This is a genomic window from Macrococcoides caseolyticum (genome assembly GCF_002902665.1).
In the GTDB taxonomy this organism is placed as follows: domain Bacteria; phylum Bacillota; class Bacilli; order Staphylococcales; family Staphylococcaceae; genus Macrococcoides; species Macrococcoides caseolyticum.
In genome coordinates, this window is the sequence record NZ_PPRM01000001.1 from 1 (window position 1) to 57,671 (window position 57,671).

General features: G+C 36.8%; 58 protein-coding genes, 3 pseudogenes, 2 riboswitches and 1 other annotated feature (1 of these 64 running past the window's edge). Of the genes and pseudogenes, 45 read left to right on the plus strand and 16 right to left on the minus strand.

The features are described from left to right. Nucleotides 1-149: 149 nt before the first annotated feature. Complete coding sequence (locus tag CD152_RS00005) at nucleotides 150-548, minus strand: hypothetical protein (RefSeq protein ID WP_103214178.1); 399 nt, start codon at nucleotides 546-548, stop codon at nucleotides 150-152. Between the two features lie 126 nt (nucleotides 549-674). Between CD152_RS00005 and CD152_RS00010 the strand changes: the two genes are divergently transcribed. The 14 genes and pseudogenes from CD152_RS00010 (at nucleotide 675) to CD152_RS00075 (ending at nucleotide 14,320) form a co-directional block, all read left to right on the plus strand. Beyond that, complete coding sequence (locus tag CD152_RS00010; RefSeq protein ID WP_103214179.1) at nucleotides 675-1,682, plus strand: S66 family peptidase; 1,008 nt, start codon at nucleotides 675-677, stop codon at nucleotides 1,680-1,682. A gap of 264 nt (nucleotides 1,683-1,946) precedes the next feature. Next, nucleotides 1,947-2,432, plus strand: a complete 486-nt coding sequence (locus tag CD152_RS00015) for a GNAT family N-acetyltransferase (RefSeq protein WP_101141044.1) — start codon at nucleotides 1,947-1,949, stop codon at nucleotides 2,430-2,432. 230 nt (nucleotides 2,433-2,662) lie between these two features. Continuing rightward, on the plus strand, nucleotides 2,663-3,013 hold the full coding sequence (locus tag CD152_RS00020; protein ID WP_101141046.1) for a DoxX family protein: 351 nt from the start codon (nucleotides 2,663-2,665) through the stop codon (nucleotides 3,011-3,013). 117 nt (nucleotides 3,014-3,130) lie between these two features. Continuing rightward, entirely contained in the window at nucleotides 3,131-4,342 is a 1,212-nt protein-coding gene (locus CD152_RS00025) for an NADH:flavin oxidoreductase/NADH oxidase family protein (protein ID WP_101141048.1), read from the plus strand. Nucleotides 4,343-4,425: 83 nt separating this feature from the next. Continuing rightward, on the plus strand, nucleotides 4,426-5,859 hold the full coding sequence (locus CD152_RS00030) for an NAD(P)H-binding protein (RefSeq protein WP_101141049.1): 1,434 nt from the start codon (nucleotides 4,426-4,428) through the stop codon (nucleotides 5,857-5,859). Between the two features lie 104 nt (nucleotides 5,860-5,963). Further along, nucleotides 5,964-7,142 (plus strand): NAD(P)/FAD-dependent oxidoreductase, encoded by a 1,179-nt coding sequence (locus CD152_RS00035; protein WP_101141051.1) that lies wholly within the window; start codon nucleotides 5,964-5,966, stop codon nucleotides 7,140-7,142. A gap of 236 nt (nucleotides 7,143-7,378) precedes the next feature. Further along, on the plus strand, nucleotides 7,379-9,004 hold the full coding sequence (locus tag CD152_RS00040) for a MutS-related protein (RefSeq protein WP_101141053.1): 1,626 nt from the start codon (nucleotides 7,379-7,381) through the stop codon (nucleotides 9,002-9,004). 90 nt (nucleotides 9,005-9,094) lie between these two features. After that, entirely contained in the window at nucleotides 9,095-9,304 is a 210-nt protein-coding gene (locus tag CD152_RS00045) for a helix-turn-helix transcriptional regulator (protein WP_101141055.1), read from the plus strand. After that, a complete protein-coding gene (locus CD152_RS00050; protein WP_101141057.1) occupies nucleotides 9,297-9,794 on the plus strand; it encodes a hypothetical protein in 498 nt (165 codons plus the stop codon). The genes CD152_RS00045 and CD152_RS00050 overlap by 8 nt, the downstream gene beginning before the upstream one ends. Before the next feature lie 82 nt (nucleotides 9,795-9,876). Next, a riboswitch (SAM riboswitch) is annotated at nucleotides 9,877-9,979 on the plus strand. Between the two features lie 86 nt (nucleotides 9,980-10,065). Next, nucleotides 10,066-10,884, plus strand: a complete 819-nt coding sequence (locus CD152_RS00055) for a MetQ/NlpA family ABC transporter substrate-binding protein (RefSeq protein ID WP_101141059.1) — start codon at nucleotides 10,066-10,068, stop codon at nucleotides 10,882-10,884. Beyond that, a complete protein-coding gene (locus CD152_RS00060) occupies nucleotides 10,885-11,796 on the plus strand; it encodes a lactate/malate family dehydrogenase (protein ID WP_101141061.1) in 912 nt (303 codons plus the stop codon). It abuts the gene before it with no gap. Nucleotides 11,797-12,103: 307 nt separating this feature from the next. Further along, a complete protein-coding gene (isaB, locus tag CD152_RS00065; protein WP_101141063.1) occupies nucleotides 12,104-12,655 on the plus strand; it encodes an immunodominant staphylococcal antigen IsaB family protein in 552 nt (183 codons plus the stop codon). A gap of 114 nt (nucleotides 12,656-12,769) precedes the next feature. Further along, a pseudogene (locus CD152_RS00070) lies at nucleotides 12,770-13,903 on the plus strand (SulP family inorganic anion transporter); the annotation flags it as partial. A 21-nt stretch (nucleotides 13,904-13,924) separates the two neighbouring features. Beyond that, nucleotides 13,925-14,320, plus strand: coding sequence for a universal stress protein (locus CD152_RS00075; protein WP_101031140.1), 396 nt, complete (start codon nucleotides 13,925-13,927; stop codon nucleotides 14,318-14,320). 50 nt (nucleotides 14,321-14,370) lie between these two features. Here CD152_RS00075 and CD152_RS00080 read toward each other — a convergent pair whose 3' ends face one another. Beyond that, nucleotides 14,371-15,621 (minus strand): aminotransferase class I/II-fold pyridoxal phosphate-dependent enzyme, encoded by a 1,251-nt coding sequence (locus CD152_RS00080; RefSeq protein WP_103214180.1) that lies wholly within the window; start codon nucleotides 15,619-15,621, stop codon nucleotides 14,371-14,373. Nucleotides 15,622-15,954: 333 nt separating this feature from the next. Then, nucleotides 15,955-16,229 (plus strand) — a binding site (T-box leader). A 106-nt stretch (nucleotides 16,230-16,335) separates the two neighbouring features. Between CD152_RS00080 and CD152_RS00085 the strand changes: the two genes are divergently transcribed. The 9 genes from CD152_RS00085 to CD152_RS00125 all read left to right on the plus strand — a co-directional run bounded on the left by CD152_RS00085 (nucleotide 16,336) and on the right by CD152_RS00125 (nucleotide 23,775). Next, on the plus strand, nucleotides 16,336-17,493 hold the full coding sequence (locus CD152_RS00085; RefSeq protein WP_101141068.1) for a 5-methyltetrahydropteroyltriglutamate--homocysteine S-methyltransferase: 1,158 nt from the start codon (nucleotides 16,336-16,338) through the stop codon (nucleotides 17,491-17,493). Nucleotides 17,494-17,568: 75 nt separating this feature from the next. Then, nucleotides 17,569-17,751, plus strand: a complete 183-nt coding sequence (locus tag CD152_RS00090) for a CsbD family protein (protein WP_086037984.1) — start codon at nucleotides 17,569-17,571, stop codon at nucleotides 17,749-17,751. 90 nt (nucleotides 17,752-17,841) lie between these two features. Further along, nucleotides 17,842-18,309, plus strand: a complete 468-nt coding sequence (locus CD152_RS00095) for a peptide-methionine (S)-S-oxide reductase (protein ID WP_103214181.1) — start codon at nucleotides 17,842-17,844, stop codon at nucleotides 18,307-18,309. A gap of 193 nt (nucleotides 18,310-18,502) precedes the next feature. After that, complete coding sequence (locus CD152_RS00100) at nucleotides 18,503-18,799, plus strand: metal-sensing transcriptional repressor (RefSeq protein ID WP_101141072.1); 297 nt, start codon at nucleotides 18,503-18,505, stop codon at nucleotides 18,797-18,799. 13 nt (nucleotides 18,800-18,812) lie between these two features. Next, nucleotides 18,813-21,188 (plus strand): heavy metal translocating P-type ATPase, encoded by a 2,376-nt coding sequence (locus CD152_RS00105; protein ID WP_101141074.1) that lies wholly within the window; start codon nucleotides 18,813-18,815, stop codon nucleotides 21,186-21,188. Nucleotides 21,189-21,212: 24 nt separating this feature from the next. Beyond that, nucleotides 21,213-21,413 (plus strand): cation transporter, encoded by a 201-nt coding sequence (locus tag CD152_RS00110; protein WP_181451724.1) that lies wholly within the window; start codon nucleotides 21,213-21,215, stop codon nucleotides 21,411-21,413. 102 nt (nucleotides 21,414-21,515) lie between these two features. Continuing rightward, a complete protein-coding gene (locus CD152_RS00115; protein ID WP_101141076.1) occupies nucleotides 21,516-22,565 on the plus strand; it encodes an LLM class flavin-dependent oxidoreductase in 1,050 nt (349 codons plus the stop codon). A gap of 10 nt (nucleotides 22,566-22,575) precedes the next feature. Continuing rightward, nucleotides 22,576-23,157: an HD domain-containing protein gene (locus CD152_RS00120; RefSeq protein WP_232237442.1), complete on the plus strand. Its 582-nt coding sequence runs from the start codon at nucleotides 22,576-22,578 to the stop codon at nucleotides 23,155-23,157. Nucleotides 23,158-23,208: 51 nt separating this feature from the next. Further along, a complete protein-coding gene (locus CD152_RS00125; protein WP_012656174.1) occupies nucleotides 23,209-23,775 on the plus strand; it encodes an LOG family protein in 567 nt (188 codons plus the stop codon). Nucleotides 23,776-23,798: 23 nt separating this feature from the next. On the opposite strand, the gene CD152_RS00130 is transcribed toward CD152_RS00125, so the two are convergent. From CD152_RS00130 to CD152_RS00140, 3 genes are all read right to left on the minus strand, one after another. Continuing rightward, nucleotides 23,799-25,193: an L-cystine transporter gene (locus CD152_RS00130; RefSeq protein ID WP_101141080.1), complete on the minus strand. Its 1,395-nt coding sequence runs from the start codon at nucleotides 25,191-25,193 to the stop codon at nucleotides 23,799-23,801. A gap of 474 nt (nucleotides 25,194-25,667) precedes the next feature. Further along, the gene (locus tag CD152_RS00135; RefSeq protein ID WP_103214182.1) at nucleotides 25,668-26,624 is read right to left on the minus strand and encodes a nuclease-related domain-containing protein; all 957 of its coding nucleotides are present in this window, start codon (nucleotides 26,622-26,624) and stop codon (nucleotides 25,668-25,670) included. Nucleotides 26,625-26,692: 68 nt separating this feature from the next. Then, on the minus strand, nucleotides 26,693-26,944 hold the full coding sequence (locus tag CD152_RS00140) for a TipAS antibiotic-recognition domain-containing protein (protein ID WP_101141083.1): 252 nt from the start codon (nucleotides 26,942-26,944) through the stop codon (nucleotides 26,693-26,695). A 93-nt stretch (nucleotides 26,945-27,037) separates the two neighbouring features. Between CD152_RS00140 and CD152_RS00145 the strand changes: the two genes are divergently transcribed. The 3 genes from CD152_RS00145 (at nucleotide 27,038) to CD152_RS00155 (ending at nucleotide 29,226) form a co-directional block, all read left to right on the plus strand. Then, complete coding sequence (locus CD152_RS00145) at nucleotides 27,038-27,691, plus strand: Type 1 glutamine amidotransferase-like domain-containing protein (protein WP_101141085.1); 654 nt, start codon at nucleotides 27,038-27,040, stop codon at nucleotides 27,689-27,691. Between the two features lie 63 nt (nucleotides 27,692-27,754). Continuing rightward, a complete protein-coding gene (locus CD152_RS00150; RefSeq protein WP_101040843.1) occupies nucleotides 27,755-27,961 on the plus strand; it encodes a hypothetical protein in 207 nt (68 codons plus the stop codon). A gap of 122 nt (nucleotides 27,962-28,083) precedes the next feature. Further along, nucleotides 28,084-29,226 (plus strand): MFS transporter, encoded by a 1,143-nt coding sequence (locus tag CD152_RS00155; protein WP_103214183.1) that lies wholly within the window; start codon nucleotides 28,084-28,086, stop codon nucleotides 29,224-29,226. Between the two features lie 20 nt (nucleotides 29,227-29,246). Here the strand turns inward: CD152_RS00155 and CD152_RS00160 are convergent, their stop codons facing one another. Continuing rightward, on the minus strand, nucleotides 29,247-29,639 hold the full coding sequence (locus CD152_RS00160) for a DUF3147 family protein (RefSeq protein WP_103214194.1): 393 nt from the start codon (nucleotides 29,637-29,639) through the stop codon (nucleotides 29,247-29,249). Between the two features lie 20 nt (nucleotides 29,640-29,659). Next, nucleotides 29,660-30,019 (minus strand): DUF3147 family protein, encoded by a 360-nt coding sequence (locus tag CD152_RS00165; protein WP_101040840.1) that lies wholly within the window; start codon nucleotides 30,017-30,019, stop codon nucleotides 29,660-29,662. A gap of 186 nt (nucleotides 30,020-30,205) precedes the next feature. Between CD152_RS00165 and CD152_RS00170 the strand changes: the two genes are divergently transcribed. Next, nucleotides 30,206-30,568 carry a YbaN family protein gene (locus tag CD152_RS00170; protein WP_041635784.1) on the plus strand — a complete coding sequence of 121 codons (363 nt, stop codon included), beginning with the start codon at nucleotides 30,206-30,208 and terminating at the stop codon, nucleotides 30,566-30,568. A 10-nt stretch (nucleotides 30,569-30,578) separates the two neighbouring features. Here CD152_RS00170 and CD152_RS00175 read toward each other — a convergent pair whose 3' ends face one another. Further along, entirely contained in the window at nucleotides 30,579-31,601 is a 1,023-nt protein-coding gene (locus CD152_RS00175) for a LacI family DNA-binding transcriptional regulator (RefSeq protein ID WP_103214184.1), read from the minus strand. A gap of 165 nt (nucleotides 31,602-31,766) precedes the next feature. Here CD152_RS00175 and CD152_RS00180 point away from each other — a divergent pair. The 7 genes and pseudogenes from CD152_RS00180 to CD152_RS00205 form a co-directional block, all read left to right on the plus strand. After that, nucleotides 31,767-33,398 (plus strand): annotated as a pseudogene (locus CD152_RS00180) (PTS transporter subunit IIBC); the annotation flags it as partial. Between the two features lie 30 nt (nucleotides 33,399-33,428). Then, nucleotides 33,429-33,935: a PTS sugar transporter subunit IIA gene (locus tag CD152_RS12200; protein ID WP_243710611.1), complete on the plus strand. Its 507-nt coding sequence runs from the start codon at nucleotides 33,429-33,431 to the stop codon at nucleotides 33,933-33,935. Between the two features lie 68 nt (nucleotides 33,936-34,003). Next, nucleotides 34,004-34,825, plus strand: a complete 822-nt coding sequence (locus tag CD152_RS00185) for an endonuclease/exonuclease/phosphatase family protein (RefSeq protein WP_101141095.1) — start codon at nucleotides 34,004-34,006, stop codon at nucleotides 34,823-34,825. 69 nt (nucleotides 34,826-34,894) lie between these two features. After that, complete coding sequence (locus CD152_RS00190; RefSeq protein ID WP_103214186.1) at nucleotides 34,895-35,566, plus strand: response regulator transcription factor; 672 nt, start codon at nucleotides 34,895-34,897, stop codon at nucleotides 35,564-35,566. Beyond that, on the plus strand, nucleotides 35,566-36,462 hold the full coding sequence (locus CD152_RS00195) for a sensor histidine kinase (RefSeq protein ID WP_103214187.1): 897 nt from the start codon (nucleotides 35,566-35,568) through the stop codon (nucleotides 36,460-36,462). The genes CD152_RS00190 and CD152_RS00195 overlap by 1 nt, the downstream gene beginning before the upstream one ends. 94 nt (nucleotides 36,463-36,556) lie before the next feature. Continuing rightward, the gene (locus tag CD152_RS00200; RefSeq protein WP_086038006.1) at nucleotides 36,557-37,306 is read left to right on the plus strand and encodes an ABC transporter ATP-binding protein; all 750 of its coding nucleotides are present in this window, start codon (nucleotides 36,557-36,559) and stop codon (nucleotides 37,304-37,306) included. A gap of 1 nt (nucleotide 37,307) precedes the next feature. After that, nucleotides 37,308-39,269: an FtsX-like permease family protein gene (locus CD152_RS00205; RefSeq protein ID WP_103214188.1), complete on the plus strand. Its 1,962-nt coding sequence runs from the start codon at nucleotides 37,308-37,310 to the stop codon at nucleotides 39,267-39,269. A 136-nt stretch (nucleotides 39,270-39,405) separates the two neighbouring features. Here the strand turns inward: CD152_RS00205 and CD152_RS00210 are convergent, their stop codons facing one another. The 3 genes from CD152_RS00210 to CD152_RS00220 form a co-directional block, all read right to left on the minus strand. Continuing rightward, entirely contained in the window at nucleotides 39,406-39,627 is a 222-nt protein-coding gene (locus tag CD152_RS00210) for a heavy-metal-associated domain-containing protein (protein WP_103214189.1), read from the minus strand. Nucleotides 39,628-39,645: 18 nt separating this feature from the next. Then, a complete protein-coding gene (locus tag CD152_RS00215; RefSeq protein ID WP_103214190.1) occupies nucleotides 39,646-41,508 on the minus strand; it encodes a heavy metal translocating P-type ATPase in 1,863 nt (620 codons plus the stop codon). A gap of 76 nt (nucleotides 41,509-41,584) precedes the next feature. Further along, entirely contained in the window at nucleotides 41,585-42,253 is a 669-nt protein-coding gene (locus CD152_RS00220; RefSeq protein ID WP_103214191.1) for a Crp/Fnr family transcriptional regulator, read from the minus strand. 162 nt (nucleotides 42,254-42,415) lie between these two features. Here CD152_RS00220 and ppdK point away from each other — a divergent pair, with 162 nt between their 5' ends. The 4 genes from ppdK to CD152_RS00240 all read left to right on the plus strand — a co-directional run bounded on the left by ppdK (nucleotide 42,416) and on the right by CD152_RS00240 (nucleotide 48,336). Continuing rightward, on the plus strand, nucleotides 42,416-45,031 hold the full coding sequence (ppdK, locus tag CD152_RS00225) for a pyruvate, phosphate dikinase (protein WP_103214192.1): 2,616 nt from the start codon (nucleotides 42,416-42,418) through the stop codon (nucleotides 45,029-45,031). An 18-nt stretch (nucleotides 45,032-45,049) separates the two neighbouring features. Further along, nucleotides 45,050-45,871 carry a pyruvate, water dikinase regulatory protein gene (locus CD152_RS00230; protein WP_101141390.1) on the plus strand — a complete coding sequence of 274 codons (822 nt, stop codon included), beginning with the start codon at nucleotides 45,050-45,052 and terminating at the stop codon, nucleotides 45,869-45,871. A 96-nt stretch (nucleotides 45,872-45,967) separates the two neighbouring features. Continuing rightward, the gene (locus CD152_RS00235; RefSeq protein ID WP_101141387.1) at nucleotides 45,968-47,284 is read left to right on the plus strand and encodes an APC family permease; all 1,317 of its coding nucleotides are present in this window, start codon (nucleotides 45,968-45,970) and stop codon (nucleotides 47,282-47,284) included. A 95-nt stretch (nucleotides 47,285-47,379) separates the two neighbouring features. Further along, entirely contained in the window at nucleotides 47,380-48,336 is a 957-nt protein-coding gene (locus tag CD152_RS00240) for a CorA family divalent cation transporter (RefSeq protein WP_169926137.1), read from the plus strand. Between the two features lie 47 nt (nucleotides 48,337-48,383). On the opposite strand, the gene CD152_RS00245 is transcribed toward CD152_RS00240, so the two are convergent. The 3 genes from CD152_RS00245 to CD152_RS00255 form a co-directional block, all read right to left on the minus strand. Continuing rightward, nucleotides 48,384-48,584 (minus strand): cold-shock protein, encoded by a 201-nt coding sequence (locus CD152_RS00245; protein WP_101141384.1) that lies wholly within the window; start codon nucleotides 48,582-48,584, stop codon nucleotides 48,384-48,386. Between the two features lie 294 nt (nucleotides 48,585-48,878). Next, complete coding sequence (locus tag CD152_RS00250) at nucleotides 48,879-49,079, minus strand: cold-shock protein (RefSeq protein WP_086041794.1); 201 nt, start codon at nucleotides 49,077-49,079, stop codon at nucleotides 48,879-48,881. A 298-nt stretch (nucleotides 49,080-49,377) separates the two neighbouring features. After that, complete coding sequence (locus CD152_RS00255) at nucleotides 49,378-50,325, minus strand: DMT family transporter (RefSeq protein ID WP_101141381.1); 948 nt, start codon at nucleotides 50,323-50,325, stop codon at nucleotides 49,378-49,380. A 264-nt stretch (nucleotides 50,326-50,589) separates the two neighbouring features. On the opposite strand from CD152_RS00255, the gene CD152_RS00260 reads away from it, so the two are divergent. Together CD152_RS00260 and CD152_RS00265 are read left to right on the plus strand one after the other, a co-directional pair. Further along, nucleotides 50,590-50,988: a CidA/LrgA family protein gene (locus CD152_RS00260; RefSeq protein ID WP_101141378.1), complete on the plus strand. Its 399-nt coding sequence runs from the start codon at nucleotides 50,590-50,592 to the stop codon at nucleotides 50,986-50,988. Continuing rightward, nucleotides 50,985-51,656: an LrgB family protein gene (locus CD152_RS00265; RefSeq protein ID WP_101141375.1), complete on the plus strand. Its 672-nt coding sequence runs from the start codon at nucleotides 50,985-50,987 to the stop codon at nucleotides 51,654-51,656. Before CD152_RS00260 ends, CD152_RS00265 begins: the two co-directional genes overlap by 4 nt. Nucleotides 51,657-51,716: 60 nt before the next feature. On the opposite strand, the gene CD152_RS00270 is transcribed toward CD152_RS00265, so the two are convergent. Both CD152_RS00270 and CD152_RS00275 read right to left on the minus strand, forming a co-directional pair. Continuing rightward, the gene (locus tag CD152_RS00270) at nucleotides 51,717-52,238 is read right to left on the minus strand and encodes a transcription repressor NadR (protein WP_086038014.1); all 522 of its coding nucleotides are present in this window, start codon (nucleotides 52,236-52,238) and stop codon (nucleotides 51,717-51,719) included. Nucleotides 52,239-52,243: 5 nt separating this feature from the next. After that, complete coding sequence (locus CD152_RS00275; RefSeq protein ID WP_101141372.1) at nucleotides 52,244-53,317, minus strand: aminotransferase class V-fold PLP-dependent enzyme; 1,074 nt, start codon at nucleotides 53,315-53,317, stop codon at nucleotides 52,244-52,246. 81 nt (nucleotides 53,318-53,398) lie between these two features. On the opposite strand from CD152_RS00275, the gene CD152_RS00280 reads away from it, so the two are divergent. The 5 genes and pseudogenes from CD152_RS00280 to CD152_RS00300 form a co-directional block, all read left to right on the plus strand. Continuing rightward, nucleotides 53,399-54,754 (plus strand): FAD-binding protein, encoded by a 1,356-nt coding sequence (locus CD152_RS00280; protein WP_101141369.1) that lies wholly within the window; start codon nucleotides 53,399-53,401, stop codon nucleotides 54,752-54,754. 3 nt (nucleotides 54,755-54,757) lie between these two features. Next, the gene (gene nadC / locus CD152_RS00285; RefSeq protein WP_101141366.1) at nucleotides 54,758-55,591 is read left to right on the plus strand and encodes a carboxylating nicotinate-nucleotide diphosphorylase; all 834 of its coding nucleotides are present in this window, start codon (nucleotides 54,758-54,760) and stop codon (nucleotides 55,589-55,591) included. Continuing rightward, complete coding sequence (gene nadA / locus CD152_RS00290; protein ID WP_103214193.1) at nucleotides 55,584-56,675, plus strand: quinolinate synthase NadA; 1,092 nt, start codon at nucleotides 55,584-55,586, stop codon at nucleotides 56,673-56,675. The genes nadC and nadA overlap by 8 nt, the downstream gene beginning before the upstream one ends. Nucleotides 56,676-56,743: 68 nt before the next feature. After that, nucleotides 56,744-57,163 carry a hypothetical protein gene (locus CD152_RS00295; protein ID WP_101141364.1) on the plus strand — a complete coding sequence of 140 codons (420 nt, stop codon included), beginning with the start codon at nucleotides 56,744-56,746 and terminating at the stop codon, nucleotides 57,161-57,163. 52 nt (nucleotides 57,164-57,215) lie between these two features. Continuing rightward, a riboswitch (TPP riboswitch) is annotated at nucleotides 57,216-57,316 on the plus strand. Between the two features lie 64 nt (nucleotides 57,317-57,380). Then, nucleotides 57,381-57,671 (plus strand): annotated as a pseudogene (locus CD152_RS00300) (phosphomethylpyrimidine synthase ThiC) (its annotated part continues 690 nt past the right edge of the window); the annotation flags it as partial.

Here is a 57,671-nt window from a genome sequence, read left to right on the forward strand (position 1 = left end):
CAATATAAAACGGAAAGTGACAAAGTGAATTAGGAATTAAATTCAAAGCATATTAGTAACTTAAACGACCGTTAAACATATAAAAATTCTATATGTAGAAATATTAATTGAATTAGATACAATATAAACATTAAATGAGAACTAGAAAATTATAGCTTAATTTTACAATCGACGTATTTAAAACTTTTTTGATGATGATTAACGAGTAAATGGGGATATTTATTTTTAATTAACTTATAGACAGCTTTATCGAATGATTCATCACGTTTACCTTCACTTGAATCGATTGTAATAAATTCAAAAAGTTGAGTAGATCCTTTCTCTACAACAAGATGGTGTGCAAGTCCTTCAATATCTGAAATTAAGTCTTCATTTTTAAAAAATACCTTTTCAGGTATATCAGTAATCGTTAATATATATATCATATCTTCTTCCCAAATATAGACTTCAAGCGACGTGTTGTCATATTCAGGTTCTGGATATACTGATCCTGGGAACATATACCAATGTTCAAGGTTTGGCAATCTTAAGTTTCTAGTTAATGTCATTATAATACTCCTTTGATAGTAATTAGTGGTAATTATATACAAAATAATAGAAAATACAAATAATTGTATTAATTAATAAAAATGATTGTTTAAAGAATAGTATTGAATATTTTGGAGGGATTATAAATGATCAAATATCCAACGCTTAAAGATAATTTTACAATAGGTATTACTGCACCTTCTTCTGGTATCCCTGAGAATTGTCATCATTTTATGGACGAGATTAAAGAACATTTTAAAGATGTAAACTTGATTATCGGTGATACGGTAATGACGCAATATAAAGCAAAATCAAGTCATATGAATAAGCGAGCTAAAGAACTTAATGAGTTTTTACGAAGAGAAGATATTGATATTATAATTCCTCCATGGGGCGGAGAACTTGCCATTGAAGTAATAGATAAGATTGATTATGCTAATATTCAACCGAAATGGATAATGGGTTATTCAGATACGAGCCTTATCCTTCTTGCAATTACTTTGAATACTGGTATAGCGACAGCGCATGGCACGAATATTGTGGACTTACGTGGAAAATATTCAGACAAAACAACGAGTGCATGGGAACGTGTATTAAAACTTCAGAGGAATGAGGAAATAGTTCAATATTCATCTGATATGTTTCAGAACAGCTGGACGCATCATATTCCAACAGATTACATATTTAATTTTACTGAGCAGACAAAGTGGAAGTCATTAAGTGGAAACAATGTAAAGATTGAAGGACGTTTACTTGGAGGGTGTATTGATGTCATCTCTCATATTGTAGGAACACCATATGGAGATGTGGATCGATTTAGAAATGAATACATAGGTGAAGAACCGGTATTATGGTATCTAGAAAACTGTGAGTCATCTTCAGTTACGTGTCGAAGAATGTTACTCCAGATGAAGTATGCGGGTTGGTTTGATAATGTAAGTGGTATTATCTTTGGGAGGACTCAAGTGGATGAAGCGGTGGATGGATATACAATGATTGATGTATATGAAGATATTGCCGATGAACTAGATATACCAATACTATATGACGTTGATTGTGGGCATCAACCTCCGCAAATTACTTTTATTAATGGTGCATACGGTATAGTTGAGTTTGATAATGGAAAAGGAAAGGTTACGCAGAAGTTTATCTAATTCAAGTCGAGATGACGTTATGACTTTAGGTGTTACTTCTCTTGGTCCTGACAGTATCTATCGTATTGGCGGTTTATGAATTTAAGGATTGATAATAAAGCCTATTATTGATGTCGAGATTAGTGCCATAGGCTTGAAGATAGAACTAATTATACAGTTGCGAAAGAAGTATTTGTGAGATTAATTATTAATACTAGATAAAGTTTTGTCGGTAATGCGTTAAGATATCATTGCTTTTAATTAAATGAGAGAGGTGCGGTGTATATGAAGGTGGATATTGATGGTTTCAAGAATGAGGATGCCAAGGAGATAGTAGCACTTATTCATCGTGCCATGTTTGAGACGAATATCACAGACTACTCAAAAGAGGATTTAATTGAAGATGCAAAAGCGATTACTGAGGTTTCTGTCACGGAGCGTGCATCATGGACACACTTTTATGTATTTAGAGCCGATGATAAAATTGTCGGTACTGGTGCAATCGGTCCATATTGGGGTAGCGAAATAGAAAGCAGTTTTTTTACGATTTTTGTGTTGCCTGAATATCAGGGACAGGGTATAGGACATCTTATTATACACACCCTAGAGAGCGATGAATACTACAAGCGTGCTCATCGTATAGAAATTCCAGCTTCCATAACAGCTGTTTCTTTTTATGAGCGTTACGGTTATGTATGTAAATGTGATAATAAGCAACCCGACGATGAGGGGATTGTTAGAATGGAGAAATATAGAAGTGGTAATGTATAAATCTTGGGGTGGGTACTACTTTTTATAGTATTATAATGGCCTCTATATTTATTGCTCTAAAGAGTAGGGACTCAGATTGTTTTCTAATGATTTTAGTTATATAGGGGTTTTATAGATGGTTAGCTATCGGGTGTTAATAGAGCCGTGATAGTTATTATGAGACATATAAATGTTTTTAAACGTGAATAATTGGATATAGTAATAATAATAACTTAAAGGAGAGGTTCAGTATGTTTAACTATATGAACAACTTGTATATTGCCAAGGAAATGTACAATGCAGGTAAAGGGAAACTACAAGGAAACGAGGATTTAGCTAAATTATTTGATGAGTTCGGTTATTCGGAAGAAATGATGAAAGTTGTCGGTGGTGTTGAGACAGCCGGTGCAGCGTTACTTGCGCTATCTATCTTCAGCAAGAAGTTTAATCAGGCGGGGGCATTGCTTATAGAAGGTGTAATGCTTGGTGCTATCTATTCCCATTTAAAGGCGGGACATGGTTATGATGCAACAAAGAATGCACGTAACATTCTAGCTTTAAATACAACTTCATTGCTTACAAGCTTTAAAAAAGATAAATAAGCTTGTATTGACACTTCCTGAATCACTCAGGGAGTGTTTTTTCATGATTAATACGGTGCATTGAGGGAAGATACATAGTATGAAATGCTTTAAATTTGAAGTGAAGGAGTAAATGATATGACAGTAGAGAGATTATTTGAACCACTTGAATTAAACAATGGTGTGACAATAAAGAATAGATTGTATAAAGGAGCGATGAGTGAAGGGATGGCAGACGGTAACCATCGCCCAACGGAAGCCCTCGTTAATGCGTATCAGCACTGGGCTGATGGTGGTATCGGTATGGCGCTTACCGGCAATGTCATGGTCGATCGTCGTTATCTCGGTGAGCCGGGGAATGTAGTTGTAGAAGATGAGCGAGATCTAGATATACTTAAGCGCTGGGCTGAAGCGGGTAAACGTAATAACAGTCATATCTGGATGCAGATCAATCATCCCGGTAAGCAAAGTCCAAAATCGGTATCTCAACAGCCTATAGCTCCTAGCGCCATTCCAATTAATGGTGATGCTGGCAGTGGATTCAATCCCCCGCGTGAGATGACATTGAATGAGATTAAAGAGACGATAGAACGCTTTGTAACTACTGCAGTAATCGCTAAGAAAGCAGGATTTACAGGTGTTCAGATTCATGGTGCTCATGGGTATTTAGTGAGTCAGTTTTTATCTGCAAGGGATAATCGTCGCTTTGATGAATATGGAGGTACACTAGAAAATCGAATGAAGTTCTTGGTGGAAATCTATACAGGTATGCGCGAGGCGTTAGGTAAAGATTTTCCGATCAGCTTAAAGATCAATTCAACGGACTTCAGTGACAAAGGCTTCTCTCTCGAGGATTCTATCACTGTAATCAAGAAGATGGATGAACTTGGAATCGATCATATTGAAATTTCAGGTGGAGATTATGAGAAACCGAAAATGATGGGTGACGGAGAAGTCTATTTCCTCGACTATGCAAAGAAAGTCAGTGAGAAAGTAGAGGTGCCGATTTCTGTGATTGGAGGATTCCGTAGACAGCAAAGCATGGTTGATGCTATCACAGAGACGAATGTATCAATGATTGGTATTGGGCGTCCACTTGTACTGAATCCTGAGCTTCCAAATCAGTTACGTGAAGGAACGTATAAGGATATTACTTTACCAAGACTGACGACCAAGGTTAAAGCCCTTGATAAAATAATCGGAGGCTTCGTTGGCTTAGCGTACTACGAACAACAGATCAGAAGATTAGGCAATAACCAGAAGCCTGTAGTGCATACGAATGCATGGAGTCCACTATTTGAGCTCGCTAAGACACATGGTGCGAAGGCGTTTTCGAAAAGAAGAAGGTAGATGAAGAAGATTAAATTCACTATACCGGTTATAGAGGGATCAGATAGGGTATGGACTAATACTATAGAATAGGGGGACTTTTGATGAAGGTACTATTAACAGGCGCTTCAGGTTATATCGGCGGAAATTTATTGGAACAATTGAAAGATGACTATGAAATTGTAGCTGCTTCAAGAAGTACAGATAATAAAGAAGATGAAAAGAACGTAACATGGAAGAAAGTGGATCTTTATGCACTAGAGGATATTGAAGCAGCTATGGAAGGCGTGCATACGGCTATTTATCTCGTACACTCTATGATACCCTCTGCCAAGCTAACACAAGGTTCATTTATGGATATGGATGCAATATTAGCAGATAACTTTGGCCGTGCGGCGAAGAACAAAGGCGTAAAACATATCATCTTTATGAGTGGAATTATGCCAGATGAAGAGGATGAGGACTTATCAAATCACTTACATAGTCGTAAAGAATGTGAGAAGATTCTGGGCTCTTACGGTGTTCCTGTATCGACATTACGTGCAGGGCTCATCATTGGACCAAAGGGTTCTTCATTCCCAATCCTGAAGAAATTAACAAAACGATTGCCTGCGCTCGTGCTTCCGAAGTGGGCATATAGTAAAACAGCACCTGTCGCCTTAAAAGATGTAGTTAAAGGATTAGCAACATTAGTTAAGCGCGAACCGAAACAAAATGAACAGATTGATATCTATCATGAAGTAACGGATTATAAAGGAATGTTTGAAGCTACTGCATCAGTAATGAAGAAGAAATTACCTATGCTTGATGTACCGTTCATTCCAGTATGGATTACAAAGTTACCTGTCGCATTAATCACTGGTGAACCTAAGGAACTTGTTTATCCATTAATTGATAGTCTCGTGCATGATATGACACCTTCTAAGAAGAATTATGTAGAAGGCATATCCAATGCACCGACACCGTTAAAAGAAAGTATTGAGACTGCTTTAAAAGATAGTGATGATGAGAAGAAAGATAAGAAAAAAGCACCTTCTATTGCGAAACAGCTCCAAAAGAATGACGTTAAGTCTGTTCAACGTATTACGATCCCTTCAAGCTGGACGATTGAGCAAACGGCAAACTATTATGTTAACTGGTTATCACGTATCGGTTACTCATTTATCAATACTTCGATTGAAGATGAAGTACTGAATATTTCATTACCAATTTTCAAAGACCCTATCCTTATCCTGGAAAAATCACAAAAGAAATCATCAGAAGATAGGGTGTTGTTCTATATAAAAGGCGGTAAGTTTGCTAAGGTAAACGAAAGCAGCAGAGCACGACTTGAATTCAGACGTATCCTTGATACGAATGAGTGTATAATTGCAATCCACGAATATGAACCATCGCTACCTTGGTTTGTATACACAATTACTCAAGCACGTGTGCATTTGTTAGTGATGAAACTCTTTGGGCTTGAGACTAAGATTTTAGCGAAAACCTTGGATTCTAAGTATCTCGAAGATAAAACAATGACATTACAAGATAGCTAAGATTTACACTCACCTTAAAGGTGAGTGTTTTTTTATTCTTTTTTATTCATATCGTTAATTTAATAGGGTATATAATAACTAATAAACTTACTAGGAGGGAAACAATGAAGAAATATCAAGTAGTGATTCTCGGAGCAGGTGCAGGTGGGTTATCAAGTGCAAGCAGATTATTGAAGTCTGGTATAAAGGATATCGCTATCATCGATCATGCAGATCAACATGCTTATCAGCCAGCTTGGCCTCTCGTTGGTTCAGGTGAAGAGAAGAAGACACGTACAGTAAAAAGCATGTCACGGGTAATCCCTAAAGCAATTGACCACATCCAGCAACGTGTTACTCGTATTCAGCCTGTAGAGCGTAAAGTGTATTTAGATAATGATGATTTTATTATGTACGAATATCTCGTCGTCGCACTTGGCATACAATTAGACTTTCAGGAGATAGAGGGACTTGAAGCGACGCTAGGCAGAAATGGTGTTACGACAAACTACCTCTATGATTATACAGATTATACCTATGAATTATTAAAGCAGACCAAGACGGGTAATGTGATAATAACGAAACCGAAATCAGTAATTAAAGGCGGAGTTGCTCCTGAAAATACATTGTTTACCTTTGATGAATTTATTCGTGATCAGAAAGATAATAAGGCACATCTTATTTTTAAATCAGGGAAAGACACATTATTTCCTGTGGAAAAATATAGACGATATATGGAGGAACATTTAAATAATAAGCATATTGAATATCAACTCAATCAAGAATTGATTAAGGTAGACGGTGACAAGAAAGAAGCGACATTTAAAGAATGGGCTACAGGAGAAACATATACATTACCTTTCTCTATGATTGTTGTAACACCACCTATGAGTGCCCCAGATGTTGTGAAAAATTCGACCTTAAGCGATGAACAAGGGTGGCTGGATGTTAATCCATTTACGCTACAACATGTTCGTCATCAAAATGTATTTGGTATCGGAGACTGTACGAATTTACCAACCATAAAGATGGGAGCGGCAGTAAGAAAACAGATGCCCGTACTTGTCAGTAATCTACTTTCACAGATAAAAGGCAAGCAGTTAAAAGCGCATTATGATGGTTCCACAGCTTGTCCAATAGCAACAGAATATGGTCAGGCTTTTATAGCGGAATTTGGATATGATATGAAACCGAAGGAGTCTATGCCGATAGATCAAGGGAAGACGAATCCGTTATTATATCAAGTGAAGAAACGTGGGATACCATTGATGTACTGGAATGCCTTGTTGAAAGGCAAAGCATAGTATTGAACCGAAAGATGACATTGAGAACCGATTCTGCGAGACAGAGTTGGTTTTTAAATTTGTATATAATTGTAAATTGATATTTATTGTTGTCAGAAAATTAAGTATAATATTTATAAGAAGTGGCGAGAAGAGGAGACGAGACTATTAGAAATTATTAAAACGGATGAACCAGAGTTTTAATAATCTCGTGCATATGTTTTAGATGTGATTTAGAAAATTAACGGAGGTTCAGCATGCAGAGTTTCTGGGTTTATGTATTAATAACAATCGTGTTAATTGGTATAGGTATTGGTTATAGTGTCTATGACAGTATTCAACTGAAGCGTAAAATAAAAACATTGTTTAACAAGCAGGCGACACTTTTCAAACAAAAAGGCAATCATATTATGTTTGATCATTATTATAAGCATATTAGTAAAGCTGAGGCGCGATGTATTGATGATATTACATGGAATGATCTAAGTATGGATCAGTTATTTCATCGTATAAACTATCACTTTACATCTGTTGGTGAGGAATATACATATACGTTACTGCGTAATTTCCCGGGACATCATGTTGATGAAACAATGTTGAATAAGATTACTAAGGATGTAAGATATCGTGAGAAATTGTCATTTATATTAGCGAAGCTTGGTAGAAATGCGAATAATGATGCAAGCCGGTTTACAGTGCATTATCAGAAAAAAGAGCACTACAACAAGCTGATGATACTCGTAAGTTTCTTACCTATACTGAGTTTAGCTATGTTCTACTTCGGTGTTTCTATTGGTATATTCAGTGTAATCCTTGCAATGGGTGTCGTTATGGGGCTATCAGTAAAGTTTCAGTCGCAAAGTGATCTCGTTTATAACGATTTATTCTATGCAATTAAGATTATTGATACGGCAAACGAAATAATGAAGTTGAACGGCCGTAAATCAAATGATAGTAAGATGAAGTCCGTTAAGTGGATGAGCTATTTTATGTTAAATGATAATAAGAATGAAGGGAACATTGCGCTTACAATGATTAATGCGATTAAGCAGATGTTTTTAATTGATTATCATTTGTATCATCGCGCGCTTGCGATACTTCATAAGCATCAAGAAGATTTCGCTTCATATTTCAAAGTAGTAGGACAAGCAGATGCAAGTTATAGTACTGCTTTATGGCGAACAACATTACCATATTTCGCTATTCCTGAAGCGGCTGAAGAAAAAGTGCTTGAAGCGGAGGAAGTGTATCACCCGTTACTTGATCGTGCTGTAGCGAATGATTTTAAGTATAAGCATTCTGTACTGTTAACAGGATCTAATGCCTCGGGGAAATCTACGTTTATGAAAACGATGGCGATAAATTTAGTAATGGCTCAAGGTCTGAATACATCGACAAGTGAAAGATTTGTGTATCAACCAGGTATAGTAGCCACTTCTATGAATTTAGAAGATAGTTTAGCGAGAGGTGATAGTTACTTTATCGCAGAAATTAAATCTGTGAAGCGCCTCTTAGAAGTGCTTAAATTGACATTACCGACGTATATATTCATTGATGAAATATTGCGCGGAACGAATACGAAAGAACGCATTGCTTCAGCAACTGCAATACTAGATTATTTGAATTTACATCAAAACAGTTTGCTATTTGCAGCAACACATGATATTGAATTAACTGAAATATTGACACACTTTGATTTTTATTACTTTAAAGAAACACTGACTGAAGATAATGATATAACATTTGATTACACGATTAGAAAAGGTGTTACAACGACTTCGAATGCAATAGAGCTCATGCGTATTCACAATTATCCGGAAAGTATATATGATCACGCAAAAACGCAGCTCAAGCAATTAGAACAACTGAATGTAGGGACTTAAGCACCGCCTACGCGGTGCTTTTTATTATATATGTTAAAAATACTTTACATAATGTTAAGTATAATGTACATTAGTGGTGAGGTGAACAACATGCTAAAGTCTCATTTAAAGGAGTACCGCGCTAAATTTAATATGAATCAAAGTGAGTTAGCGAAAAGAGTTGGTGTCACAAGACAGACGATTGGTTTTATCGAAAAAGGTACGATTTCACCGTCTATCACATTAGTTTTAAAGTTGTGTCGTGTATTTCAATGTAAAGTTGAAGATCTTTTTGAATTGGAGGATATTGAGGATGAATGAACAACAATTTAAAAGAATTTATCCGTTATTTAATCTAGTCTGTATTGTATGTATTGGATTACTGATCATCCCACTGAGTATGGTTATGCGTTATACGATTAATGAAGGTAATGTATTGTTTTCTATTGATATTAATCCATATAAGTATGGTAATATATTTTTTTACTTTATCATTGCGACAGTCATAATTAATATGATATTGATGATTGTAAGTACAATATTTCTCGTATGGGCAAAGAAAACGTTTAGAAAAATTAATTTAGTTCCTGAGATTAATGATCACGATGAAGGAATGAGTTTTGTAACGTATGAATCGATGAAACGTTCCTATACTTGGTTGAGCGTGCTGTTACCGTTGTTTACAGCTGTTATATTTTTAGTTCCAGATAATTTTGTGACCAAACCTATTGTACTAAGTATATTGCTGTTTATGTCTGTAATTATGTATTTAACCTATTATGTTAGAAATAAAAGGTTATTAAAGGATTAAAATAGAATTTTCAAAAAATTCATTGACATCATTAGTAGTATTAATTATGATAGTAATCAATAAATAAAACAAAATATTTTAACTCTTATCCAGAGAGGTGGAGGGACAGGCCCTATGAAACCTCGGCAGCAGATTCTTAATGAACACTGTGCCAATTCCTGCAACGCAAGTTGTAAAGATGAGACGAGACTATACAGCGATTTATCCTGTGGACTTGTTCTTGTCCACGGGATTTTTTTATTTGAGTTAAAAAATTAGGAGGAAATTATGCATGAAAAAAGTATTAGGTTTAATTAGTGCAGTTGTTCTATCAGCATCATTAGCGGGATGTGGTAATGACAAACAAGCAGATTCAAAGAAGATTATAGTTGCAGCTTCCCCTGCACCGCATGGAGAAGTTGTTAAACATGCAGCTGTTGCGATGAAGAAAAAAGGATATGATGTGGAAGTTAAGATTGTCAACGACTATAAAGTACCAAATAAGTTATTGCAAGAAGGTGATGTGGATGCTAACTTATTCCAGCATGTACCATACTTGAAAGCTGAGAAAAAGACGCATCATTATGATATTGAAGAAGTGGGTAAAGTGTTCACTACGCCTATGGGGGTTTATAGTAATAAGTATAAGAACTTAGATGAAATTCCATCTGGCTCTGAAATCTTCGTATCAAGTAATCCGGCTGAAGAAGGGCGTTTCTTATCATTCTTTGTCAATGAAGGTGTGATTAAGCTGAAGAAAGGTGTAAAGATTGAAGATGCACGATTTACTGATATAGTAGAGAATACGAAGAACTTAAAGTTTAATAATAAGCAAAGTGCAGAATTCTTACCAAAGACATATCGTAATGGTGAAGGTGCAGCTGTTATTATCAATTCTAACTATGCGATAGATAATGGAATTACACCGCATAAAGATGCCATTGCGTTAGAGGATGAATCTTCACCATTTGCAAATATTCTTGCTGTTAAAAAAGGTCATAAGAATGATAAGAAGTTTCAGGATTTGATTGAAGTGCTTCAGTCTCAAGATATGAAAGATTATATTAATAAGGAATTTAACAAAGACGTCATTCCATATGGAGGGAAGTAGATGAAACTAGGAATCATTGGTGTTGGACGTGTGGGCAGTCAGGTATTGACTGACGTACAGTATTTGAACGTATTTAACGAGATTGTCTTGATTGATAGTGATGAAAATGTTGCGACTGGAGAGGCAATGGATCATTTGCACAGTCAAGGTATTGGTGTCACGAATCATATCAATATTTATGCAGGAACATATAAGGATTTAAAGGATGCGGATGTTATCGTTATAGCGGCCAGTACAAAGACAGATACATCAATTCCAGATCGTACCGCGCTAGCAAAGGCGAATACAGTGATTATTAAAGAAATCACTACACATATCGGTGAAGTAACGACTGATGCCTTACTTGTTATTATTTCCAATCCTGTCGATGCGATGACGTACATCGCTTCAAAGTATTATCCGGAGAGTAAAGTGATAGGTACTGGTACGTTATTAGAAACCTCACGTTTTAAAACTTTAATTGCAAATCATTACAACATTGATCCTAAAAGTGTTGAAGGGTTTGTGATAGGAGAGCATGGAGCGCATGCTGTACCGCTCTGGAGTAAAACGCGTATTCATGGTATAGCGTTAGAGGAATATGAACAACTTAGTGGTAACCATAAGATAGATAAAAAGGAGATAACTGAGGCGATTGATAGCGTGTCATTTGATGTATTCCATCAAAAAGGCTGGACCAATGCAGCGATATCAAAAATCACTGTATTGCTTATCAAATCTCTTGTGCTCAATGAACGTTCAATTTTCCCATTATCAACGAGAAATGAGGATATAGCATATAGCTTACCAGTACTTGTGGGAAAGGAAGGCATCATCCAGAGATTAGATATTTCAATAGATAATCAAGAAGCACAGGATTTAACAACAGCTAAACAATTTATTAGAAATACAATAGAACAGCATTATAATTAAGACCTTGTAAAATTACAGGGTCTTTTTGTATGCATGTGGCTTCTAAGGATATTGGAAAAGGGATACGTAGTCATGATGCTAAACTGCTGATGAGAGCTGGCTTTATGTGAACGACATAAAAGGTTAAAAGAATATTACATCTAATTAAAGAAAGAATTCTCAAGTCATTAGTCCATCAGAATGAAAGGATTTTTATTTTATTTAGTTTTAACTAATGATTAAAAATGTTTTGTGAACACCATTCAGGGTAAATAATTAATGTAGAAAATGATGAGAATAATGAAATTATATTTTAGGAGTGGTGGAAATGAAATTTGTAAAAGTATTAGGCGCAACAACTTTAGCGGCTGCCATGTCGTTAGGTGCAGTGCAGGGCGAAGATGCCCTTGCTAAGCATTCAACAGCTGAAGTTCAGAAGCCTTACTATAAGTATTCTGGTTATACGAGTGGAAATGCCAAGTTTGTACTGGATAAAGATTTCGTGCGTGCAGTTAAAGTAAATAACGTAACTGTAAATGGTTATAAAGTAGATCTTAAGCGTATGACTTCAGGAGTATCAGGCACAGGTTATACAAAGAAAGTTTATGATCAAGACTATACTTTCTTTAAAGGAACTGATAAAAATCCATATACAGCCACTTTAGATGTGAATAACAATGAACTTAAACTTGACGATGTGAAGAAAGTGTACGGCAATGAATACCTATTCAAAGGTAAGATGATATCTGATGGTAATAAAGCGGTGCCTTCTAAAGTTGATGGTGTTTACATTTACAACTTGAATGGTAATAGTATACAGTTCCTAGTGGAAAAAGGTTATGTACAAAAAGTGATATTGGGACATGTTGGAATGGCATAAAAAATTTGCGCTTCATAATTGAAGCGCAAATTTTTTATGTCATACTATTGCTTCTGCAGGTACATAAAAGTAATTATGTTATACTGTCAAAGTATCTTTTCGTAGGAGGAATTTATGATAGACATATTAAAACGTGAATGGCTTACACAGCCTTTACAAAATATATTAGCGGGTATCGTAGTTTCACTGGCGCTGATACCTGAAGTGATTGCATTTAGCGTCATTGCAGGAGTAAATCCAATGGTGGGACTGTATGCTTCATTTGTGATAGCGGTAGTCATCGCCTTTACAGGTGGAAGAAGTGCGATGATTTCTGCAGCAGCAGGTGCCATTGCGTTGCTCGTGTTCTCGTTAGTGAAAGAACATGGCGTAGATTATTTATTTGCAGCGACTATCCTGATGGGAATATTACAAGTCATCTTTGGGTTTTTGAAAGTAGGTAACTTACTCAAATATATACCGAATACAGTGATGATTGGATTCGTAGATTCTCTTGCGATACTCATCTTTACATCACAATTACAGCACATCTTTAATATTAGTGGTGTGACTTATATATTTACTGTGGCAACAATTGTGATTATATACGTCCTACCCAAATTTTTTACGAAAGTACCAGCGCCACTCATTGCGGTCATGCTACTTACAGCAATTTCGATTATGATGCATGCTGATGTTAGAACAGTAGGTGATATCGGGGAAATTAAACGTACATTACCACATTTCTTTATACCTGATGTTCCGTTCAATTTTGAAACGTTCAAGATTATTTTTCCGTACAGTTTATCGATGGCAGTTGTAGGTCTTGTAGAAAGTCTGCTAACGGCACGTATTGTAGATGATACATTGGAGAGTGACAGTGATAAGAATAAGGAATCACGTGGACAGGGTGTTGCGAATATCATTGCAGGATGCTTCGGTGGCATCGGCGGATGTGCAATGATTGCACAAACTGTATTGAATTTGAAATCGGGTGGAACTACGAGATTATCATCGCTTGCAGCGGGATCATCTCTTATGTTTTTAATAATCGTTCTTGGTAACTACGTCGTTCAGATCCCGATGAGTATTCTGGCAGGGATTATGGTTGTGGCTGCAATAAATACATTTGATTTTGGGACATTTAAATTTTTGAAAAATGCAAGATGGATTGACATAATAGTAGTGTTAGTGACCATTATTTTAGTGCTTATGACCCACAATTTAGCCATTGGTGTTATTACTGGCAGTGTGCTGAACTTTGTATTTAACAGAAAAGAGGTGGCTTAAATGTATCAATCTGTTCTTATCGCAGTAGATGGATCGAATAATAGCATGCGTGCAGCAGAAGAAGCAATAAAGCTCGATGCTAAGCATTATACGATTCTTTCAGTTATTACAGCAGAAGACTCAAAAGAAAGTGTGTTGCATGGTACAGGAGACAGTAGATCAGATCGTGAAAAGGAACTGGAGCATATTATTGCAAAATTCTCTGGACATCACTTTGATGTGCTATTTGAACACGGCTATCCGAAAGAAAAGATTGTCGAGATTGCAAATCATCATAATCATGATTTGCTCGTAATCGGAACGCGAGGGTTAAGTGGATTGAAGGAAGTGGTGATGGGGAGCGTAAGTCGTCACGTTGTTAAACATTCTGATATCAATGTACTTATCGTAAAATAGAACAGGCGATCCCACGTGGAATCGCCTGTTTATTTTAGTTCTGTTAAATATTATTGATTTTCATATAATTTATTTAATGAGACATAGTTTATAACAACGCAGAGAATATCCATTGCTTCTTTCAGCTCTTCCACATTTAAAAATGATGGAGCAATACGAATAACGCTATCGTTAGGGTCTTTGCCATAAGGATGTGTCGCACCGGCTGGTGTAACTTTTAGACCAAGCCCACTACACTTCTCTACAATTTCACTTGCACAATGATTCAATACCTCTATCGTGATAAAATAACCACCTTGAGGTTTGTTCCATTTACAAATTTCTGGTGAATACAGTTTCTCAGATAAGTATGTATCCACAACATCGAATTTCGGAGCCATAATTTCTTTATGTTTGCGCATATGTTCAATCAAACCATCTTTATCTCCGAAAAACTTGACATGACGCAGCTGATTTAACTTATCATGTCCGATTGTTTGAACACCAAATAACGATAATAAGTACTTAATGTTTGTTTCGCTTGCAGCAAGTGCTGAAATACCTGCACCAGGGAAGGTCATCTTAGAAGTAGACATAACCATTAAAGCACGCTCAGGATTACCGGCATTTTGACATGCATGAAGTAAGTTTTTCACTTTGATTACTTCTTCACCTAAGTGATGATATCCGTAAGCATTGTCCCATATAATTCTAAAGTCATCAGCAGCTGTGTGCATGTTTGCCAGGCGCTCCACAGTTTCATCAGAATAATTATACCCTTGAGGGTTCGAATAGAGTGGGACACACCACATACCTTTTATTGCAGGATCATCTTTTACTAGCGATTCAACCTGATCCATATCAGGGCCGTGATCTGTCATTGTTACAGGTATCATTTCGATGCCATATGACTCACAAATCGTAAAGTGACGATCGTATCCTGGCACTGGACACAAAAATTTTACCTGTTGATCCTTCCAAGGTAGTGCATCTTCAGATACTCCGTAGAACATGAACTTATTAACCATATCATGCATGAGATTCAAACTTGAATTGCCGCCAATATAAATCTCATTTTGAGACACATCGAATAAATCTGCAAATAATGCCTTTGCTTCTGGAATACCATCGGGAATACCATAGTTGAAGTATGATAAGTATGTATCGGCATCCTTGCTCTTTAATACATCCAGCATCTCGAATGATAAAGCTAGCTGTTCTCCTGATGGTTTTCCACGCGTCATATCAATATTGATATCCTCTTTCATCAATTGATCATACTGCGCCTTATAACTTTGTAATGCTTCTTGAATGTTCGTCATGAATTTAAACACTTCCAATCTGTATTATTACTGTAATTATAGAATATTTGACTGTTGATTTACAGTAAGAGAAAAAATAAAAATCCACCCCCAACAGATAGGGTGGATTTTTATCGAAAATTACTCCAACAGAAAAAGTTAATTTTCTCTTTATATCAAAAGGAAATATGAAGAGCAATCTTCTTAGATTGCTTCTTAATATTAACATATTTTAAATGTGTTTTATATATAAATACAAATTATGATAATGAATTTTTATAAAATTAAACAAATATTCAGAAAAGTGTTTGACATTATAAATATGGATGTGTATAATTTCAATTAATTTAATATTACAAAGCGATAAAAAGGAAAAGTAGATACTGGACTTTACACAGAGAGCTTCAGTTTGGTGAGATGAAGTTATATGAAAGTGTTGAAAAATGGCCTTTTTTGCTACATGCTGAACGATAATTCTAGTAGGTTCTGTCGAGAGTAGGCACTCGTTATCATTGCCTGAGTATTACACATAATAATGATTTTTCTATAGATGTGCGTACTTGCTGAGGTATAGTTAGCGATAGCTATACGAATAAAGGTGGTACCGTGGGAGACCCCTCACCCTTTACTAAATTGTAAAGGAGTGAGGGGTTTTTTGGATTCTGATATGGATGACATGATACGCAAGCCTTGGCAAATACAATATATAAACCACACATTTAGGAGGAATTTATTATGACAACTTTAAATACAGTACAACTACCATTATTTGATCACGTAGGGAGCTTTTTAAGACCGCAAACATTAAAGAAGGCGCGTGAGCAATACTTAAAGCAAGAAATTACATATGATGAATTGAAACAAGTAGAAGATCAAGAAATTAAAAAGCTGATCGATAAACTCGTATCATTAGGATATGAAACTGTAACAGATGGTGAATTTAGAAGAAGCTACTGGCATCTTGACTTTTTCTTCGGATTTAATGGAATAGAACAGCAATTACTCGGTCAAGGGTATGTCTTTAATAAATATGAAACAAGAAGTGATAGTGTGAAGTTTACTGGACACATTTCTGGAGAACACCATCCCTTTGTAGAACATTATAAATTTGTCAGGGACTATGCACCAAAACATGTGACGGTAAAACAGACAATCCCAGCTCCTGCACAGTTCTTAGTAGAACTGACACGTCCGGGTGTAAAAGAAACAGTAGATGAACATTATGTATCACGTGAAGCAGTCAAAGATGACATCGTTAAGGCATATACTACAGTAATACAAGATTTGTATGATGAAGGATTACGCGTGCTTCAACTGGATGACTGTTCGTGGGGCATTCATGTTTCTGAAGGCACACTAGAGAAGATACACGGTGACGGTAACAGTGAGAATCTGGATGTGGAAGCACTTAAAGAAGAGCTATTAGACATTAATAACCGTGTAATACACAATGCACCAAATGACCTTATCATCAATACACATGTATGTAGAGGGAATTACCGCTCAGACTTTGCGAGCGCTGGTCCATACGATAAAGTTGCAGATCAGCTCTTTGCAAAGGAAGATGTTGATGCATATTATCTTGAGTATGATACGGAACGCGCAGGAGGGTTTGAACCACTCGCGAAAGTTTCTGGAGAAAAACACGTCGTACTCGGTCTGATTACTTCTAAATTCCCAGAGTTAGAAGATAAAGCGGAAGTAATTGCACGTATTAAAGAGGCAAGTAAATATATTCCTTTAGAGCGACTAAGTCTAAGTACACAGTGTGGATTTGCTTCTACAGAAGAAGGTAATGAACTCACAGAAAGTGACCAGTGGGCCAAACTTGAACTTGTGAAAGAAATTGCGCTACAAGTTTGGGGCGATGGAGAAAATGAATTGCCAGCATAACATATAAAAATAAAAATGTTTAAATAGGAAATATGTGGGTAAAACATAGTATTAAATGAAAGAAAGGTGATAATAATGACTAATGAAGGTAAATTTGAACAATTAAAAGGCAATGTACAAGAAACAGTTGGTAACGCGACTGGGAATAGAGAACTAGAGCAAGAAGGCAAAGAAAGTAAGATTTCTGGTAAAGTGAAAGAAGTATCAGAGAACGTACAGGATAAAGTCAACGAAGCAGTAGATAAATTCAAAAAGTAATCTCTAGCATTGAGGTAAATGTAGTTATACATTTACCTCAATTTTTTTGTGTATAATTATAATTATTACGAATCAGAGAGGTGAACGAAAATGTATACAATATATTTAGCTGGAGGATGCCTCTGGGGTGTACAGGCGTTTTTGAAGACGGTACCTGGTGTAGCTGGAACTGAAGCAGGTAGAGCGAATGGCGAGACAGCAACATTAGACGGACCGTATGATGGCTATGCTGAATGTGTGAAGACAATATGTGAAGACACACTGGCACTACATGAGCTGTTAGATGATTTCTTTCAGATTATGGATCCGTATAGCGTGAATAAGCAAGGGATCGATGAAGGTCCGAAATATAGAACGGGAATCTATAGTGAAGATGAAGCGTTATTACAAGCAGTAAGACGCTATATAAACTCACGAGAAGATAAAGGGAAGATTGTTGTAGAAGTGCTGCCATTAAATAATTATGTCCGTAGTGCAGACGAACATCAGGATTATCTGGACAGACATCCAGGTGACTATTGTCATGTACCATTTGAGATGATGAGGAAATATAGATAATAGGCTCTAATTAATTATTTCGAGATATAAACCGTTAGACACACTGACAGAATGATATTTGAGTTCTGAGGTGTGTTTTTGTATTCATTAAAAAATAACTATTTATATTTTTAATGATTTGACATATACCATATAGGGGTATAAAATGAGGGTGAAATGAAAGATACCCCCATACAGTATAGGAGATGATGATATGTCGGAGCATCAGCATATTGCGACACCGAGAGATCATGAAGAGAAAGAAAGGTTAATCAAGCGTTTAAAGCGTGTTGAAGGTCAAGTGCGCGGTATTCAGAAGATGATAGAAGAAGATCGTTATTGTATCGATATCCTCGTTCAGATAAGTGCGATTGAGTCAGCGATGAAACAGGTAGGTTATGCGATCACAGAGCGTCATATGAAGCATTGTGTGAGTGACGCGATTAAAGCAGGTGATGGGAACGATTCAATCGAAGAGTTGATGAAGGTATTGAAGCAGTTCAATAAATAAGGAGTGGATATGTATGGCGAAACAAGAAGTTACTTTACCGATAGAAGGGATGACGTGTGCAGCTTGTTCGAATCGTATTGAGAAAGTGCTGAATAAGATGGATGGTGTCGAAGCTCAGGTAAATTTAACGACAGAGCGAGCAACCGTTCATTATGATGAAGATAAATTGAGTTTGAGTGATATTTCTGAACGTATAGATAAGCTAGGATATCAAGTCCGTCCAGCACATGCAGAATTTGATATTACTGGTATGACGTGTGCGGCTTGTTCTAATCGTATTGAGAAAGTATTGAATAAACAGCCTGCTATACAGAATGCTACGGTGAATCTTTCTACTGAGGTTGCAACGGTGGATTATTATCCAGGAAATATGGATGAGTCTGATATTATTGAACGTATTAAGAAGCTAGGGTATGATGCAACGCTTAAGAGTGAGGAGCAGTCTAGTCGTAAGGAAAATGAATTGCGACGTAAAAAGTATAAATTGATATTAGCAGCGGTACTGTCTCTGCCTCTACTACTTACGATGTTGACGCATCTGTTCGGAATTCATTTGCCGCATATCTTTATGAATCCGTGGTTTCAGTTTGCATTTGCGTTTCCAGTGCAATTTATTATTGGATGGCAGTTCTATACTGGTGCTTATAAAAGCTTGCGCAGTGGATCAGCAAATATGGATGTACTCGTGGCGCTTGGAACAAGTGCAGCATTCTTCTATAGTTTATACGAAAGCATTAAATGGATGAGGGGTTTAACGAATGATCCGCACCTTTATTTCGAAACAAGTGCAGTATTGATTACTTTAATATTGTTCGGTAAGTATTTGGAAGCACGTGCGAAATCACAGACAACAAATGCATTATCGAGTCTATTGAACTTACAGGCGAAAGATGCACGTGTTATGAGAGGTGGCAAAGAGCAGCTGGTAAGCATCGATGCATTGCAAGTAGGTGATCACATCATTGTAAAGCCTGGTGAGAAAGTGCCGGTAGATGGTGTTATTATTAAAGGTAACTCTTCTGTTGATGAATCTATGTTAACTGGTGAATCGATTCCTGTTGAGAAGCATATGGGTGATAAGGTTATCGGTGCTACGATGAATAAGAATGGTAGTTTCACAATGGAAGCTAAGAAAGTCGGTAAAGATACTGCTTTGCAGTCAATCGTCAAGATAGTAGAATCAGCACAAGGTTCTAAAGCACCGATACAACGTATGGCAGATATTATATCTGGATATTTCGTCCCGATTGTTGTAGGCATCGCGATACTCACGTTTATCGTATGGATGTTATTTGTTAAGCAAGGGTTTGAAGCATCACTTGTTGCAGCGATATCAGTACTTGTTATTGCTTGCCCATGTGCATTAGGACTCGCAACGCCGACATCTATTATGGTAGGAACAGGTCGAGCAGCAGAACGCGGTATTCTCTTTAAGGGTGGGGAACATCTGGAGCGTACACATGAAATCGATACTATTGTCTTGGATAAGACTGGAACGATAACAAAGGGTGAACCTGAAGTAACAGATTTCACAGGAGACGATCGTGCACTTCAATATTTAGCAAGTAGTGAGCAGTCTTCAGAACATCCGCTAGCAAGTGCGATTGTAAAGTATGCTGAAGAACAAGCAGTATCGTTGAAAGAAGTATCACACTTTGAAGCGGTGCCAGGACACGGAATTCATACACAAATTGATGATGAAGATATATATGTTGGTAACCGCAAGCTGATGCAGCAGTATAATATTGAAATAGCAACATTTGAGCCCAATATGCAATTATTTGAAGCGCAAGGTAAAACTGCGATGATGATAGCTTATGAAGGTAAAGTGCAAGGTGTCGTTGCAGTCCAGGACACGGTGAAACCAAGTGCGAAGGATGCCATTGATGAACTGAAAGTGATGGGCATAGAAGTAATTATGTTAACCGGTGACAATACACGTACTGCTCAAGCAATTGCAAGTGAAGTTGGCATTGATGAAGTAATCGCTGAAGTCTTGCCGGAAGATAAAGCAGAGAAAGTTAAAGCATTGCAGGCACAAGGCAGAAAAGTAGCCATGGTGGGAGACGGAGTAAACGATGCGCCAGCGCTTGCATTAAGTGATATCGGAATTGCTATCGGTACGGGGACAGAAGTCGCGATAGAAGCGGCTGATGTGACGATACTAGGTGGGGAACTGACACTCATTCCAGAAGCCATTAAACTTAGCCATGCAACAATTCGAAATGTAAAACAAAACTTAGGATTTGCGTTTGGTTATAATGTTATCGGTATTCCATTTGCAGCATTAGGCTTATTAGCACCGTGGATTGCTGGTCTTGCTATGGCGTTATCATCAGTAAGTGTTGTCAGTAACGCTCTAAGACTCAAATCTGTTAAAATTAAATAAAATAGAAGTAAAGGGGAGTCTATTATGGAAACAGTATTAGAAGTAAGTGGTATGACATGTGGACATTGTAAATCGGCTGTAGAAGGTGCGGCGAAAGAAGTCGCAGGCGTAAGTGGCGCAGCAGCAGATATTGAACAAGGACTTGCAACAATTACGCATGACGAATCAGTAAATATTGCTGATGTAAAACAATCCATTGAAGATCAAGGTTATGATGTGAAATAGGATGAACGGGTATCGATTGATACCCGTTTTTTTAATTTTGATTTTTTGTGAAAGTGATATATAATTTTAATTAGATATAAAAAATATACTAGGAGTGAGAGAATGAAAATAGAATTAGGGTTAACGTCATTCGGAGATAACGGTTCAATTCATACGATGGAGGGGAAACTGCCGGCCATTCCTGCAGATGAACGTATCAGAAATCTCGTTGAAGAAATACAGCTTGCTGATCAGCTGGGTCTTGATATTTATGGTCTTGGTGAGCATCATCGTGAAGACTATGCAGTATCAGACCCAGTGACGGTGCTTGCTGCAGCTGCAGGTTTAACGAAAGATATTAAATTAAGTTCTGCAGTAACTGTTCTGTCAAGTGATGATCCTGTACGTGTGTATCAGCGTTTTGCGACATTAGATGCGATTAGTAATGGACGTGCAGAGATTATGGCGGGGCGTGGGTCATTTATTGAATCATTTCCTTTGTTTGGTTACGATTTAAATGATTACAACGAATTATTCGATGAGAAGCTTGCATTATTATTAGAAGTAAATAAAAATGAAGTTGTTAATTGGCAAGGGCATCATCGACCTTCAATTGATAATAAGATTGTGGTGCCAAGAGCAGTACAAAAAGAATTGCCGATTCATATTGCCACGGGTGGTACACCAGAGTCATCCGCTCGAGCTGGTATGCTGGGGTTACCAATTACATATGCGATAATTGGAGGTAATCCTGAACGTTTCAAACATAATGTAGATGTTTATCGTCATGCATTGAATGCATCTGGTTTTGATGCAGATCGAGCATTTATTGCAACGCATTCGTGGGGGTATGTTGCAGCGACTGATGAAGAAGCCTTTGAAGCATATTATCCTTCTACGAAAGCGAGTCATGATCGTTTAGCAAGAGAACGAGGCTGGCCAATGTATTCTGAAGCGCAGTTTATGAATGAAATCGAGCACGGTGCCTTATATGTAGGTAGTCCAGAACGAGTCGCTCAAAAAATTATTAAAACTGTAGAAGCACTGGGTTTAAATCGCTTTATGCTACATTTACCTATAGGATCGATGAAACATGAACTGACGATGAATTCAATTCGTTTATACGGTGAAAAAGTTAAACCGATCGTAGATGAATATTTCAAAGATAAATAAGGAGGATATAATGACAATTCAGGCAGTGGCAGAATTTGCTCGAGAAATTGAAAAACTAAAAACAGTGAAGCGCAGAAGCGATACGCTGGACGGTCGATTTGAAAACAGTGCAGAGCATTCATGGCAAGCCGCCCTTATCGCTAATGAATTTGCTCCGTATTATCCAGAAAATATTGATATTTCAATGGTCACTCGAATGTTACTCGTACATGATTTAGGAGAAATATATGCAGGGGACACCTGGGTATTTGATGACGAAGGAAAGGCTGATGCATTTGAAAGAGAGCGGGATTCTTTAAGTAAGGTGATTGCGAGCCTGCCGCAAGCTTCTCAAGCTTCCATTCTTTCTTTATGGGAAACATTTGAACGTGGAGAAAGTCATGAAGCAAAGTACGCGCGAATTATAGATGCCCTTATCGCACTTATCAATTTACATGAAGTTAGTGAAGTGAATTATAATCCATACAATCTGACAAAAAGCCAGGTCGTGCGTAAAAAACAGTTTATCGGTGAAGATGCACCTGAAATCTGGGCATACGCACTAGACTTGATTCATCAATGTGTACAAAAAGGATTGTTAATCGATGAATAAACCGTAACAATTTGAGATAATAAAGTATACATTGATAAAGGTGGAAGTGAAATGAGAATTATTGTATATTGCGGTGCAAGTAAAGGGAATGAAGCCATCTATCTGGAAAATGCGAGAACATTAGGCAAGTGGATTGCTGATAATCACCATTCCCTTGTATATGGTGGAGGAAATGTAGGATTAATGGGAGAAGTTGCAAATACTGTGCTCGAACATGATGGACGTGTAGTAGGTGTCATTCCAAAGTTTCTAGCTGACAGAGAAATTGCACATAACGGTTTGACAGATTTAATCGTAGTAGATAACATGTCCGAACGAAAGAATAAAATTCTTGAAATAGGAGATGTTTGTATCGCATTACCAGGAGGACCCGGCACGCTAGAAGAAATTAGTGAAGTCGTTTCATGGTCACGTATTGGACAAAATGACAGACCTTGCATTTTATATAATGAGAGTGGGTATTATGACCTTTTAGAAGCATTCTATGACAATATGGTCGATAAAGGTTTTCTGACACAAGCAGATAGAGACAATGTATATTTTGTTAAAAGTATTGAAATCTTAAATGAAGTGATAGAAAACTATAGAGAACCTGAAATAAGAATATATAAAAAATAAGATCCAGAGCTGGATCTTATTTTTTATGCTTCAGTTTGTTCCACAACTGCGTGCTTGTCATTAAAGATATTACGGTTAAATGTTCCAAGCATACGAGAAGTTACCGTACCACTTAGCATACTGCCATTTACATTAAGTGCAGTACGTCCCATATCAATCAAGGGTTCAACAGTGATTAATACACCCGCAAGTGCGATAGGTAATCCCATAGATGAAAGTACAATAATCGCTGCAAACGTTGCACCACCACCAACACCTGCAACACCGAATGAACTAATTGCGGTAATCACTGCGAGCTGAATGATAAATTCAGGTGACAGTGGGTTAATACCTACAGTTGGTGCAATCATCACTGCAAGCATCGCTGGATAAATTCCTGCACATCCATTTTGTCCCATCGTTGCACCGAATGATGCTGACATATTCGCAGTTGCATCATCCACCCCAAGCGCATTTTTTTGTGCAGAAATGTTAAGTGGAATTGCACCAGCACTAGAACGAGAAGTGAAGGCGAAGATTAATGTCGGAATAACTTTTTTAAGATATGTAATTGGGTTTAATCCGAATATAGCTACAAGAACGAGATGAATAATGAACATCGTAATAAGTGCAGCATATGAAGCAAGCACAAATTTCCCAAGCTCCATAATGCCAGCAAAGTTTGTGCTGGCAATCATATTTGCCATGAGCGCAAGCACACCGAATGGAGTTAAACGTAAGATGATTGTGACAAGGCGCATAACAACAGCAAATATAGCATCCACCATCTTTGTAAACATTTCGGCATGTTCAGGCTGTTTGCGACGTACCCCAAGCACAGCAACACCTACTAAAAATGAGAAGATAACAACAGCGATAACTGAAGTCGGACGTCCGCCCGTCATATCCATGAAAATATTTGACGGGATGAAATTAACGATACGCTGAGGCATCGTTTTTTGTTCCATCGTATCAAATTTTTGCTGAATCTCTGTACCACGCATTTTTTGATCTTGTCCGATATGAATTTGATCTGCATTTAAATCAAAGAGTAGTGCGGATCCGATACCAATAAGTGCAGCTACTAATGTCGTCGTGATCAAAGTTCCGATAACCCATGCTGCCATCTTACCTAAACGGTCTGCAGCATCTAAGTTGATAATCGAGCGAATAATTGACACCATGACTAGCGGCACGACGATAACCATAAGTAGTTGAACGTATCCGCTACCGATAATTGAATACCAGTCGAGCGTATTTTCAGTTATCTTGCTGCCAGATCCATAGGCAACTTGAAGAAAAATTCCGAGAAGAATCCCGAGTGCCATACCAGTAAACACACGCTTTGAAAATGAAATATGTTTCTTATGCATTAGAATTAGTAATCCTATAAGAATACTAAGAATTAAGACGTTAAAAAAAGTTAACCAGTTTTCCATCTGATTAAATACCTCCGAAATATTATTTTGTAGACTTTACTACTTTACAATGGAAAGTAATATATTTCAAGAGTAGAAATGAAAATGAATGTAATAAACAGATGTGGCGAACAAACGCGAAGTTCGCCATCTAGGTAGTGAGAACTAGATATTTATCGCTGTATGTGGCGAACAAAGGTAAAGTTCGCCATCTAGGTAGTGAGAACTAGATATTTATCGCTGTATGTGGCGAACAAAGGTAAAGTTCGCCATCTAGGTAGTGAGAACAAGATGTTTATCGTTGTATGTGGCGAACAAAGGCGAAGTTCGCCATCTAGGTGGTAGGAACTAGATATTTATCGCTGTATGTGGCGAACAAAGGTAAAGTTCGCCACCTAGGTAGTGGGAACAAGATATTTATCGCTGTATGTGGCGAACAAAGGCAGAGTCCGCCACCTAGGTAGCGAGAACTAGATATTTATCGCCTCCTGTACCTCAGTCATTTACCCAGACAATTTTATAAGTATATTCATCATGCTTTTCTTTCAATATAAATGATGCATGTTCAGAAGCGATATAAGCTTTTCCGCACGTTTTACCTATCGATGCATAGTTTTTGCTCATAATTTTCTTGATTGTCGTTTTTCCTATACCTGTGAAGTCAACAATTTCGGATGTTTTTACATGACTTTGTTTAAGAAGTGCTATGGTATCGAATGCGATGTGTACAGCTTCTTGCTTTGAAAAACGTCTGCCACATTCACAAATAATACGTCGTTCTTTATTTTGAAACACTCTTAAAATATTTTTACAAGAAGGACATTTTATTCCTTTCTTCATATCCTGAAAAGGATAGTAGTGTATTCTTTCATGTTTGCTGTCTTTTTTATGGAATTTAGAAAACGTCGTCAAAGCACGAATATCAACATCATTCGGTGGTTTAATGAGCGCATTTACAATACGATCGATATCCTTATGAAAAATAATATGTGAATGACCATTAAATCCTGTAACAATAAAGTCTGGATTAATAAACACGACATAGCTTAATATTTTATAGTCCAGATTATGTTTCATGCAAAACTGCTTCAATTTAATATGCGCTCCCTTAAATTGTGATATAGGATCTTTAATAACATAGTTCTGTTCACTGACAAAGTTGTTATCAATAAATGAATAATGCCCAGAAAAATTTTTAATATCAAAATGAAATAAATAACCATCATGAATCACAAGAAAATCATATTGAACTTCACCGTGATAATCTAACCTCAGATCCCATAACTTTGTACCGTCGCAATTTTTAATACGTTCGTAAAACTGCTTTTCTCCTATATAGCCAGAATATAAACGTTTATATTGTGCTTCATCGAAATCGTCTAAGGTTATTCGACTTTGCACTTCAAATAAATATTTGACATAAGAGCTTGGCTCATAAGTTTTTACAAACATTTCGTCACCTCTACTTTAATATATACCGATAAAATAAGGGTGACAAATTACGATTTTGAAAATATTATTTATTTTGTGTAATGCAAAATCGTTTCGCTTAAACGTTGGCAACTTCCTTCAACACGGTCATTATAGTACTGTGCAAATCGCTCATCCTGCACGTAAAGTGATGCCATATTTCTATGATATTCAGTGCTATACATCCCGCTCATTATTTCAAGCCACGACTTATGATATTCAAAAATTTCTTGTCCGTACAGTACTTCATTCTCTTTCAGTTTTTCTTCTTTAAATGCTTCAAGCTTCTGTTGTTCCGTCATTTGAATCTTTCCTTTAATTAAATTACACCTTTACGCAACGTTAAGGTCAACAGTTGTGGTAAAATTAATAAAAATTTACACGAGGTGACATCTATGACAAACATACTCATGAGCACATTCCAGGCCAAATCAGGCTGGAATAATATATTACAGAAGTACTTAGAAAATAAAAAAGTGCTCGTCATTCCTTTCGCATTTGGTGATATCGTAAAAAATGAACGAGATTGGCTGAAAATATATGGACTCCGCAGCAAATATTATTTACAGATGGTGAATCCGCTCGTGAGTTTTGGAGTGAATAAAAAAGATATTTCCTGGGCAAAGTATTATTCCGATACATCTCGGACTTTAAAAGAGAAGATTAATAAAGCGGATGTACTGTTCTTCTCGGGAGGATACCCAGATTTAATGATGAAGCGTCTGAAGGATATGGATGTAATAAAATCGATTCAGAAGTTTAAAGGAACAGTTATTGGTTTCAGCGCAGGTGCGATGGTTCAGATTGAAAACTTCCACATTACGCCTGACAAGGATTATAATCACTTCTCCTATCATTATAGTTTAGAATTGTTACATGGATTTGATGTTGAAGTTCATTATGAGAAGTCCGACGACCATGATGCATATATTGATAAAGTAATCATGGAAAGAAATATTCCGGTATATGCGATAGGAGATAACGGTATCGTTATTGTTGAAGACAACCAATTTAAAAGCTATGGAGATGTGACGTTTTATCACGTATAATACGTCCCGCTAGATAATTCTTTAAGTTTTATTTATGATAACTATATTGAAAGGAATGATTTTATGCCGATGATGAATGTTTATGTAACACTTGAAGAGAAGAAGATGATTCAGGCAGTTGCTAAAGCTTTGGATATGAAAGTGTCAGATGTTTTTAAAACATATTCAATGAAAGAAATAGAAAGTAAAGCACGTGATCTTGATATTGATCAAGTGTCAGTAAAGCAGGATAAACAGCATAAAGCGATGATGCGTGAGCTTGGGTTATAGTGTTTACAACTCATTTTATGCGCTTTATAATATTTCTAAAGGTGGCTTTGTGCCGGTTTTCATTTATATGATGATTACAGCGCCTTCCGATATGGAAGGCGCTGTTTATTTTGGAGGTTACAATGAAGGTTAATTTGTTTTTACTTGCGATGATGGCATTTTTAGCAGGGTTAAATGAGCTTGTGTTAGCAGACATTCTCCCGTTCGTGATGGATTACTTTAATATTAATACGCAAGAAGCGGGTTATTTAATAACCGTCTTCGCATTAATATTTGGTCTTGCAGGTCCTGTTCTGATGAGTGTAACGATGAATGTAAATCGTAAGACGCTGTTATTAGTTTTCTTATCGGTATTTATCATCGGTAATTTAATGAGTGTGTTTGCACAATTCTACTGGATGATGATGCTATCGCGCATTGTACTTGCTGCGAGTGTGTCGATGTTGATCGGCTTAGCATTATCGTTATCTGTTAAAGTAGTACCTGAGTATATGCAGGCGCGTGCGATCGGCATTATTATGATGAGCATCAGTGGTTCTTTAGTACTGGGAACGCCGATTGGTATTTATATTTCAGAACTGACAGACTGGAAAGTGATATTTATATTGATCAGTGTTTTATCGGCAATACTAATGCTGTTACTGATGAAGTATTTCCCGAAGAATATTCAAGTTGAACATGTCTCTATGGCACGTGACTGGAAGTTTATATTGAAGAAAGAAATTTTATCTGTCCATTTGTTCAGTTTCTTATTCTTTGTAGGGCAGGGCATGTTTTTCGTTTATTTAACGCCGTATTTAATGGATAGAGGTCATAGTATTGCAATTGTAGGCTTAATTTATCTTGTGTTTGGTCTTGCAGGGATTATCGGCAGTGGGATTGGTGGCTATATGACAGATAAGTTTGGGAGTACGAACTTACTTGTAGTGCAGTCGTTTTTATATGTATTCTTAATGCTGATGGTAAATTTTACAGCATTTTCTGCCGTGCTGGTATGTATTAATATCGCGATATGGGCGATGACGGGGTGGATGGTAAATGCTCCGACGCAAACATATTTAATACAAGCAGCACCAAAGTTCTCAAGTATTAATCAAACTGTAAGTACGTCATCAACACAGTTCGGTATTTCTCTAGGCGCACTGTTAGGTGGCATCTGTATTACCCAGACGAATTCATATCCTGCGCTCATTTATTATGGATGCTGTGTTCTTGTAATTGCATTTTTAGTAACGCTATATATACGCAGACTTAATACGAAATAAGGAGTGGCAGAGGCCACTCCTTATTTTGCGTGTATAGATGAATGTTTAAGGGATTTATGTGTTACCGCATGATGAACGAGGCTGACAACTTTAGAAATTGTAAGCGCGCTCCCAAACCATGCGATAAATCCTGTAACTATACTCAGAGCATAGTTTGAAGTTGTGCTTAACATACTCCATGTAACGAGTATGCTGATCAAACCGCCAGTCATGCCGAATACAGCACCGCGACATACGTTCGTTGCAAATTTATTACCGTACTCCATACCTGCAATTACAAGGGAAAGGAGGAATACAGCGGGGAATGTTGCGAATATACCGCCAAAATCTTCCCATGGGATTACTTTTGAAATGATATAGCTGAAAGCAACAGTGCTTCCGCCGATGAGGAATTTTAATAATAGTATTTTTATTTTCATCTGAAAGACTTCCTTTAGATATTTTTGAATGCGAATAATACGCAAGAAATAACAAACCAGCAAAGCGTTGATAACACAGCGCCTTTCTTAAATCCTGTCTTAGGTACAAAGTATGATGCGAAGGTAACAGTTAAGATGCAGCTCGTAATACCGATGACGGCACCGCTGCTTAAATTCATCGAAGCATTTACTAAATCTTCGCCGTGGTGATCGACTGATAGTGCAAGTATTGCTGCTAGAAATACAGCAGGAAGTGTAGCAAAGATACCACCGATTTTACCACCTACTTTACTTGCAATGATAGATGCGCCAGCTACTGCAGCACCACCGATGATAAAGCGTAATATTAACCCGGACAATGATATTCCGAACATTCAGGTCATCTCTTTTCTTTATTCGTGATTAATTTCACAATTAAGAATAAGCGTGTTTTAATATATTGTAAAGTCATTTAAACATAATGCCACGTAATTGTCACAAGTATTACTTTACTAACTTGTTGGTAAAACATATTAAATTCCTATACTATTAAGATACGAACAAATTGTAGGAGAATGCTTGTGAAATATTTTTTGATTACTATAGGAATCATATCGACCGTACTTGGTTTCATCGGTGCAGCATTACCACTTTTGCCGACGACGCCATTTTTACTGCTGGCAGTATTCTGTTTCGCACGCAGTTCTGATCGGTTTCATGAATGGCTCGTGCGAACAAGGCTATATAAAAGTTATGTGCAGGAGTTTTATGAACAAAAAGGATATACGATGAAGAAGAAATTTCAACTATTACTGTCGGTATATATCGTTGTTGGATTTTCAATGTATATGGTCGATCATTTATATGTCAGGATTGGACTTGGAATAATGTTGTTCTTACAGACGGTGGTACTGTTTACGTTTGTGAAGACGATTAAAGAATGAAAGGCACGCATCATTTTGATGCGTGCCTTTTTGCGATTACTGTTTCTCTTTCAATCAGTTTATGTGGAATAACAAAACGCGTGCCCTCTATTCTGTCACCTTTTATTAGGTTTGCAAGTTTATGCATCGCTATTTGACCGAGTTTTTCAGTTTCTATATCCAGCGTTGTTAAATAAGGATGCGTGAGCGTTGAAAATATTGAATTGTTAAAGCTAATCACTGAAATATCATCTGGCACTCTATAACCATATAATTCAACCAGCTGAATAATACGCAAAGCGAAAATATCATCCAGTGCGATAATTGCTGTCGTATTTGTAGCCTGTATTTTATCTTCAAATTTGATGTAGTCATCTGGCGCATTTAGTGTCAGGCTTTGATGTGCATTTAACTGTGCCATCATCATCGATTTCTGATAGCCGAAGTATCGTTCATAGAAAATGTTCTCTGTTGTCGTATTTGTGATAAAGAGTATGTTTTGATGGCCATTTTTGATTAAATAATCAGTCGCTTGCTGACCGAGGAGCTGGTTATCATTATCTACATAAATTGTATTTGAAAGTGCGTCATAAGGTTGTCCGATTAATACGAAAGGAATACTATGTTTACGCAAATATTCAATGATAGGATCATCAATGACAGAGTATGTAATGATAAAGCCGCCAACTTGCTTTTCAGTATGCATCGCTTTAACATTCTCGAACAATGTATCGATGTCTTTCGCAATTGCAAGAGCTGTGGTTAAGTTATGAGTTCGTGCTTCCCCGTTTATCGCTTCAATAATTTCAAGGAAGAATGGATTAGCAAGACGCTCTTTGGAATCGAGTGGTGGCAAAATGATGCCTATAGCACTCGTCGTACGCTTCCCAAGATTTCTTGCAGAAATATTCGGAACGTAGCCGAGTTCATCCATTACTTTCTGAACTTTCTTCTTTGTCGCCTGTGAGATGCTCGGATGATCATTGATCACGCGTGACACTGTGCTTGTTGCAACACCTGCAGCGTGTGCAACGTCTTTAACGGTTATTGCCATAGTTTTCCTCCACGTTACATGATTTATCTCTATGATGGAGCAAACGATTACATTAGTCAATACACTTATAAAAGCTTATTAAAGTTACTATTTACAAAAGTAAGTTACAGTGATATATTGAATTCAACGAAACCGGTTGCATAAAAATAAAAGGAGTTGAATGTAGTGAAAAAATTATTAAGTTTTGAATTCTGGCAAAAGTTCGGAAAAGCATTGATGGTCGTTGTTGCAGTAATGCCAGCTGCTGGGTTGATGATCAGTATCGGGAAATCGATTCCGTTAATCAGTCCGGATATGCAGATGTTGATTACAATTGGTAGTGTTATAGAGAGCATAGGTTGGGCGATTATTGGAAACCTACATCTGCTCTTTGCATTAGCGATCGGAGGAAGCTGGGCGAAAGAGCGTGCTGGTGGCGCGTTTGCAGCAGGGATAGCCTTTATATTAATCAACCGTATTACAGGTGCGGTCTTTGGTGTTAACAGTGCAATGCTCGCAGATGACAAAGCATTTACTCACACATTATTCGGCACTAAGATTATGGTGAAAGGGTTCTTTACGAGTGTATTAGAGGCACCTGCATTAAACATGGGTGTGTTCGTAGGGATTATCGCAGGATTTGTTGGTGCGAATGCATATAACAAATATTATAACTACCGTAAGTTACCAGATGCATTATCATTCTTCAATGGTAAACGTTTCGTACCATTTGTCGTTATTTTATGGTCGACAATTGTAGCGATTGTACTATCAATCGTATGGCCTTATATACAGGCCGGTATTAACAACTTCGGTCTATGGATTGCAACATCTAAGGATACAGCGCCTATCTTAGCACCATTTTTATTTGGATTTTTAGAGCGTTTATTATTACCATTCGGATTACATCATATGCTTACAATTCCAATTAACTATACGCAACTTGGTGGAACATATGAAATTCTTTCTGGTGCACAAGCAGGGACGAAAGTATATGGACAAGATCCTTTGTGGCTAGCATGGGCAACAGACTTAGTAAACTTAAATCATGCTGGAGATACAGCGCAATATAATCACGTATTAAATACATTTACACCTGCACGTTTTAAAGTAGGACAAATGATTGGTTCAAGCGGTATTTTAATGGGGCTTGCTTATGCGATGTACCGTAACGTTGACAACGATAAGAAACCAAAATATAAATCAATGTATTTATCAGCTGCAATCGCAGTATTCTTAACTGGTGTAACAGAACCTTTAGAATTTATGTTCATGTTTGTTGCAGCGCCGCTATATGCAGTTTATGCAGTAATTCAAGGTGCAGCATTCGCGATGGCAGACGTCATCAACCTACGCGTTCATTCATTTGGGACAATCGAATTATTAACACGTACACCTCTTGCGCTTAAAGCAGGACTTGGTGGCGACTTGATTAACTTTGTCTTAACGACGATTGGATTTGCAATCGCAACATATTTCATTGCAAATCTCTTAATCAAAAAGTTCAATTTTGCAACACCAGGACGTAACGGAAATTATGAGATTGATGGAGAATCTAACGCAACAGAAGTTGTAGCAGCAGATAAGCAAGTGATTCAAGTCATTCACTTATTAGGTGGGAAAGAGAATATTAAAGATGTCGACGCTTGTATGACAAGACTGCGAGTAAGTGTTAATGATAAAGCTAAAGTTGCGACAGAAACGGAATGGAAGAAAGCTGGAGCAATGGGATTAATCGTGAAAGATAACGGTGTACAGGCTGTTTATGGTCCTAAAGCAGACGTATTAAAATCAGATATCGAAGATTTATTACAGTCAGGCGCTGATATTCCACAGCCAGAAGAAACAGTGGTTCAGCCAACTATACTGGACAACTCTGATGGTGCTGGATTTACAGGTCATGTACATCAACTACTTGCAGTTGCAGATGGAGAAGTCATCGATATTACTTCTGTGAACGACCCGGTATTCTCACAGAAGATGATGGGTGAAGGTTATGCAGTAAAGCCCGAATCAGAAGAAGTTGCATCGCCTGTAGATGGAGAAATCATCAGTATCTTCCCAACGAAACATGCAATTGGTATTAGAACGAATGATGGGATAGAAGTGCTCGTGCATATGGGTATTGAAACAGTTCAAATGAAACAACCAGCTTCACGCGTTGTTGTCAATGACGGTCAGAAGGTAAAAGCTGGAGATACATTAGCTTATATGGATCTCGCAGCAGTAAGAGCAGAAGGTAAGGATACGACAATTATTATCGTAATGACCAATAGCGATAAAGTTGATACATTACAATTAAATAAAACAGGAATCGTTCAAAAAGGTGAAACAGTTGGTACGATGACAGTTTAATCAAAAAGACAGTCTTTGGACTGTCTTTTCGTTATAATAGGGATAATTAATGATAAGGAGCGAATGCAGTGAAAGTACTAACATTAAATACCCACAGCTGGTTAGAAGACAATCAAGAAGAGAAACTAAATGTTATCGTGGCGCGTATACTGAAAGCAGACTATGACATTATTGCACTTCAGGAAGTAAATCAATTATCGGAGAATGACGTTATTGATGCACCGAATAATCTTTGCCCTCTATTGGATCAAACGCCTATTAAAGAAGGCAACTTCGCATACGAAATTGTAGAAAAACTACGTGCCCTCGGTGTAACCTATTACTGGAGTTACGCGACGAGTCATATTGGCTATGATATCTATGATGAAGGTAGTGCATTGCTATCTAAAGCACCGATTGATCCATATGCAGTATTTGTTTCGATAGAAGAAAGTCCTGATGACTATAAATCAAGAAAGATACTATTTGGAAAAATAAATGTAGGCGATAATGAAATGCTCGCAGTCAGCTGTCACTACTCGTGGTGGACGACATTTGCAGAAGGGTTCAGCTATGAATGGAATAATACAATTAATGCATTGTCACATTATGAGCTGCCGAAGCTTTTAATGGGAGACTTTAATAATCCAGAAGGTACAGAGGGATATGCATATGTATTAAAAAGTGACGCGAATATACAAGATACATATACAGTCGCTAAAAAGAGAACAGGCAGTCATACCATCGAGAAAAATATTGCAGGGTGGGAAGATAACGATGGTAAGCTAAGAATTGACTTTATCTTCAGTACCCCTGAATTTAAGGTATTACATCACGGTACAGTATTTGATGGAAGAACAGAAGCAATTGTGAGCGATCACTTCGGAGTAGAAGCGGAAATAGAACTTTAAAAATACCAGCCATGTGCTGGTATTTTTTGTTTGGAAATTATTATGGCATAATAAAACTGAGGTGAGCATATGAAGATTATGATTGTTGAAGATGATCCGGTTATTCGTGAACATCTTGCTGAAGCACTGAAAAAATGGGGATATGAAGTATACATTGCAAATAACTTTAATGATATCATTGAAGAATTTAATGATTACAAGCCGCATATAGTACTACTAGATATTAATTTACCTGCTTATAATGGTTATCACTGGTGTCAGGAAATAAGAAAGATTTCTCAAATTCCGATTATATTTATCAGTAGTAGAAATGATAGTATGGATCAGGTGATGGCGATGCAGATGGGTGCTGACGACTATATCGAGAAACCATTTAATATGACGGTCACAGTATCAAAAGTTCAGGCGATGCTAAGAAGAAGTTATGACTTCTCCATTTTAGAAAAAGGGATAGAGATTAATGGTGCAGAGCTCATTCCAGAACAGGCAAAATTGATGTTTCACGAGGAACATATAGATTTAACGTTGACAGAACTTCAGATTATGCAAAGTCTATTTAAAGCAAATGGAAGTTTTGTCAGTCGCAATGCACTCATCGAATCATGCTGGGAATCAGAGCATTTTATTGATGATAATACGCTTGCTGTCAACATGACACGATTACGTAAAAAGCTTCAGAAGATTGGGCTTGATAATTTTATTGAAACAAAGAAAAATGTCGGATATCGAGTGGTGAAGTAATGGGTTTTATTAAATATAAATTGAATGAAATCATTATTATTATCGTGCTTTCATTATTATTTGGACTAATTATGATGCTTTATAATACTCCTTTAGAAGGCATTGTATTAACTGCAGGTATTATTATATTTTTAGGAATTATTTATTTCAGTTACAGTATGATGATATATAAAAAAGTGTGTACGGTACAAGAAGAAAATTTACAATTGAAAGAAGAAATTCAGGACATAAGAAATGAAAAGATCGAGTATCAAAGTGAAATAGAGTCATACTTCCTGTTGTGGGTTCATCAAATGAAGACACCAATCACTGCTTCAAAATTGTTGCTAGAAGCTGAAGATATTCAAACAATTTCACAGATGCGTCACGAGATTCTGCAGATTGATAATTATACGAATCTCGCACTCAGTTATCTAAAGCTAATGAATGAAAAGACAGACATGGTTTTTATGAAGGTGCGAATGGATGACTTAATCACCCCTCTCATTAAACGTTACTCAATTCAATTTATTCATAACGATACAAAGCTGCATTACGAAAAAATATACGACAGTGTATTAACTGATGCGAAATGGACTAGTGTGATGATAGAACAAATTTTAAATAATGCACTGAAGTATGCACGTGGTAAAAATATATGGATCAAATATAGCGAAGCAGAAAATATCTTGTCGGTAAAAGATGATGGCATAGGGATTAATACTTCTGATTTGCCCAAGATATTTGAAAAAGGCTTCTCCGGATATAATGGTAGATTGAATGATAAATCTAGCGGTATAGGTTTATATATTGTTAAAACGATTGCGCGAAGAATGAATGTCTCTGTTTCAGTAGAATCTGAATTAGGCAAAGGGACAACTTTTCATATGAAATTCCCGAACCTTACAAATTTGTAAGGTTCATTTTTATCTTTGTAAGAATAGATGAAGGTCAGGAAGTTCACGACCGAGTACAATTTACATATAGATTAAAATTAAAGGAGTGACTTTCATGTTATTAGATATTAGAAATGTTAAAAAAGTGTATGGAAAAGGTGCCAATCAAACTGTTGCACTAAAAGATATGAACTTTTCAATTGAAAAAGGAGAGTTTGTTGCAATCATGGGTGAATCTGGTTCTGGGAAGTCGACTTTACTCAATATTATTGCAACATTTGATAAACCGACAGAAGGGAGTGTTTTCATAGCTGGACAGGATATTGGTAAACTTAAAAATAAAGCAGTTGCAAAATTTCGAAGAGATTCACTTGGTTTTGTGTTCCAGGATTTCAATGTATTACATACAATGTCAAACAAAGATAATATATTAATGCCGCTTGTACTAAGTAACAAGAAACCTTCCGAAATGAATGAACGTTTAGTCCCTTTGACAAAGCAGCTCGGCATCAGTGAATTGTTAGATAAATATCCGCATCAAATCTCCGGAGGACAACAGCAGCGTGTTGCGATTGCGCGTGCGCTTATTTCAATGCCAGACATCTTGCTTGCTGATGAACCTACGGGTGCACTTGATTCTAGAACGTCGAGTGAAATCATGCATCTATTTCAAAATATAAATGCCGCTGAACAAACGATATTAATGGTGACACATTCGAGTATCGATGCAGCATATGCAAAGCGTGTCGTATTTATTAAAGATGGTATTCTTTATCATGAAATTTATCGTGGTGATGAAACGCAAGCAGAATTTCAAAAACGTATATCTGATAGTTTGGCAGTGTTATCAGAAAGAGGTGTATAAAATGACGCTTAAATTAATTTGGAAGCTCGTCGTTAAGAATTTCAATATGCTAAGAAGTATAATTGCTCCTTTTATTCTGGCTGCCGGCGTAATGTTTGGTCTGGAATATATTATGGTGTCACTCATTAATAATGATTATATACAAAAAAGACATGAGACCTTGCCGATGCTTATTTCTTATGCGAATATCATTGCTGGAATACTGACAGTTATATTCGTGATCTATGCAAATCATTTCGTAATGAAACAACGTAAGCAGGAATTTGCACTTCATATGATTTTAGGATTAGAGAAAAAACATATTCGATTGATGATCTGCTTAGAAATGATCATCCAGATGGTCTTAATTGGATTTATCAGTATCGTGGGCGGTTACTTGTTCGGGAATCTTGTATTTTTAATTCTGAACAAACTGGTAAAGGGTTCAGGCATTACGTTGATGAACTATCCATTCGATGTGAAAGCTGCAATTGTTATAAGTGTGATGATATTATGCGTATATATCCTTCTTTTTATACTGAATCATATAATGATTACAATACAAAGTCCAGTACAGTTGATGCGTTCTCAAAAAGCAGGAGAGGAGAAGACGCGAAAATGGTTTACCGTACTTTGTTTTATATTCGGAAGTATATTTTTGAGTTACGGATATTATCGAGCGATGACTGTTGAAGGTATATTGTCATCTTTTCAGACAATATTTTTTGCAGTACTCGCTGTCATGATAGGAACATATTTACTCTTTATGTCATTAACAATCATCATTTTACAATTATTAAAGAAAGAAGAGAGAATCTATTATCAACCGAAGCACTTCTTTTCTATTTCTGGGTTGATCTCTCGTATGAAAAAGAATGCGATTGGATTGGCAAGTATTACGATGCTTGTGACATTTTTGGTTGTAACGCTGGGTATGACACTGACCGCATATAGAGGAATGGAGAGTCAGGTGTCAGGAAGGTTGAATCAGGATTACCATATCGATATTTACAGTAATACAGATGTTCAGACAGTTAAAAATGAAATTAATCGTTATGCACAAGTTGATTATTACCGACAAGGGGACACTATATTTTTTCCGTTACAGAACATAGAAGGAAACTTGAAGAAGTTGCCTGAGAATGCAAGAAGTGCAGATGCAAAAACGATGATCTACGCTGTAGTAACAACAGTGAAAGATCATAATCAATTGCATGATGATCATCTTCAGATCAAAGGTGATGAAGTCATATTAAGTGCAAACACAAGTCGATTTAAAGGGTATCAAGAAGTTAATCTTACAGAAAAATCAACTAAAGTTGTGTATAGCGATAAAGATTATCTTGGTAACCAGCTAGCGATAGATGCACTTTACATTGTCGTTAAAGATAAATCTGTATTTGAACAAATAAGGCAACATTACAAATCTTATGATCCGAATAAAGAGAAAGCGATGCCTTCAGAAATCACTACAAGCATGGAGTTCAATATTATAAAGGGTGAGAAAGAGTTTAAGAAACATATTTCTGAAATACAGAAAAAGATTGGAACACAAATTGAAAGTAAGTCAGAGATTAAGAAGATGATTTTTGAGCTTAATGGAGGGCTTATATTTATTGGGATTGTAGTGTCGATTGTACTATTGACAGGTATTTTCTTAGTATTATATTATAAGCAGTTATCTGAAGGTTATGAAGATAAACGTAATTATAGTATTATGAAGAAAGTTGGATTGCCTGATGAATTGATTAGATCGACAATTCATAAACAAATATTCTGGGTGTTTGGACTTCCTATTATAGTGACATTAGTGCATACACTATTTGCATCAAAAATAATTTATAATCTGCTAGGGGTACTTGGTATTCGTGATAGATGGATGTTTATTACAAGTTATATCGGCGTGACCATGATTATCATGCTAGTTTATGGCTTGATGTACTTAATTACGAGCAGAAAATATTATAATATTATTAACGAATAATGCCAGCCACGTGCTGGTATTTTTGTTTGGAAAATTTCTGCGCGCACGCGTCCAGGAACGTGCAGCATCTCATTATTATGAGCAAAAAAGGAACGTGCAGAAATTTGAAGTCATTTCGTCTGCACGTTCTAAATTGTTATTTAACTGATACTTTTAATACTTCGTATCCAAGTTTTTCTATTGCTTGCTGAACCTCTTCAGGTTCAACGATTGCTGGATCAAATTGCATCTTCGCTTTACTTGCGTTAAATAATACTCTCGGTGCTTCAACACCTTTAATATTCTTCAGTAATCCTTCGATAGATGCTAAGCAAGATGGACAAGTTAATGTTTCGAGTTGTAATGTTAATTGTTTCATAATGATTTCCTCCTAAGATTATTTTTTTGATTTAAATTGAATTAATCTCATCGCGTTTAGTATAACAAGCAGCACACTTACTTCATGAGCGAACATACCTATCGCTAAGTTTACACCGCCCATGATTATACCGATGAGCAGTAAGATTACTGTAATAAGTGCGATTGCGATGTTTTGTTTTAATATGCGCATTGTTTTCCTTGAAAGATTAATTGCATGTGCATATTGTGTCAATGAGTCGTTCATCAGAACGAGATCTGCGGTCTCCATAGAGATATCTGTTCCGCCTTTCCCCATAGCCAGTCCTACATCTGCGATTGCAATTGCTGGCGCATCATTGATTCCATCACCGGCCATTGCAACTTTTTTACCTTGCTGCTGCAGTAATTGAATGTGTTTCAATTTATCATTCGGCATCATTTCAGCTTGATACGTATCCAGACTTAATTGCTGACTTATAGTGTGAGCAGTTCTTGCGTTATCTCCTGTAAGCATGATGATTTCTTTAATTCCGTTATCGCGCATTGTTTGAAGTGCTTCTATTGCATCTGAGCGGATCGCGTCAGCAATCGCGATAATGCCAGTAAATGTATTATCGATTGCGATAAATGTAACAGTATTACCTGACGTTTCTAATTGTTTTGCCTGTTGTTCGTATTGTTCTTGTATCGTAATATGATGGGTCTGCATTAGTTTACGATTTCCTATTAATACAGTCTGATGGTGGATTTTACCTTTAATCCCTTGTCCTTTAACTGTTTTTGTTGTAATCATTTCGGATTGGTCGAAAGCTACTCGTGCTTTTACGTATTCCACGACTGCCTTACCAAGATGATGTTCAGACGTCATTTCGATTTGGCCGACGAGTGATAATATTTCTTGTTCTGTAAAGTGTGTCGTGTCAAATTTAACAGAAGTTACTTCTGGACGACCTTTCGTTAACGTACCAGTTTTATCGAAGACAAGTGTGTCTACTTTTGATAATGCATCGATCACTTCTCCACCTTTAATGAGCACACCATTTTTAGCGCCATTTCCAATTCCAGCGACATTTGCAACAGGCGCGCCAATAACGAGTGCTCCTGGACATGCAATGACTAGAAATGTAATAGCCAGGTGAAGATCGCGTGTGATAAGCCAGACGATTAATGATAGTATTGCAATACTTGGTGTGTACCATTTTGCAAATCTATTCAGAAACTTCTCTGCTGGTGATCTTGCATCTTGTGCTTCTTCTACGAGTTCTATAATTTTTGCGAACGTCGTGTCTTCATCTACTTTTTCAGTGAATACTTCAATATATCCAGTATCAATAATGGTACTGCTGTAAACTTTGTCATTTTCTTTCTTTGATACTGGGTGTGACTCTCCTGTTATGGATGCTTCAATAATATGAGCCTTTCCTTTAATGATATAACCATCCACTGGTACAGTCCCGCCAGAATATACGACGACTGTGTCACCAATATTAATATCGTCAATATCGACTTTTTCAATTTCTCCGTCTCTTAATCGGTTTGCATCTTGTGGTGCCATATCAACAAGTTTGCTAATTGAATTACGTGTAATCTTAAGCGTTCTTGCTTCAAGATAACTTCCGAATAAGAATAGGAATGTTACAACAGCTGATTCAGTATATTCATGAATATATAGTGCGCCGATAACTGCAAGCGTTACAAGTAGTTCAATGGAGAAGACTTTCAGCATAAGTGATTGCCATGCTTTTAATGCGATTGGCATCATGGCGATTAATGTTGCGATAATAAGGAAAGCGTTGCTAAAGCTTTGTACATCTGTCCATTTTAATAATAATCCAGACATAAGAAATATAAATGTAATCAGTGTCAATGTATTTACGTTCTGATAAATCCACTTATTCATTGTCTCTGCTCCTTTCATAATATGTGTTGTCCTTTCACATATTATGATAAGGGAGATTCCACTTTAATAAATTGACTTAGATCAATTTATTGAGGTTTTCCTGAAGAATTCGATATGTTTTATGATTAATCTTCTTTATAATCTGTTCTTCATCTAATTTATTGAAAGTACGATTTAATGTTTCAGGCTGCATACTTAAATAAGACGCAATATGCTTTTTCGTTAAAGATAAGTTCAGCATATTCCCCTCACGATAGTTTTCGATATACATCATTAGTTTAGAACGGCTATCCAGTAATGAAATATTCGTTGTCTGCGTTTCAGATTCTGACAGACGTTTTGCAAATGTTTCGATAAAGGTAATGCTGATGCTAGGATATGTGTGCATTAATTGATATATATCCTCTCTTTTTATAATACAGATTTCAGCATCTTCTAAGACTTCAGCGTAAGATGTGTTGTTCAAAGAAGGATTGAATAATGATATTTCTCCCGTATAGTCACCGTGAGAAAGTATTCTAATCAGCTGTTCTTCACCGTTTTCATTGAGTTTATAAATTCTGACACGCCCTTTATGCACAACATAGAGAGAATCGATTGTATCTCCAGCTAAATAGAGATGTTCTTTTTTAGCAAAAGATCGTTGCATAATCTTGTTGAAAATAAGCTGCATCGTCTCTTCGTCAAGATGATTGAATATAGGTACTCTCTGCACGCATAATTCATAATTATGATGACATTCCATAATGAAGCCTCCGGTATCTTTTAATCTCATCCTAACATATATAATTGATGAGTTATCAATTTATGATTGTCATTTTCTTTTTAATGTGACATACTAATTATTGTATTAGTATGACCTATTAAAACAAATGGTATAACACATTAAAAATAAGAGGTGAATGAAGTGAGTAAAAAAATTTATGCTTTTGAAGAAGGTAAACAAGATATGAAAGACTTATTAGGCGGTAAGGGTGCAAATCTTTCGGAGATGATGCGTCTCGGGTTACCTGTACCTAATGGTTTCACGATTACGACTGAAGCTTGTATTGAATACCTAGCACAAGGTGAGCAGTTAACAGAGGGTGTATTAAACGAATTACAGACATATATTAAAGATTTAGAAGATAAGACAGGTAAGGCTTTCTCTTCTAAAGAAAATTTATTACTCGTATCTGTACGTAGTGGTGCGAAGATTTCGATGCCAGGAATGATGGATACAATTTTAAATTTAGGGTTAAATGACGAAAACGTTGAAAGTTTAGCACAAGTGACGAACGATGCACGTTTTGCTTATGATTGCTATCGTCGTTTGCTGCAGATGTTCGGTAGTGTTGTATACAATATCCCGATGGAGGCCTTTGAAGGTTTCTTTGAATCATTCAAAAAAGAAAAAGGCCATCAGATTGATGCAGATATTCCTGCTGAAGATTTAAAGGTGATTGTCGAGAAATATAAAGAAATTTACGTTGAAGAAGCGTATAAGCCTTTCCCACAAGAGCCGTTTAAACAGTTGACAGAAGCGATTGAAGCGGTATTCAAGTCATGGAATAATGATCGTGCGCGTATTTATCGTGACTTAAATGAAATTCCTCATGATATCGGTACAGCGGTAAACGTTCAGGAAATGGTCTTCGGAAACAGTGGAGACCGTTCAGGTACAGGTGTAGCCTTTACACGTAATCCAGCGACAGGTGAACATAAGCTATACGGTGAGTACTTACTCAATGCACAAGGTGAAGACGTTGTTGCGGGAATCCGTACACCGAAAGAGATTGAAACATTAAACGAGCAGATGCCACAAGTGTATCAGGCATTTGTTGATGTCACGAAGAAATTAGAAGCGCATTACAAAGATATGCAGGATATTGAGTTTACCATTGAAAACGAAAGATTATTCATTTTACAGACGAGAAATGGTAAACGTACAGCAAAAGCTGCGATTAACATCGCTGTAGACATGGTACATGAAGGTGTCATTTCTAAAGAAGATGCCGTTGCAATGGTAGATGTAAAGTCATTAGACCAGCTGTTACATCCTAACTTTAATGAAGATGCATTAAAAGATGCAGAATTAGTATCAGATAAAGGTTTGCCAGCTTCTCCTGGTGCTGCAACAGGTATTATCGTCTTCTCAGCATTAGATGCAAAAGCGAAAGCTGAGGCTGGTGAGAAGGTTATATTAGTTCGTCCAGAAACTTCTCCAGAGGATATTGAAGGGATGATTGCAGCTGAAGCGATCGTAACGACACATGGGGGTATGACAAGTCACGCTGCTGTAGTTGCCCGTGGTATGGGCAAATGCTGTGTAACTGGATGTTCAGATCTTGAAATTAACACGAAAGAAAAATATGTAAAATATGCCGGTAAAACGCTATCTGAAGGTGATGTTATCTCAGTTAACGGTTCGACGGGTGCTGTATACATCGATGCAATTGAAACGACGAAAGCTGAAGCAAGTGATGCCTTTGAAGAATTTATGGGCTGGGCCGAAGCAATTGCACGTTTATCTGTACGTATGAACGCTGAAACTGAAGGTGATATTACAGCGGGTTATTCATTTAATGCACAAGGTATCGGTCTAGTACGTACTGAGCATATGTTCTTTGGTGAAGAGCGTTTAATCGAAATGAGACGTTTCATCTTAGCATCTACATACGAAGAGCGTGTAGAAGCTTTAAATAAAATTAAAGTGTATCAAACAAAAGATTTCGAAGGTATCTTTAATTTATCCGGGGACCGTCCATCAATCGTCCGTCTATTGGATCCACCATTGCATGAGTTCTTACCAAAAGGTGGGGAGGAAGTTAAAGCAGTTGCAGACCAGTTGGGTGTAACAGCAGACTTCTTAGAAAAACGAATTACTGAATTACATGAATTTAACCCGATGCTCGGTCACCGAGGGTGTCGATTAGCAATTACTTACCCTGAGTTATACGAAATGCAGACTGAAGCAATTATTACAGCTGTGCTTAATCTAAAACAAAGAGGTATTGAAACGAAACCAGAAATTATGATTCCGTTAGTGTCAACATCACAAGAATTTATTATCTTAAAAGAGATTGTTAAGAAAAAGGCTCAGGAAATCATGGATGCAAAAGGTGTACAAGTTGACTATCTGATTGGTACAATGATTGAAACACCACGTGCATGCTTAGTAGCAGGCGAACTTGCTGAGCACTCAGAATTCTTTAGTTTTGGTACAAATGATTTAGCACAATTAACATATGGTTTCTCTCGTGATGATGCAGGTAAATTTATTAACGAATATATTAACCGTGAAATTCTTAGCGTCGATCCTTTCCAAACATTAGATGTAGAAGGTATGGGACAATTAATCAGGATTGCAGTTGAAAGTGCGAAATCAGCAAATCCATCGATTAAGATCGGGGTTTGTGGTGAGTTAGGTGGAGACCCCAAATCAATCCATTTCTTTAATGGCTTAGATATTGATTATGTATCATGTTCACCATTCCGTGTACCAGGTGCAATTCTTGCAACAGCTCAAAGTCAGGTGGAATAATATCGGGAGGCAGTACATTTGAGTAAGTATGAAGAAGATGATCTATTAATTTATATTGTTTCTGATTCTATCGGTGAAACAGCGGATAGAATGCTCCATGCAACATTGTCCCAATTTCCTAAATTAACTTCTGTCACAGTCAAGAAGTTCTCGTTTATAAAGGACGAAGAAGCGTTTAGAAATATATTGAAACTCGCGCATGATAAAAATGCAATTGTTGTTACAACACTTGTTAATCCCGAATTTAATGAAATAGGTAAAGCATATGCTGAAGAAGTTGGATTGTCATATATTGATTATATGACGGGTCTGATTAAAGTGATTGAAAATCATACAGATATGGAAGCAAGACACGAAAGTGGCGCACTACGTAAATTGGACAGCGATTACTTTAAGCGTATAGAAGCCATCGAATATTCGGTTAAATATGATGACGGTAAGAACTTTCATAATTTAAGTGAAGCGGATGCATTAATCATAGGGGTATCAAGAACATCAAAGACACCACTCAGTATGTACTTAGCAAATAAGGGATATAAAATTGCGAATATCCCGCTCGTGCCGGAATCACCTATTCCAGAATCAGTATTTCAAGAGAAAAACTTAAGAGTCATCGGTCTTACCGCAAGTCCTGAATATATTATGAACATCCGTACCGAGCGCGTGAAAATTCTTGGGCTGACAGGTCAAGCAGAGTACAATAATCTTCGTCGTATTAAAGAAGAATTAAGTTATGCAGAAGAAGTGTTTAATCGTCTGAATGCAACGGTAATTAATACAGAATTTAAGTCGATTGAAGAATCTGCATTTTATATCGAGAAATATTTAAATAAAAAATGAACCGCTATTGTTAAGCGCAGCAAATTTATTGCTGCGCTTTTAACATTTTAAAGCAAGAATATGCTATCATGATAAATGCTCAAAAAGGAGGATGTTATGGAAAATAAAAATATAATTCAAAAAAATATTGGATTCTTTCCGGCACTTGCACTCGTTATGGGAACTGTTATCGGTTCAGGTGTTTTCTTTAAAGTATCCAATATAACAGAAGTCACAGGAACACCAGGAATGACTTTGCTTGTATGGCTGCTAGGAGGAGTGATCACAATCTGTGCTGGTCTTACAGTCGCTGAGCTTGCAGCTGCAATTCCGAGGAATGGCGGATTGACAACATATATAGAATATACATATGGCAGATTTTCAGGGTTTTTGGCAGGATGGGCACAAAGTTTTATCTACTTTCCAGCGATGATTGCTGCACAGGCAATTGTATTTTCAGAACAAGTACTCAACTTATTACATCTTAAAGACGGGTGGATTGTGCCAGTTGCATTTATTGCAGTGGCTTCGATTTACCTGATTAATATTATCGGATCTAAGGCAGGTGGTATACTGCAGTCTGTAACGCTAGTGGTTAAACTTATTCCATTAATCGTTATCATTATATTCGGTCTGATGAATACTGGAGACGTTGAAGTATCGCTTGCACCGAACACCGGAGATACCGGTATTAATTTCTTTACAGCGATTGGTGCAGGATTACTTGCAACGATGTTTGCGTATGATGGCTGGATTCATGTCGGCAATATTGCCGGGGAAATGAAAAATCCAAAGCGTGACCTGCCACTTGCAATTGTTCTAGGATTAGGATTAGTGACAGTCATCTATCTTCTGATAAATGCTACATTTTTATATACGATGCCTATCGAAGATTTAAAAGGGAATTTAAGTGCAGCTACAGATGCATCTGAAATGTTATTAGGAGATATGGGTGGAAAACTCGTTACGATCGGTATATTAATTTCAGTTTACGGTGCATTAAATGGTTATACAATGACAGGAATGCGTCTGCCTTATGCTATGGCAGAGAAGAACATCCTGCCATTTAAAGAATCATTTATGAAAGTGACAAATGCAGGTATACCATGGTTCAGTGGGCTTGTTCAAGTGATTATCGGAGCGATCATGATTACTTCACGCTCGTTTGATGCAATAACGAATATGCTTGTATTTGTTATCTGGGCATTCTATGTGATGGCATTCTATGCGGTGTTTGTACTAAGAAAGCGTGAAAGTGAGCTGGAACGACCTTACAAAGTACCGTTATATCCGGTGATACCGGCCATTGCAATTATTGCAGGTGTGTTCGTAATGGTAAATACATTATTCACACAACCAGTGTTAGCGATTGTTGGGATTATTATAACGTTACTTGGAATACCGATTTATAAGATGAGGATTAGAGTAAAATAATAAAATATATCAGTCTATCAATAGGCTGATATATTTTTTTAGTATGGATTATCAGCTCTTCTTTTGTGCTATATTATCATTAAAGGGGGATAGAGATGACGCTGACAATAATGTATCAAAACAAAGAACATTTACTTAAAAAAGTAGAACATGACGAAGATATTCCGCAAGATGCATCTTTTATATGGTATGACTTTGAAGGAGCGAATGAAGAAGAACGCTTGATATTTGAAAAGCATTTTGAATTGAATGAGCTGACCATTGAAGAAGTTATCAATAAAAAATCACGACCAAAATATAAGAAGTTTCCAACATATGAATATCTCGTATTCCAGAAAATAGAAAAGTCATCATTTGAAGCAGAGACAATCAATATACTCATGAAAGATAATGTTCTTATTACATATCACGACGAAGATAATGAGCCGTTAGATGAATTGGATGCAGTTGCACAGGAGCTAGAAGAGAATGCACCAGACACTTTAACGCCACATACGGCAACGCTGATGCTGCTTGATAAGATTGTAGACTTTTATACAGAGATTGTTGAAGAGATAGAGATGAAAGTACTTGAATTTGAAAAAGGACATGCGAATGATCGCATGAAGAACTATATTATGAATGATATATTTGAGCTGCGCTCGGAAATGATAAAGACAAAGGGCATTATTGTTCCGATGAGCGAACTCATAGATGAGATAGAAAATGAGGATACGTTGATTCAGACGGAACATGATCATTATTACATCCACCATATTAGAGATCATGTGATTAAGCAGCAGAATATGATAAAGAATGCCCACGAATTAACCGATGAAATTAGAAGTAACTATGAATCATTTAATAATTATCGGATGAATCGTGTGATGCAAATTCTTACCTTGGTTTCTACAGTATTTCTACCACTTACTCTGATCGCAGGGATATATGGTATGAATTTTGAATATATGCCGGAGTTAAAGTGGCATTATGGGTATTTCACTGTGTTATTCATCATGTTTTCCATCATGATTGGGTGCATGATTTATTTTAAGAAGAAAAAATGGTATTAAAAAAACAAGCACTCACAATTGTGAGTGCTTGTTTCCAACATTAAATATTATAATTTAACGATGTTAGCAGCTTGAGGTCCACGTTGACCTTCTTCGATATTGAATTCAACTGCTTGACCTTCTTCTAAAGATTTGTAACCTTCACCTTCGATAGCGCTGAAGTGAGCGAATACGTCGTCTCCGCCTTCAACTTCGATGAATCCAAAACCTTTTTCTGCGTTAAACCATTTAACTGTACCTTGTGTCATAATAATGACCTCCAAAAAATTATTAAATAATATCTAATGTTTTACAAAGAAAACTTCACACATTACAAAAAGTTTCGACTAAACACGATTACTCTTTGTAATATGTGAAGTTCTTTGTTTCTTGCATATGTTCGATATATTTGTACTAAGTATATAACGGATATTCTATGTTGTCAATGAAAGATTACTTTTAAATATTGAATAGAAGCGATAAAGGGCTTACGTATCATGTTTAGATACATAAAATAAAAAAAAACGAGTACTCTTATGAGTACTCGTTTCCAACATTAAATATTATAATTTAACGATGTTAGCAGCTTGAGGTCCACGTTGACCTTCTTCGATATTGAATTCAACTGCTTGACCTTCTTCTAAAGTTTTGTAACCGTCTCCTTCGATAGCACTGAAGTGAGCGAATACGTCGTCTCCACCTTCAACTTCGATGAATCCAAAACCTTTTTCTGCGTTAAACCATTTAACTGTACCTTGTGTCATAATAATGACCTCCAAAAAATTATTAAATAATATCTAATGTTTTAAGAAAAAACACTTCACATATTACAAAAATAGTCGGCTTACATGATTACTTAGGTAATATGTGAAGATCCTTTGTTTCTTGCATATGTACGATATATTTGTACTAAGTATATAACGTATATCTAGATTTGTCTACAAAAAGTAGTCATAAAAATCCAAAATGAGTAAATTTATATTATAAAATTCATATAAAATGGATGCCCATTACAGTGGGTATAAGCTTTCGTGAAATTTTCATTCATCAAAAATATTTTTTCTAATTCATACGAATTAATACGATAGCTAAGAAGATAAAGGCTAATCCTAGATATTGGACCCCCGTTACTTTCTTCTGTTTAGCACCGATCCATCCAAATGAATCAAGCAAGATGCTACAAATGATTTGTCCAGATAAACAAATAATTACAACGAGGCCTGTGCCCATGATTGGGACTAGATATGACATACCGAATACGAAGAAAGAGCCGAGTATTCCACCTATCCAGATCCATTTCGGTTTATCTTTGCCGATAGCAAAGCGAATCTGAGTGATTTCCTTTCTTATAATAGTTACGATGATGAATAAAAATATGGTACCAACTAAAAATGAAACGAATGCTGCATGTACGGGTGATGCCAATATACTGCCGAGTTTTCCATTAATTGCAGATTGAGTGGCCATGAGCATGCCGCCTGCAATCCCGGTAATCTGAAACGGCAACTTTGATTTAGTATCTTCTTCGAAATCCATATAGGCCTGTTGTTTGCGTTTTCTTAACCATTCGGGTAGTGCGATAACCATTACAACACCAGCGACTAAGATTAAAAGTCCAGCACACCTTAGCAATGTCAAGTGGTGCATCGGTGCCTGGAATAGCCCGAAGTGATCAATCATGATACTCATTATAATTTGGCCCATAATCGGTAATACGACAGTCTGCACGCCCCCAAGCACAGGAAACAGTAGAATATTTGCAGTAAGGCCAATTAACCCTAATAATCCCCCAAGCCATATCCATCGGGGTTCCTCTATGAATATTGAAGGATGAATAAGTACAGTATGTTTAGTAAATAAAGTGATAAAGAATAAAAATATTGTACCCACACTAAAAGATACAAACGATGCAACAAACGGTGACAGCACATAGCTTCTTAATCGTGAATTAACAGCTGTCTGAATCGGTACGACGATACCTGCGGCAAGCGCAAATAGAAAATAAAACATATTAGTCTCTCCTTTTATATATATAGTACTTAAAAATAACGATAAACGCCATATCAGAAAAATGAGAGAGGAGCTACGATTCTTAAAAGAATATTTTTTTACTTTTCCGAAAATATTTCAACACCTTGATTTCAAGAGTTGACGGGTTTATAATAAAATATAAATTTATTTATTGTAAAAATAAATAAAATATTATTTTATTTACAATTTGTTCATCATTTAATGAATGCTGAACAAATTGTAAATAATGAAGGAGGTAAGAAAATGGAAAAGCTATATCATTATTTATACTGGACATTGCGCGTTGTGCTGCAAGTAAGCTTGCTCACTTTGTTTTATCTGGCCGGAGAATTTGTTAACGCACATACATCAATTACAATCCCAGGTAGTCTGATTGGATTGATTCTTTTATTTATTGCCTTGGAAATAAAGATTGTTCGTCCGGAGTGGCTCGGTTTAGGTGTCAATGTACTGCTTAAGATTATGCCCATATTGTTTGTACCAACATTAGTAGCGCTTATGAACTATGGGCCACTCTTTATGAAGAGTGGTTTATTTCTAATGTTTGATCTGGTACTTTCTTCGCTTATTATCTTCTTTATGACAGGATGGTTTACACAAATGGCGGTTAACTATAAGAAAAAAAGAGGTGAATCTTTATGATAGAAACATTAAGTTTATTATTTCTTACTATAATCTTGTTTACAGGAGCGATGGCACTGAACAAACGTTATCCTAAAGTATGGACATTGCCTATCTTTACAGTAAGCGGATTGATGATGATCATCCTTATTGGTTTTCATATTCCTTATAAAGAGTATCAGCATGCGACTGCAATTTTCAATTTTTTATTAGGACCTGCAATCGTAGCCTTCGCATTGCCGCTCTATCAAATGAGAAAAGTAGTGGTGAAGTATCTCCACTTCATTGTAGCTGGTTTCACTATGGGTCTTATGGTATCCCTTTTAGCTACATATTTGCTCGCTATGGTATTGCCACTAGATAAGACACTTGTGCATTCATTATGGGAGAAAAATGTGACATTGCCTGTTGCGATGAATATTGCGTCTTCTACAAATGGTAGCGTAGCGTTAACATCCATTGCTGTGATTATTAGCGGCTGTATCGGCTTTAGCTTCGGTCATAAGGTGATGAAGTGGATGAAAATTGATCACTTTGTAGCACGTGGTGTTGCGATGGCTGCGGTTGCACATGTATTTGGTACAAACACATCGATGGCACTCAGCAAAGAAGAAGGTGGTATCGCACTTGTGACGATGGTTGGAACAGCGATTTTGGCAAGTGTCATTATTCCAATATTAATATCATAAAAAACAAGGTGCTTACCTTGTTTTTTAATTTTCACTATATAAAAATTTGCATTATATTGTTTAAACCTCATAAATAAATCCTTCTTGTCTTAATTCGTTAACTGCGTTATCCAGAATCTTCTCAGACTTCGCTGATATAACGTGATCGTGTATGCCGTAAGTTAATTCAGCAAGCATTCGCCCGTTATCTTCTTCCATATCATTAGAAAAGTCATAGCATTCCTCGACAGAGCGCAGCATTAGCTCAACTGAAATTTTGCCGTATATTGGATGGTTCACAGATACGTTATCAATCATCGCGCCATTTTCTACTATAATTTTTAATTCTTCTAGCATGCGCTCTGAGGTATGGCGTACGGTGATCGTACGTTTATACTTTTCTCCTTGTTCTCCAATTTCCTGAAAGATATAGCCTTGTTTTGTCGCTTTGATTGGATGTTCTTCTGCTCTAAGTTGTGCGATATCTGAAACGATTATTTGTCTTGATACATCGTATTGCTGCGCCAGTTGATTGCCGCTGATTGGTGTGGTGCTCTCTTTAATTGATTGTAAGATTGCGAGGCGTCTTTCATTTACATTCATCTTCATTACTCCATTTCATTAAGTGCACAGATTAATGCGTTGATATCGGCATCAGTTGTTAATGGGCTGATTGATATCCGTATAAATTGATGGATACTGTACCCTTGTTGCATGATTAAACTTTCCAGTGCTTTTGAATGCATTGTACCATGACCACAGGCGGTACCGGTAGAGATTAATATATCCTTTTGTGAGAGCTTCTGCATAATCACTTGTCCTTCTTGTCTGCATAAAAGCGGAATAATATGTGGTGCTTGTTCGTTGAAGATTATCGGATGGAATCTATCTCTATTTAATTGTGACATCATTTTCTGTTTCATCGGATAAAGGTCTGTATCAGGATATTCAATCAGTGCTGTTGTCATGGCAGCGAGGGCTCCGATATCTACAGTACCATTTCTCATGTCCTGTTCATGGTGTAGGTAAGGATTGCGAATATGCAGTTCATCATCTCGAATGAGTAAGGCGCCTACACCTTTAGGCCCAAAGAATTTATGTCCGCTGATGGCCAAAGAGGTCATCACGTGTGTCGGTATATTAAGCTTGGCAGCTGACTGAACGCAGTCCACATGAAATGGAATATGATATTGTGCTGCAATGTGACCGATCTTTTCTACAGGTAAGATATATCCTGTTTCTGAATTAACGTGCTGTACGGTTATTAGTGCAATTTCATTGTAATGCTCCTCAATATAATTGGATAGGGCAATAAGGTTCAACGTACCATCCTTATGCTCGGGTATAAAATAATAATCAATATCCTCATAAGGATAGAGAGCTGCGAGTACTGATGGATGCTCATATCTGCTAAGCACAACGGTTCTTTTATCTGTTTTATGTAAATAATTTTGAATTGCAATCTCATTAGCATGTGAGCCACTTGAAGCTGAAATTACTGTAAAGTTATCTGTAAAGTAATTATTTAACGCACTTTCACAGTTTTTATGTATATCTTTAGCGATATCCCCACCCGCATGTAAGCTCTCAGAATTGTAGTAGTAATTAATGTTTATATCTTTATATATATTAAATGCTGATGCGCTGAGTGATGTAGTAGCAGCATAATCAAAATAAATCATAAAAATTCTCCTTGTGTTTTATTGTTTTATATGACAATATTATTGTAAAGTTATTGTAAATATAAAGTAAAGGTGTTTTTTATGTATGATGTAATTATTATTGGTGGCGGGTTGTCAGCGCTTAGCCTGCTAAATGCATTACCTGAAAATATGAAGATTGCATTAGTTATGGATGAAGCAGAATCAAGTAGTATGAAAGCGCAAGGCGGGGTCAGTTGTTCTTTATTCGAAAGTAGTATAGATCAGCATGTGATGGATACGTATAATGCGGGTTGTCAGCAAGGAGATATCGATGTTATTCGTAAAATGATTCAAGAAGGCAATGCAGTCATAAAAGAATATATTGCAGCTGGTATGCCATTTGATAAGGAAGGTAGAACTTTTGCGCTTGGGTTAGAAGGTGCGCATACATTACCTAGAATTCTGCATATCAAGGATCAGACAGGGAAGTATATGTGCAATTTTTTGAAGGCACGTTATAGCGCTTCGGTAGATATATATAAGTCAAAAGTAAGTGCATTAATGCGCAATAAATATAAAGACGTTATCGGTGTAGAACTTACTTCCGGAGGGCAGCTCATTGCGCCTAGAACAGTACTTGCAACAGGAGGGTACAGCGGATTGTTCTATCCTGCTTCCAACACATATACAGGAGGTGCAGCGATGCAATATGCTGTTTATGAAGCAGGGTGCACTCTGAAAGATCTTGCCTATATACAGTTCCATCCCACTTTATTTATACAGGATAATCGTACGATTTGCTTGATCTCTGAAGCACTTAGAGGACAAGGTGCAAAACTTGTTAATGAAACAGGTGCTCATATTATGGCATCGACAGAACAGCAAGATTTGGCAGCGCGTCATATTGTAAGTCGTACAATTTATGAGCAAATTAAACGTGGACATAAAGTCTATTTAGATATTTCAGAAGTAGAAAATTTCAGCATGCAATTTCCATATATACATAGCATGTGTGAACTCTTAAATATTACGACACATATCCCTGTAGCGCCTGGTGCACATTACACGATGGGTGGAATTGAAGCTGCGATCGATGGACAGACAAATATAGGTGGATTATTTGTGATAGGTGAAGCAGCATGTACTGGATTTCATGGCGCCAGCCGTTTAGCGAGTAATTCGCTATTAGAAGCAGTTGCAATGGGAGCTGCCTGTGCTAAGCGATGTCTTGAAGAAGAACATCGAGATTTAACTGTTTTACCATTTTATACCGTAAATATTGAATATCCAGAATATCGTTTAAGCACGCAGTTAATGCATGTATTAGGAATTGAACGCGATTCATTAGTGATGGAAGACTTTAAAAATAAACTTGGTAATGATGTATATAGTAAATTGATTCGACTGATTATTGAAGATGCATTACGTAAACCGTCAATTGGCGCACATCAAAAGAAAGTATTACAGGAGGGTTAACTGATGAACAGAATTCGTCTGCAGAATAAGTTGAGACAATTTATGGATGAAGATATACAGTATGGTGACTTATCTTCTTCTATCTTTGAGCATAATATGAAAGGGACGATGCATTTTATCGCTAAAGAATCAGGATATTTCTCAGGAAATGAAGTGATTGTACACGGGTTTAACATTCTGAGTGAGAGCGATGTTACATTACATAAAAATGATGGGGATATAGTCGTAAGTGGTGAAACAATTGCTGAAATTACGGGTAATATTAGAGATTTATTACAAGCAGAACGCACGGTACTGAATATTATTCAGCGTATGAGCGGGATTACGACATTAACGAAACAGTTTATAGACGAAGTTGCTGCAACAAATACCCGAATTACAGATACACGTAAAACGACGCCAGGACTTGGTATGTTTGAAAAATATGCAGTACAAGCAGCAGGTGCAACGAATCATCGAAGAAGCTTAAATGACGGTATTATGTTAAAGGATAATCATATTGCTTATGCCGGCAGTATTTCGCAAGCTGTACAAAAAGCACGTACACTAGCAGGCCATATGGATAAGATCGAAGTGGAAATAGAAGACGCAGCGATGCTACAAGAAGCGATTGAGTCACAAGTAGATATTATTATGTTTGATAATTGTACACCTGAATTTATAAAAGAACATATTGATCTTGTACCAGACACGGTCATAACAGAAGCCTCGGGAGGCATTACATTAGGCACAGTACGCGCCTATGCTGAAGCTGGTGTCGATTATATTTCGGTGGGGCAACTATTTCATAGCAGTAAAGGACTTGATATATCAGGGAGGATAAAAATAGATGATTGATTTATTAAAAAACTTTAAAATACCACAGCGATATTTAGCGATGTCACAACAACAGCTGGAAGACAGAGTGAATGAAATTAAAGCTGAATTAGGAGATAATTTATTTATTCCGGCACATCATTATCAAAAAGATGAAGTCGTACAGTTTGCAGATGCGATTGGTGATTCTCTGGAGCTTGCGAATATATGCAAAGATTCTACCGCAAAGTATATTGCATTTTGCGGCGTTCACTTTATGGCTGAAACAGCAGATATGCTGACAAATGATGAGCAGATTGTCCTGCTGCCGGATATGAGAGCAGGATGTTCGATGGCTGATATGGCGAATATTAATCAGGTTGAACGTTGTGATGACTTACTGCAATCCACATACGGAATTGACTGTCTGCCACTGACATATGTTAATTCGACTGCACACATTAAAGCGTTTGTCGGCAAGAAATGTGGTAGCTGTCTGACAAGTGGTAACGCACATAAAGTATTAAAACATGCACTAGAACAGGACAAAGTCATCCTATTTTTGCCGGACCAGCATCTTGGTAGAAATACGGCCTACGATCTCGGTATTCCGTTAGAAACAATGGCTATATATGATCCTATTTCTGAAACACTGGAATTCGAAGGAGAAGTACAGGATATTCGTATCGTGTTATGGAAAGGACATTGCTCAGTACACGAAAAATTTACGATTGAGAACATTAAAAATGTGAGACAGCAACATCCGGATATGCGTATTATTGTACATCCAGAATGTACATTTGATGTTGTACAGGCAAGCGATGACTCAGGAAGTACAAGAAAGATTTTAGAAGTGATTACATCAGCACCAGCAGGGACGAAATGGGCGATTGGTACTGAAATGAACCTTGTGAATCGTATTATCAAAGATAATCCGGACAAAGAAATTATCTCGCTCAATCCATTTATGTGTGCATGCTTAACGATGAATCGTATCGATTTACCACATTTAGTATGGTGTCTGGATAACATTGTTGAACACCGATTTGACAATCAGATTGCTGTAGATAAAGAAACTACGACATATGCATTAAAAGCCCTCGATCAGATGCTTACTTTACAATAATCTATATTTTTGTGAAATGCTGAATTATTGCGTATAATTGATGTAATTCAATTGATGGAGGAATAAGGATGAATAAATGGATTAAAAGAGGTTTAGTTGTCGGCGCGGTTGGTTTTGGTGCCGTTCAATCAGTAAAATATTTAAAGCAGAATGAACAAGTGAAACAACGTTTGAATGATCTTAAGAATATTAAAGAATATAATGATTTGCGTATTGCACTGATGGAGGTTATTGCAGCATTCAATAATCCTAAACCACAATTAGAATCAAAATTTGCAGAAGATGTGCATACGGAAAGTAATGAACAGACAAGTAACGCGCAAGCTACACAAACAGAAGAGCCTTTGATTGCAGATGCAGTGAAACGTGTATTGGATACAAAGGTTGTTGAAGATCTTCTTGGTGATAAGGCTGATATCGATATGATGAAATCATTAGTTGATGAAACGAAAGAAGTAGAGAAGCTTGTGCGTAGCTGGTTTAATTAATATTTGCATGATATAACAATCAATGGTATTGTTTATGTGTACAACTTAATAAGACGATTGCTAGGGGAGCTCTTATGAGCTGAGAAAGGAATATCCTTGACTCTTTGAACCTGTTTGGTTAGTACCAGCGTAGGGAAGCGAGCGTGTATACTTATGATGTTTTTTTGTCGTGAATTTTCACCTCCTAGTAATGAATATAACTAGGAGGTTTTTTTGTATGGTAAATTTGAAGAAGTCTTTTCCGGCAAGTAAGAGAATCTTTAAAGAGGGTAAGGGCGAGGATTCGGATATTAAAGTACCTTTCCGTGAAATTACTTTAACGGATACAGTGACAGATCAAGGTACTACTTCCAATGCACCAGTTGTTGTCTATGACACAGGTGGCATATATCACGATGATACATATGATATTGATGTTGAGCGTGGTATCCCTAAATTACGCGAGCGATGGATTGATGATCGCAATGACATAGAGCGCTACACAGGACGCAGAGTACTGGCGGTGGAT

Coding starts and splice junctions, on each gene's coding strand:
- CD152_RS00045 (WP_101141055.1), top strand. CDS start 9,095: ATGCTAAAGTCTCATTTAAAGGAGTACCGCGCTAAATTTAATATGAAT.
- CD152_RS00140 (WP_101141083.1), bottom strand. CDS start 26,944: ATGACGGAACAACAGAAGCTTGAAGCATTTAAAGAAGAAAAACTGAAA.
- CD152_RS00035 (WP_101141051.1), top strand. CDS start 5,964: ATGAAGAAATATCAAGTAGTGATTCTCGGAGCAGGTGCAGGTGGGTTA.
- CD152_RS00250 (WP_086041794.1), bottom strand. CDS start 49,079: ATGACACAAGGTACAGTTAAATGGTTTAACGCAGAAAAAGGTTTTGGA.
- CD152_RS00005 (WP_103214178.1), bottom strand. CDS start 548: ATGACATTAACTAGAAACTTAAGATTGCCAAACCTTGAACATTGGTAT.
- CD152_RS00135 (WP_103214182.1), bottom strand. CDS start 26,624: ATGTTTGTAAAAACTTATGAGCCAAGCTCTTATGTCAAATATTTATTT.
- CD152_RS00270 (WP_086038014.1), bottom strand. CDS start 52,238: ATGAATGTAAATGAAAGACGCCTCGCAATCTTACAATCAATTAAAGAG.
- CD152_RS00030 (WP_101141049.1), top strand. CDS start 4,426: ATGAAGGTACTATTAACAGGCGCTTCAGGTTATATCGGCGGAAATTTA.
- CD152_RS00130 (WP_101141080.1), bottom strand. CDS start 25,193: ATGGAAAACTGGTTAACTTTTTTTAACGTCTTAATTCTTAGTATTCTT.
- CD152_RS00205 (WP_103214188.1), top strand. CDS start 37,308: ATGACGCTTAAATTAATTTGGAAGCTCGTCGTTAAGAATTTCAATATG.
- CD152_RS00015 (WP_101141044.1), top strand. CDS start 1,947: ATGAAGGTGGATATTGATGGTTTCAAGAATGAGGATGCCAAGGAGATA.
- CD152_RS00095 (WP_103214181.1), top strand. CDS start 17,842: ATGTATACAATATATTTAGCTGGAGGATGCCTCTGGGGTGTACAGGCG.
- CD152_RS00240 (WP_169926137.1), top strand. CDS start 47,380: ATGACGCTGACAATAATGTATCAAAACAAAGAACATTTACTTAAAAAA.
- nadC (WP_101141366.1), top strand. CDS start 54,758: ATGAACAGAATTCGTCTGCAGAATAAGTTGAGACAATTTATGGATGAA.
- CD152_RS00295 (WP_101141364.1), top strand. CDS start 56,744: ATGAATAAATGGATTAAAAGAGGTTTAGTTGTCGGCGCGGTTGGTTTT.
- CD152_RS00085 (WP_101141068.1), top strand. CDS start 16,336: ATGACAACTTTAAATACAGTACAACTACCATTATTTGATCACGTAGGG.
- nadA (WP_103214193.1), top strand. CDS start 55,584: ATGATTGATTTATTAAAAAACTTTAAAATACCACAGCGATATTTAGCG.
- CD152_RS00105 (WP_101141074.1), top strand. CDS start 18,813: ATGGCGAAACAAGAAGTTACTTTACCGATAGAAGGGATGACGTGTGCA.
- CD152_RS00165 (WP_101040840.1), bottom strand. CDS start 30,019: ATGTTCGGAATATCATTGTCCGGGTTAATATTACGCTTTATCATCGGT.
- CD152_RS00115 (WP_101141076.1), top strand. CDS start 21,516: ATGAAAATAGAATTAGGGTTAACGTCATTCGGAGATAACGGTTCAATT.
- CD152_RS00195 (WP_103214187.1), top strand. CDS start 35,566: ATGGGTTTTATTAAATATAAATTGAATGAAATCATTATTATTATCGTG.
- CD152_RS00050 (WP_101141057.1), top strand. CDS start 9,297: ATGAATGAACAACAATTTAAAAGAATTTATCCGTTATTTAATCTAGTC.
- CD152_RS00190 (WP_103214186.1), top strand. CDS start 34,895: ATGAAGATTATGATTGTTGAAGATGATCCGGTTATTCGTGAACATCTT.
- CD152_RS00265 (WP_101141375.1), top strand. CDS start 50,985: ATGATAGAAACATTAAGTTTATTATTTCTTACTATAATCTTGTTTACA.
- CD152_RS00155 (WP_103214183.1), top strand. CDS start 28,084: ATGAAGGTTAATTTGTTTTTACTTGCGATGATGGCATTTTTAGCAGGG.
- CD152_RS00010 (WP_103214179.1), top strand. CDS start 675: ATGATCAAATATCCAACGCTTAAAGATAATTTTACAATAGGTATTACT.
- CD152_RS00020 (WP_101141046.1), top strand. CDS start 2,663: ATGTTTAACTATATGAACAACTTGTATATTGCCAAGGAAATGTACAAT.
- CD152_RS00075 (WP_101031140.1), top strand. CDS start 13,925: ATGTATCAATCTGTTCTTATCGCAGTAGATGGATCGAATAATAGCATG.
- CD152_RS00040 (WP_101141053.1), top strand. CDS start 7,379: ATGCAGAGTTTCTGGGTTTATGTATTAATAACAATCGTGTTAATTGGT.
- CD152_RS00175 (WP_103214184.1), bottom strand. CDS start 31,601: ATGGCAATAACCGTTAAAGACGTTGCACACGCTGCAGGTGTTGCAACA.
- CD152_RS00025 (WP_101141048.1), top strand. CDS start 3,131: ATGACAGTAGAGAGATTATTTGAACCACTTGAATTAAACAATGGTGTG.
- CD152_RS00260 (WP_101141378.1), top strand. CDS start 50,590: ATGGAAAAGCTATATCATTATTTATACTGGACATTGCGCGTTGTGCTG.
- CD152_RS00255 (WP_101141381.1), bottom strand. CDS start 50,325: ATGTTTTATTTTCTATTTGCGCTTGCCGCAGGTATCGTCGTACCGATT.
- CD152_RS00145 (WP_101141085.1), top strand. CDS start 27,038: ATGACAAACATACTCATGAGCACATTCCAGGCCAAATCAGGCTGGAAT.
- CD152_RS00090 (WP_086037984.1), top strand. CDS start 17,569: ATGACTAATGAAGGTAAATTTGAACAATTAAAAGGCAATGTACAAGAA.
- CD152_RS00150 (WP_101040843.1), top strand. CDS start 27,755: ATGCCGATGATGAATGTTTATGTAACACTTGAAGAGAAGAAGATGATT.
- CD152_RS00215 (WP_103214190.1), bottom strand. CDS start 41,508: ATGAATAAGTGGATTTATCAGAACGTAAATACATTGACACTGATTACA.
- CD152_RS00110 (WP_181451724.1), top strand. CDS start 21,213: ATGGAAACAGTATTAGAAGTAAGTGGTATGACATGTGGACATTGTAAA.
- CD152_RS00245 (WP_101141384.1), bottom strand. CDS start 48,584: ATGACACAAGGTACAGTTAAATGGTTTAACGCAGAAAAAGGTTTTGGA.
- CD152_RS00220 (WP_103214191.1), bottom strand. CDS start 42,253: ATGGAATGTCATCATAATTATGAATTATGCGTGCAGAGAGTACCTATA.
- CD152_RS00235 (WP_101141387.1), top strand. CDS start 45,968: ATGGAAAATAAAAATATAATTCAAAAAAATATTGGATTCTTTCCGGCA.
- CD152_RS00100 (WP_101141072.1), top strand. CDS start 18,503: ATGTCGGAGCATCAGCATATTGCGACACCGAGAGATCATGAAGAGAAA.
- CD152_RS00080 (WP_103214180.1), bottom strand. CDS start 15,621: ATGACGAACATTCAAGAAGCATTACAAAGTTATAAGGCGCAGTATGAT.
- isaB (WP_101141063.1), top strand. CDS start 12,104: ATGAAATTTGTAAAAGTATTAGGCGCAACAACTTTAGCGGCTGCCATG.
- CD152_RS00125 (WP_012656174.1), top strand. CDS start 23,209: ATGAGAATTATTGTATATTGCGGTGCAAGTAAAGGGAATGAAGCCATC.
- CD152_RS00200 (WP_086038006.1), top strand. CDS start 36,557: ATGTTATTAGATATTAGAAATGTTAAAAAAGTGTATGGAAAAGGTGCC.
- CD152_RS00275 (WP_101141372.1), bottom strand. CDS start 53,317: ATGATTTATTTTGATTATGCTGCTACTACATCACTCAGCGCATCAGCA.
- CD152_RS00120 (WP_232237442.1), top strand. CDS start 22,576: ATGACAATTCAGGCAGTGGCAGAATTTGCTCGAGAAATTGAAAAACTA.
- CD152_RS00280 (WP_101141369.1), top strand. CDS start 53,399: ATGTATGATGTAATTATTATTGGTGGCGGGTTGTCAGCGCTTAGCCTG.
- CD152_RS00055 (WP_101141059.1), top strand. CDS start 10,066: ATGAAAAAAGTATTAGGTTTAATTAGTGCAGTTGTTCTATCAGCATCA.
- CD152_RS00210 (WP_103214189.1), bottom strand. CDS start 39,627: ATGAAACAATTAACATTACAACTCGAAACATTAACTTGTCCATCTTGC.
- CD152_RS00060 (WP_101141061.1), top strand. CDS start 10,885: ATGAAACTAGGAATCATTGGTGTTGGACGTGTGGGCAGTCAGGTATTG.